Source organism: Mycobacterium sp. shizuoka-1, assembly GCF_002723835.1.
GTDB lineage: Bacteria > Actinomycetota > Actinomycetes > Mycobacteriales > Mycobacteriaceae > Mycobacterium.
Genome location: NZ_BEWG01000115.1, coordinates 1 through 57,671 on the forward strand (window position 1 = coordinate 1; position 57,671 = coordinate 57,671).

51 protein-coding genes and 1 riboswitch (1 of these 52 running past the window's edge) are annotated in these 57,671 nt (G+C 68.5%); of the genes, 26 read left to right on the plus strand and 25 right to left on the minus strand.

The window, feature by feature from the left end; all coding sequences use genetic code 11:
* Positions 1-110 precede the first annotated feature (110 nt).
* Positions 111-2,687 carry an ATP-binding cassette domain-containing protein gene (locus MSZK_RS28605; protein ID WP_099251908.1) on the minus strand — a complete coding sequence of 859 codons (2,577 nt, stop codon included), beginning with the start codon at positions 2,685-2,687 and terminating at the stop codon, positions 111-113.
* A 31-nt stretch (positions 2,688-2,718) separates the two neighbouring features.
* Positions 2,719-3,918 carry an NADH:flavin oxidoreductase gene (locus MSZK_RS28610; RefSeq protein WP_099251909.1) on the minus strand — a complete coding sequence of 400 codons (1,200 nt, stop codon included), beginning with the start codon at positions 3,916-3,918 and terminating at the stop codon, positions 2,719-2,721.
* Between the two features lie 70 nt (positions 3,919-3,988).
* Between MSZK_RS28610 and MSZK_RS28615 the strand changes: the two genes are divergently transcribed.
* From MSZK_RS28615 to MSZK_RS28630, 4 genes are read left to right on the plus strand one after another with little or no spacing between them, the layout of a single operon-like run.
* Positions 3,989-4,837 (plus strand): bifunctional methylenetetrahydrofolate dehydrogenase/methenyltetrahydrofolate cyclohydrolase, encoded by an 849-nt coding sequence (locus MSZK_RS28615; RefSeq protein ID WP_099252052.1) that lies wholly within the window; start codon positions 3,989-3,991, stop codon positions 4,835-4,837.
* The gene (locus tag MSZK_RS28620) at positions 4,834-5,163 is read left to right on the plus strand and encodes a DUF3017 domain-containing protein (RefSeq protein WP_371411409.1); all 330 of its coding nucleotides are present in this window, start codon (positions 4,834-4,836) and stop codon (positions 5,161-5,163) included. The genes MSZK_RS28615 and MSZK_RS28620 overlap by 4 nt, the downstream gene beginning before the upstream one ends.
* 56 nt (positions 5,164-5,219) lie before the next feature.
* Complete coding sequence (locus tag MSZK_RS28625; RefSeq protein ID WP_099251910.1) at positions 5,220-5,837, plus strand: TetR/AcrR family transcriptional regulator; 618 nt, start codon at positions 5,220-5,222, stop codon at positions 5,835-5,837.
* On the plus strand, positions 5,834-7,414 hold the full coding sequence (locus MSZK_RS28630; RefSeq protein WP_099251911.1) for an FAD-dependent oxidoreductase: 1,581 nt from the start codon (positions 5,834-5,836) through the stop codon (positions 7,412-7,414). The genes MSZK_RS28625 and MSZK_RS28630 overlap by 4 nt, the downstream gene beginning before the upstream one ends.
* Here MSZK_RS28630 and MSZK_RS28635 read toward each other — a convergent pair.
* The 5 genes from MSZK_RS28635 to MSZK_RS28655 are packed head-to-tail and all read right to left on the minus strand — an operon-like array spanning position 7,353 to position 12,978.
* Entirely contained in the window at positions 7,353-8,525 is a 1,173-nt protein-coding gene (locus tag MSZK_RS28635; RefSeq protein WP_099251912.1) for a GGDEF domain-containing protein, read from the minus strand. The genes MSZK_RS28630 and MSZK_RS28635 overlap by 62 nt on opposite strands.
* Positions 8,522-9,688, minus strand: coding sequence for a GGDEF domain-containing protein (locus MSZK_RS28640; protein WP_099251913.1), 1,167 nt, complete (start codon positions 9,686-9,688; stop codon positions 8,522-8,524). Before MSZK_RS28640 ends, MSZK_RS28635 begins: the two co-directional genes overlap by 4 nt.
* Before the next feature lie 10 nt (positions 9,689-9,698).
* Positions 9,699-10,433 carry a class I SAM-dependent methyltransferase gene (locus tag MSZK_RS28645; RefSeq protein WP_099251914.1) on the minus strand — a complete coding sequence of 245 codons (735 nt, stop codon included), beginning with the start codon at positions 10,431-10,433 and terminating at the stop codon, positions 9,699-9,701.
* Positions 10,430-11,608: a homoserine O-acetyltransferase gene (locus tag MSZK_RS28650; protein ID WP_233211570.1), complete on the minus strand. Its 1,179-nt coding sequence runs from the start codon at positions 11,606-11,608 to the stop codon at positions 10,430-10,432. The genes MSZK_RS28645 and MSZK_RS28650 overlap by 4 nt, the downstream gene beginning before the upstream one ends.
* Before the next feature lie 17 nt (positions 11,609-11,625).
* Positions 11,626-12,978, minus strand: a complete 1,353-nt coding sequence (locus MSZK_RS28655) for a bifunctional o-acetylhomoserine/o-acetylserine sulfhydrylase (RefSeq protein ID WP_099251915.1) — start codon at positions 12,976-12,978, stop codon at positions 11,626-11,628.
* A 42-nt stretch (positions 12,979-13,020) separates the two neighbouring features.
* Positions 13,021-13,139: riboswitch (SAM riboswitch) on the minus strand.
* Between the two features lie 196 nt (positions 13,140-13,335).
* On the opposite strand from MSZK_RS28655, the gene MSZK_RS28660 reads away from it, so the two are divergent.
* A complete protein-coding gene (locus MSZK_RS28660) occupies positions 13,336-15,561 on the plus strand; it encodes an NADP-dependent isocitrate dehydrogenase (RefSeq protein ID WP_099251916.1) in 2,226 nt (741 codons plus the stop codon).
* 6 nt (positions 15,562-15,567) lie between these two features.
* Here MSZK_RS28660 and MSZK_RS28665 read toward each other — a convergent pair whose 3' ends face one another.
* Positions 15,568-16,407 (minus strand): alpha/beta fold hydrolase, encoded by an 840-nt coding sequence (locus tag MSZK_RS28665; RefSeq protein WP_099251917.1) that lies wholly within the window; start codon positions 16,405-16,407, stop codon positions 15,568-15,570.
* A gap of 50 nt (positions 16,408-16,457) precedes the next feature.
* Between MSZK_RS28665 and MSZK_RS28670 the strand changes: the two genes are divergently transcribed.
* Together MSZK_RS28670 and MSZK_RS28675 are read left to right on the plus strand one after the other, a co-directional pair.
* A complete protein-coding gene (locus MSZK_RS28670; RefSeq protein ID WP_099251918.1) occupies positions 16,458-17,264 on the plus strand; it encodes an exodeoxyribonuclease III in 807 nt (268 codons plus the stop codon).
* Positions 17,261-18,514: an amidohydrolase family protein gene (locus MSZK_RS28675; RefSeq protein WP_099251919.1), complete on the plus strand. Its 1,254-nt coding sequence runs from the start codon at positions 17,261-17,263 to the stop codon at positions 18,512-18,514. Before MSZK_RS28670 ends, MSZK_RS28675 begins: the two co-directional genes overlap by 4 nt.
* On the opposite strand, the gene MSZK_RS28680 is transcribed toward MSZK_RS28675, so the two are convergent.
* Positions 18,511-19,551, minus strand: coding sequence for an alpha/beta fold hydrolase (locus MSZK_RS28680; protein ID WP_371411410.1), 1,041 nt, complete (start codon positions 19,549-19,551; stop codon positions 18,511-18,513). The genes MSZK_RS28675 and MSZK_RS28680 overlap by 4 nt on opposite strands.
* 48 nt (positions 19,552-19,599) lie before the next feature.
* Here MSZK_RS28680 and trpS point away from each other — a divergent pair, with 48 nt between their 5' ends.
* The gene (gene trpS / locus MSZK_RS28685) at positions 19,600-20,616 is read left to right on the plus strand and encodes a tryptophan--tRNA ligase (protein WP_099251920.1); all 1,017 of its coding nucleotides are present in this window, start codon (positions 19,600-19,602) and stop codon (positions 20,614-20,616) included.
* A gap of 20 nt (positions 20,617-20,636) precedes the next feature.
* The gene (gene yhjD, locus MSZK_RS28690; protein WP_099251921.1) at positions 20,637-21,668 is read left to right on the plus strand and encodes an inner membrane protein YhjD; all 1,032 of its coding nucleotides are present in this window, start codon (positions 20,637-20,639) and stop codon (positions 21,666-21,668) included.
* Positions 21,669-21,677: 9 nt separating this feature from the next.
* Here the strand turns inward: yhjD and MSZK_RS28695 are convergent, their stop codons facing one another.
* The 4 genes from MSZK_RS28695 to MSZK_RS28710 all read right to left on the minus strand — a co-directional run bounded on the left by MSZK_RS28695 (position 21,678) and on the right by MSZK_RS28710 (position 25,794).
* A complete protein-coding gene (locus tag MSZK_RS28695; RefSeq protein ID WP_099251922.1) occupies positions 21,678-22,916 on the minus strand; it encodes a D-alanyl-D-alanine carboxypeptidase family protein in 1,239 nt (412 codons plus the stop codon).
* A 67-nt stretch (positions 22,917-22,983) separates the two neighbouring features.
* A complete protein-coding gene (locus tag MSZK_RS28700) occupies positions 22,984-23,979 on the minus strand; it encodes an SMP-30/gluconolactonase/LRE family protein (protein ID WP_099251923.1) in 996 nt (331 codons plus the stop codon).
* On the minus strand, positions 23,960-25,366 hold the full coding sequence (locus tag MSZK_RS28705) for an aspartate aminotransferase family protein (protein ID WP_099251924.1): 1,407 nt from the start codon (positions 25,364-25,366) through the stop codon (positions 23,960-23,962). Before MSZK_RS28705 ends, MSZK_RS28700 begins: the two co-directional genes overlap by 20 nt.
* Entirely contained in the window at positions 25,363-25,794 is a 432-nt protein-coding gene (locus tag MSZK_RS28710; protein ID WP_099252056.1) for an Lrp/AsnC family transcriptional regulator, read from the minus strand. The genes MSZK_RS28705 and MSZK_RS28710 overlap by 4 nt, the downstream gene beginning before the upstream one ends.
* A gap of 206 nt (positions 25,795-26,000) precedes the next feature.
* On the opposite strand from MSZK_RS28710, the gene MSZK_RS28715 reads away from it, so the two are divergent.
* Both MSZK_RS28715 and MSZK_RS28720 read left to right on the plus strand, forming a co-directional pair.
* Positions 26,001-27,503 carry a gamma-aminobutyraldehyde dehydrogenase gene (locus tag MSZK_RS28715; protein WP_099252057.1) on the plus strand — a complete coding sequence of 501 codons (1,503 nt, stop codon included), beginning with the start codon at positions 26,001-26,003 and terminating at the stop codon, positions 27,501-27,503.
* On the plus strand, positions 27,503-29,056 hold the full coding sequence (locus MSZK_RS28720) for a gamma-glutamyltransferase family protein (RefSeq protein WP_233211571.1): 1,554 nt from the start codon (positions 27,503-27,505) through the stop codon (positions 29,054-29,056). The genes MSZK_RS28715 and MSZK_RS28720 overlap by 1 nt, the downstream gene beginning before the upstream one ends.
* Here the strand turns inward: MSZK_RS28720 and MSZK_RS28725 are convergent, their stop codons facing one another.
* Complete coding sequence (locus MSZK_RS28725; RefSeq protein WP_099251926.1) at positions 29,057-30,799, minus strand: APC family permease; 1,743 nt, start codon at positions 30,797-30,799, stop codon at positions 29,057-29,059. It abuts the gene before it with no gap.
* 124 nt (positions 30,800-30,923) lie between these two features.
* On the minus strand, positions 30,924-31,520 hold the full coding sequence (locus MSZK_RS28730; protein WP_099251927.1) for a carboxymuconolactone decarboxylase family protein: 597 nt from the start codon (positions 31,518-31,520) through the stop codon (positions 30,924-30,926).
* Between the two features lie 93 nt (positions 31,521-31,613).
* Here MSZK_RS28730 and MSZK_RS28735 point away from each other — a divergent pair, with 93 nt between their 5' ends.
* From MSZK_RS28735 to fadD1, 7 genes are read left to right on the plus strand one after another with little or no spacing between them, the layout of a single operon-like run.
* Complete coding sequence (locus MSZK_RS28735) at positions 31,614-32,792, plus strand: acyl-CoA dehydrogenase family protein (RefSeq protein WP_099251928.1); 1,179 nt, start codon at positions 31,614-31,616, stop codon at positions 32,790-32,792.
* 1 nt (position 32,793) lies between these two features.
* A complete protein-coding gene (locus MSZK_RS28740; RefSeq protein WP_099251929.1) occupies positions 32,794-33,900 on the plus strand; it encodes an acyl-CoA dehydrogenase family protein in 1,107 nt (368 codons plus the stop codon).
* Positions 33,897-34,394 (plus strand): MaoC family dehydratase N-terminal domain-containing protein, encoded by a 498-nt coding sequence (locus MSZK_RS28745; protein WP_099251930.1) that lies wholly within the window; start codon positions 33,897-33,899, stop codon positions 34,392-34,394. The genes MSZK_RS28740 and MSZK_RS28745 overlap by 4 nt, the downstream gene beginning before the upstream one ends.
* A complete protein-coding gene (locus tag MSZK_RS28750) occupies positions 34,391-34,828 on the plus strand; it encodes a MaoC family dehydratase (protein WP_099251931.1) in 438 nt (145 codons plus the stop codon). The genes MSZK_RS28745 and MSZK_RS28750 overlap by 4 nt, the downstream gene beginning before the upstream one ends.
* Complete coding sequence (locus MSZK_RS28755; RefSeq protein ID WP_099251932.1) at positions 34,828-36,027, plus strand: thiolase family protein; 1,200 nt, start codon at positions 34,828-34,830, stop codon at positions 36,025-36,027. Before MSZK_RS28750 ends, MSZK_RS28755 begins: the two co-directional genes overlap by 1 nt.
* Positions 36,027-36,440, plus strand: coding sequence for a Zn-ribbon domain-containing OB-fold protein (locus MSZK_RS28760; protein ID WP_099251933.1), 414 nt, complete (start codon positions 36,027-36,029; stop codon positions 36,438-36,440). Before MSZK_RS28755 ends, MSZK_RS28760 begins: the two co-directional genes overlap by 1 nt.
* Positions 36,437-38,011, plus strand: coding sequence for a fatty-acid--CoA ligase FadD1 (fadD1, locus tag MSZK_RS28765; RefSeq protein ID WP_099251934.1), 1,575 nt, complete (start codon positions 36,437-36,439; stop codon positions 38,009-38,011). Before MSZK_RS28760 ends, fadD1 begins: the two co-directional genes overlap by 4 nt.
* A gap of 106 nt (positions 38,012-38,117) precedes the next feature.
* Here the strand turns inward: fadD1 and MSZK_RS28770 are convergent, their stop codons facing one another.
* The 4 genes from MSZK_RS28770 to sdhC are packed head-to-tail and all read right to left on the minus strand — an operon-like array spanning position 38,118 to position 41,584.
* Positions 38,118-38,927 (minus strand): succinate dehydrogenase iron-sulfur subunit, encoded by an 810-nt coding sequence (locus MSZK_RS28770; protein ID WP_099251935.1) that lies wholly within the window; start codon positions 38,925-38,927, stop codon positions 38,118-38,120.
* Position 38,928: 1 nt separating this feature from the next.
* On the minus strand, positions 38,929-40,683 hold the full coding sequence (gene sdhA / locus MSZK_RS28775; RefSeq protein WP_099251936.1) for a succinate dehydrogenase flavoprotein subunit: 1,755 nt from the start codon (positions 40,681-40,683) through the stop codon (positions 38,929-38,931).
* A 20-nt stretch (positions 40,684-40,703) separates the two neighbouring features.
* The gene (locus MSZK_RS28780) at positions 40,704-41,144 is read right to left on the minus strand and encodes a succinate dehydrogenase hydrophobic membrane anchor subunit (RefSeq protein ID WP_199203536.1); all 441 of its coding nucleotides are present in this window, start codon (positions 41,142-41,144) and stop codon (positions 40,704-40,706) included.
* 17 nt (positions 41,145-41,161) lie between these two features.
* Complete coding sequence (gene sdhC / locus MSZK_RS28785; protein WP_099252058.1) at positions 41,162-41,584, minus strand: succinate dehydrogenase, cytochrome b556 subunit; 423 nt, start codon at positions 41,582-41,584, stop codon at positions 41,162-41,164.
* Positions 41,585-41,763: 179 nt separating this feature from the next.
* Here sdhC and MSZK_RS28790 point away from each other — a divergent pair, with 179 nt between their 5' ends.
* The 4 genes from MSZK_RS28790 to MSZK_RS28805 all read left to right on the plus strand — a co-directional run bounded on the left by MSZK_RS28790 (position 41,764) and on the right by MSZK_RS28805 (position 47,891).
* A complete protein-coding gene (locus MSZK_RS28790; RefSeq protein WP_099251938.1) occupies positions 41,764-42,177 on the plus strand; it encodes a cytidine deaminase in 414 nt (137 codons plus the stop codon).
* On the plus strand, positions 42,174-43,472 hold the full coding sequence (locus MSZK_RS28795) for a thymidine phosphorylase (RefSeq protein ID WP_099251939.1): 1,299 nt from the start codon (positions 42,174-42,176) through the stop codon (positions 43,470-43,472). The genes MSZK_RS28790 and MSZK_RS28795 overlap by 4 nt, the downstream gene beginning before the upstream one ends.
* A complete protein-coding gene (locus tag MSZK_RS28800; protein ID WP_099251940.1) occupies positions 43,472-44,560 on the plus strand; it encodes an adenosine deaminase in 1,089 nt (362 codons plus the stop codon). Before MSZK_RS28795 ends, MSZK_RS28800 begins: the two co-directional genes overlap by 1 nt.
* Before the next feature lie 151 nt (positions 44,561-44,711).
* On the plus strand, positions 44,712-47,891 hold the full coding sequence (locus MSZK_RS28805) for an RND family transporter (protein ID WP_099251941.1): 3,180 nt from the start codon (positions 44,712-44,714) through the stop codon (positions 47,889-47,891).
* Here the strand turns inward: MSZK_RS28805 and MSZK_RS28810 are convergent.
* The 3 genes from MSZK_RS28810 to MSZK_RS28820 all read right to left on the minus strand — a co-directional run bounded on the left by MSZK_RS28810 (position 47,863) and on the right by MSZK_RS28820 (position 50,431).
* A complete protein-coding gene (locus MSZK_RS28810) occupies positions 47,863-48,888 on the minus strand; it encodes a Gfo/Idh/MocA family oxidoreductase (protein WP_099251942.1) in 1,026 nt (341 codons plus the stop codon). The two genes, MSZK_RS28805 and MSZK_RS28810, sit on opposite strands and share 29 nt — an antisense overlap.
* Complete coding sequence (locus MSZK_RS32515) at positions 48,885-49,730, minus strand: hypothetical protein (protein WP_158230653.1); 846 nt, start codon at positions 49,728-49,730, stop codon at positions 48,885-48,887. Before MSZK_RS32515 ends, MSZK_RS28810 begins: the two co-directional genes overlap by 4 nt.
* A 101-nt stretch (positions 49,731-49,831) precedes the next feature.
* Entirely contained in the window at positions 49,832-50,431 is a 600-nt protein-coding gene (locus MSZK_RS28820; protein ID WP_099251944.1) for a class I SAM-dependent methyltransferase, read from the minus strand.
* A 398-nt stretch (positions 50,432-50,829) separates the two neighbouring features.
* Here MSZK_RS28820 and MSZK_RS28830 point away from each other — a divergent pair, with 398 nt between their 5' ends.
* Positions 50,830-52,299 (plus strand): PE-PPE domain-containing protein, encoded by a 1,470-nt coding sequence (locus MSZK_RS28830; protein ID WP_099251946.1) that lies wholly within the window; start codon positions 50,830-50,832, stop codon positions 52,297-52,299.
* 4 nt (positions 52,300-52,303) lie between these two features.
* Here MSZK_RS28830 and MSZK_RS28835 read toward each other — a convergent pair whose 3' ends face one another.
* Positions 52,304-53,584, minus strand: a complete 1,281-nt coding sequence (locus tag MSZK_RS28835; RefSeq protein WP_099251947.1) for a primosomal protein — start codon at positions 53,582-53,584, stop codon at positions 52,304-52,306.
* A 44-nt stretch (positions 53,585-53,628) separates the two neighbouring features.
* On the opposite strand from MSZK_RS28835, the gene MSZK_RS28840 reads away from it, so the two are divergent.
* Both MSZK_RS28840 and upp read left to right on the plus strand, forming a co-directional pair.
* Positions 53,629-54,201: a YdcF family protein gene (locus MSZK_RS28840; RefSeq protein WP_233211572.1), complete on the plus strand. Its 573-nt coding sequence runs from the start codon at positions 53,629-53,631 to the stop codon at positions 54,199-54,201.
* Positions 54,202-54,221: 20 nt separating this feature from the next.
* Positions 54,222-54,845 carry a uracil phosphoribosyltransferase gene (gene upp, locus MSZK_RS28845; protein WP_099251948.1) on the plus strand — a complete coding sequence of 208 codons (624 nt, stop codon included), beginning with the start codon at positions 54,222-54,224 and terminating at the stop codon, positions 54,843-54,845.
* Between the two features lies 1 nt (position 54,846).
* Here the strand turns inward: upp and MSZK_RS28850 are convergent, their stop codons facing one another.
* A complete protein-coding gene (locus MSZK_RS28850; protein WP_099251949.1) occupies positions 54,847-56,439 on the minus strand; it encodes a phospho-sugar mutase in 1,593 nt (530 codons plus the stop codon).
* A complete protein-coding gene (locus tag MSZK_RS28855) occupies positions 56,436-56,894 on the minus strand; it encodes a MarR family winged helix-turn-helix transcriptional regulator (RefSeq protein ID WP_099251950.1) in 459 nt (152 codons plus the stop codon). Before MSZK_RS28855 ends, MSZK_RS28850 begins: the two co-directional genes overlap by 4 nt.
* 86 nt (positions 56,895-56,980) lie before the next feature.
* Here MSZK_RS28855 and MSZK_RS28860 point away from each other — a divergent pair, with 86 nt between their 5' ends.
* Positions 56,981-57,671, plus strand: partial view of an AbrB family transcriptional regulator gene (locus MSZK_RS28860; RefSeq protein ID WP_099251951.1) — the 5' portion only. It continues 422 nt past the right edge of the window; the window shows 691 of its 1,113 coding nt (coding positions 1-691); its start codon is at positions 56,981-56,983; its stop codon lies off the right edge, out of view.

Consider the following 57,671-nt stretch of genomic DNA (forward strand, 5'->3'; position numbering starts at 1 on the left):
TCCCAGCCCTACTCAGGTGTCAGCGATGTCCCGAGACATACCACTGTCAGCGATGTCCCCGAACAGAACACGCCGCTGAGCGAACGAAAGCGCGCCGAAATCGCTGGGGGCTACGCGCTCTTGAGCCGGATCTTCCAGCGCACCAGCGTCAGATAGCCCAGGCACAACACCCCGAGCATCGCCATGTCGAACCACCACGCCGACGCGGTGTGCTCCCAATGCCGATCCTTCGGGGTCAACGGGCCGGGCACCAACTTGATCAGATCGATCGTCGACGCCGACGCGGCGAAGCCCCACCGCGCCGGGGTGATCCAGGACAGCTGGTCGAGCACGAGCCGGCCGGTCACCGGGATCATGCCGCCGGAGAACACCAGCTGGCTCATGACCGCGACGACCAGCAGCGGCATGATCTGCTCGTTGGACTTGGCCAGTGCCGACAACGCCAGACCCACCATCGCGGCGGTGACCGTCGTCGCGGCCATCACCACGAACAGCTCCAGCGTCGGGCTCAGGAACGTCAGCGAGCCCTGCGTCGGGCTGCCCTTGCCGGCGATGGTGATCGCGGTGACGATCGAGGACTGCACGATCGCGAACGCCGCATAGATGCACACCTTCGCCAGCAGGTACGCCGTGGTCGACAACCCGACCGCCTGCTCGCGGCGGAAGATCGGCCGCTCGCCGATCAGGTCTCGCACGGTCAGCGCGGTACCCATGAAGATCGCGCCGACGTTGAGCAGCACCAGGATCTGCCCGGGTTCGTTGGGCGCGTCACCCATCGGGTTCGGCACCCCGAAGCCGACCGTGCCCGGCACCGACAGCGACAGCACGCCCATGATGAACGGCAGCAGCGCGAGGAACGCGAAGTAGCCCCGGTCGGAGACGATCAGCCGCATCTGCCGCCGGGCGATCGTGGAGAACTGGCGCAGCAGGCTGGTGTGTGTCGGCTCGCCCATGTTCGACGGCGCCTCCAGCGGGGGCGGCGGGGGAGTCGGACCGGTGTGCGCGAGGTAACGCTGATAGGCGGCGTCGGGGTCACCGGCAACCGTGCTGAAGATGTCGGCCCAGTTGGTGGTGCCCATCGCCGGGCCGATCTGGCTGGGCGGACCGCAGAACGCCGTCTTGCCGCCCGGCGCCAGCAGCAGCACCTGGTCGCACACGTCGAGGTAGGTCAGCGAGTGGGTGACCACCAGCACCACGCGGCCGGCGTCGGCCAGCTGGCGCAGCATCGTCATGACCTGGCGGTCCAGCGCCGGATCCAGCCCGGAGGTCGGCTCGTCGAGGATCAGCAGCGACGGGCCGGTCAGCAGTTCCAGCGCCACCGACGCCCGCTTACGCTGACCGCCCGACAACTTGTCGACCCGGGTGTTCGCGTGCTGGGTCATCTCCAGTTCGGACAGCACCTGGGCCACCACCTGCTGGCGGTCCTCCTTGGTGGTGTCCGGCGGCAGCCGTAGTTCGGCGGCATACATCAGCGCCTGGTTGACGGTCAGCTGGCCGTGCACCACGTCGTCCTGGGGCACCATGCCGATCCGGGAGCGCAGCGACGCGTACTCGGCGTGGATGTTGTGACCCTCGAAAGTGACTGTGCCGCTGGTGGGATGGGTGTAGCCGGCGACCAGTCGGGCGAACGTCGACTTGCCGGCACCGGACGGGCCGATCACCGCGGTCAGCGTGCCGGGGCGCGCCGTCAGCGAGATGTTGTCCAGCAGCGTCTTGTTGTGCTCGATCGTCCAGGTCACCGCCCGGACGTCCAGACCGCCGGTCGCCGTCGCGGCCTCGGTCTCGGTGCGCCGGACCAGCGTGCCACCGGTGAACACCAGGTCGACGTTGCCGATGGTGACGGTGTCGCCGTCGTTCAGCAGCGCGGTGTCGACCCGGCTGCCGTTGACGAATGTGCCGTTGATGCTGCGGTTGTCGACGATCTCCGTCCCACCCGGGGTCGGGATCAGAGTGGCGTGGTGGCGCGAGGCCAGCACGTCGGGGATGACGATGTCGTTGTCGGTCGCGCGGCCGATCTTGATCCCGCCGGGCGGCACCTCGCCGGGCGCGCCCGGGCGCAGGATTTTCAGCATCGACGTCGCGATGTTCGACGATCCGGCGGACTTCCCGACCGCCGGGCGCATCTGGGTCGGCGCGGCGGCCGGCGGCGCGGCCGCGGTCGCCCCGGTCGGCGGGTGGTAGGTCGGCTGCGCCCGCGAACCGCCGGTCGGATACGACGGCGGCGGTGATTGCGGTGGTTGCGCCGGTGGCGACTGGGGCCACGATCCGGCCGTCACCGGACCCCGGGTCGGCGCGGCAGGCCACGACGGCGAGGACACCGGAGCCGCCAGCCGCACCGACGAGGTCTGCGGCGGGCGTCCCACCGAACCCTGGGCGCGGCCAAGGCCGAAGCTCATCGCCGGCCCGTCCGGGTTGCCCACGTTGACGGTCAGGCCGTCGGTGATGTCCACCGACGGCACCCGGCGTCCATGCACGAACATGCCGTTGAGCGAGCCGTTGTCGATCGCCATCCACCGGCCGTGGTCGTAGCGCAGCACCAGATGGGCGCGGGAGATCAAGGGGTGGGCGATTCTCACGTCGGCACGCAGGTCGCGGCCGACCACGACATCGTGTCCTGCAGCGAAAGTGCGCTCCGACCCGTCGTACCGAACTGTGAGCACGGGCGCGGCTGGTCGACTCATCGACACCAACTCTATCGGTATCGACGCCGTCAGCCCGTCAGGCCGGACCGCCCGTCACGACACACAGGGTGCGCGAGTAGATCGTCGGCATGCATTTGTTGCAGTGCGTGCACAGCGATTGCACCGAGTGCGCGTCGCCGTCGGCCTGGATCCGGTTGAGCAAATCGGGCTCGGCGAGCAGGGCCCGCCCCATCGCCACGAACTCGAAGCCCGCGGCCATCGCGCGGTCCATGGACTCACGGTTGGTGATACCGCCGAGCAGGATCAGCGGCATCGTCAGTTCCTTGCGGAACTGCTCGGCATCGCGCAGCAGGTAGGTCTCGCGGTACGGGTACTCGCGCATGAATTTCTTGCCCGTCATTCGCATGCCCCAGTTCAGCGGCCATTTCTGCGCCGCGGCGAATTCCTTGACGGGCGCATCGCCGCGGAACAGATACATCGGGTTGAGCAGCGAGCTGCCCGCCGTGAGCTCGATGGCGTCCAGGCCGCCGTCCTCCTCGAGCCACTTCGCCGTCTGCAGCGACTCGTCGATCTGGATCGAGCCGCGAACCCCGTCGGCCATGTTGAGTTTGGCCGTCACGGCGATGGGGGCAGGCCCGAGCCGCTCGACCTCGCGACGGACCGCCATCGCGATGCCGCGCGCCACCTTGGCGCGGTTCTCCAGCGAGCCGCCGAATTCATCGTTGCGCCGGTTGATCATCGGCGACAGGAACGAGCTGGCCAGGTAGTTGTGCCCGAGATGGATCTCGACGGCGTCGAATCCGGAGTCGATGGCGAACCGGGCGGCCGCCGCATGCGCGGCGATGACGTCGTTGATGTCGTCGCGGGTGGCGTGGCGGGCGAACTTCATCGACAGCGGGTTGAAGAACCGGACCGGGGCCAGCGCGGTCGCCTTGTTCGAGCGGGCGTTGGCCACCGGGCCGGCGTGACCGATCTGGGCACTGATCTTCGCGCCCTCGGCGTGCACGGCGTCGGCGAGCCGGCGCAGGCCGGGGACGGCCTCGGGACGCATCCAGATCTGGCCGCCGTTGGTGCGCCCGCCCTGGCTCACCGCGGTGTAAGCGACGGTGGTCATACCGATGCCGCCGGCGGCGATCGCGCGGTGGAAGGCGATCAGGTCGTCGGAGACCACGTCGTCGGGTGTGCGGGCCTCGAAGGTGGCCGACTTGATGGTGCGATTGCGCAACGTGATGGGGCCGAGTGTGGCCGGGCTGAACACATCTGGCGCACTGTTCATAACCGCAGCTGACCACGCGGTATCCCATGCTGTCAACGGCCGTCCCGATGCCGATGGAAGAATGTGGCGCGTGGTCGCAATCACCCTGGACGGCAAGCTCACCCGCGACGAGATTTTCGTCGATCTCACCGACCGGGTCGCGGCCCTGACCGCTGCGGGACGTACCCCCGGGCTGGGCACCGTGTTGGTCGGCGACGACCCCGGTTCGCACGCGTATGTCAAAGGCAAGCACTCCGACTGCGCCAAGGTCGGGATCACCTCGATCCGCCGTGACCTGCCCGCCGACGTCAGCCAGGCGCAGCTCGACGAGACCTTGGACGAGCTGAACGCCAACCCCGAGTGCACCGGTTACATCGTGCAGCTGCCGTTGCCGCGCCACCTCGACGAGAACGCCGCCCTCGAGCGGGTCGACCCGGCGAAGGACGCCGACGGGCTGCACCCGACCAATCTGGGCCGGTTGGTGCTGGGTAAGGAAGCGCCGCTGCCCTGCACGCCGCGCGGCATCGTGCATCTGCTGCGCCGCTTCGACGTGCCGATCGCCGGCGCGCACGTGGTGGTCATCGGCCGCGGCGTCACGGTCGGCCGCCCGCTGGGCCTGCTGCTCACCCGCCGCAGCGAGAACGCGACCGTGACCTTGTGCCACACCGGAACTCGTGACCTGCCCACGCTCACCAAGCAGGCCGACATCATCGTCGCCGCCGTCGGTGTGCCGCACATGCTGACTGCCGACATGGTGCGACCCGGTGCGGCCGTGGTCGACGTCGGGGTGAGCCGGGTGGACGGAAAGCTGACCGGCGACGTGCATCCCGAGGTCTGGGAGGTCGCCGGGCAGGTGTCGCCCAACCCCGGCGGGGTGGGCCCGCTGACCCGGGCGTTCCTGCTCACCAACGTCGTCGAACTGGCCGAAGCGGCCCGGTGACCGCTCGCGCGAAGCGCCGACTGCCGACTCGTGCGGAGGCGGTGGCCTTCACCAGGCGCGTGGTGCGTTCGCAATGGCCCATCCTGGGTGTCGGGGTGATCTTCGTGGTGGCGTTCGTCCTGGTGGCCGCGGGATTCTGGCGGCGCGGTTCGCTGCTGATCGGGATCGCCGTCGGGGTGGCCGCCGGACTTCGCCTGGTGCTCACCGAGGAACGGGCCGGGCTTTTGGTGGTGCGCTCGCGGGGGGTGGATTTCGCCACCATGACCACGGTCTGCGTGGTGATGGTCTACATCGCGTCGACGATCGACCCGCTGGGCACGAGCTGATTTCTGCCCAGTGGGCAATCTTGCACGGTAGGCAAATTTAGGCGTACGGTGGCGGCATGACCTCGTCGCCGGGATTGCGTGAGCGCAAGAAAGCCGACACCCGCCGGGCACTCAGCGATGCCGCACTGCACCTGGCCTTCGAGCGGGGCATCGACAACGTCACCAGGGAAGCCATCGCCGAGCGGGCCGGGGTCTCCCTGCGGACGTTCAACAACTACTTCGCCGGCAAGTACGAGGCCATCGCCTACCGGCAGCTCGAGCGGATGCGGCGCAGCCTCGCGACATTTCGGGCGCGGCCCGCGAGCGAACCGCTGTGGACGGCCATCACCGAGGCGGTGCTCGCTCCTCTGCTCGCCGAGATGGGCGAAGACTATGCCCCGACCCGTCAACAACTCGACCAGCTCCTCGAGCTGAGCATGGCCATCGAAGTGCGCAACGCTCTGGCCAAAGACCTGATGGCCGAATGGACCGAGGCGATCGCCGAACGGACCGGCACCGATCCGGCCCGCGACATGTATCCGCGGCTGGTGGCCGCCAGCATCCGCGCTGTCGCCGAGGCCGCCATGGACACCTACATCGCCGCCGACCCGCCCGTTCCGATCGTCGGCCTGATGCGCCGAGGCTTCGCCGATGTCGTCGCCGGGCTGCCCGAACCGAAAGGAAAGTCGTCATGAGCGATGTCGACGTCGTCATCTCCGGTGCCGGTCCCAACGGCCTGATGCTGGCTTGTGAACTGGCCCTGGCGGGCGTCACGCCCGTGGTGCTCGACGCGTTACCCGGGCCCAGCGACGAGCCGAAGGCCAACGGACTTGTGGGCCAGGTCGTTCGGCTGCTCGATATGCGTGGTCTCTATACACCGATCACCGGGCTCGCCGACCCGCCACGCCCGGTGCAGGGCTGGATCTTCTCCGGCATGGCACTGGATCTCGTCGGCATCGATGACAATCCGATGTACGCGATGGCGATCTCGCAGCCCAAGCTGGTGCGCTTCCTGGCCGAACGCGCCCGCGAACTCGGTATCGACGTCCGCTGGGGCCACGAGCTCACGGCGCTGGACACATCCGACGATGGTGTCCGGCTGACGATCGCCACGGAATCCGGTGTCTACACCGCGACCGCGTCGTATCTGGTGGGTGCCGACGGCGGGCGCAGCTTTGTCCGCAAGAGCGTCGGGATCGACTTTCCCGGCGCGACGTCGCCCACCGTCGCCAGGGTCGCCCATGTGTCGGTGCCCGAGGAGTACCTGCATTCCGACGGTGGTCTGGATGTCCCAGGATTCGGCCGAGTCTCCTTCGGTCACAACAGGTTCGATCGCGGAATGGTGATCTATGCGCCGTTCGAGCCGGACCGGACACTGCTGGGCACGATGGAATTCGGCCCCGCAGCGCAGGCGGACGAGCCGATGTCGCTCGGTGAACTGCGCGACAGTCTGGCCCGTGTGCTCGGCACCGAAATCCGGGTCGACGAGCCGCATGGCCCCGGCCCGCACGCGCTGCGCCGCATCAACGGCCAGAACACACGGCAGGCCGAGCGCTACCGATCCGGCCGGGTGCTGTTGGTCGGCGACGCGGCGCATGTGCACAGTGCGATGGGCGGCCCTGGGCTGAATCTGGGGCTGCAGGATGTCGTGAACGTCGGCTGGAAGCTCGCTGCGGTCGTCAACGGCACCGCACCCGACGCTCTGCTCGACACGTATCAGACCGAACGTCATCCGGTGGGGGAGCGGGTGATGATGCATTCGATGTCGCAGATCGCGCTGATGGCGCCCGGACCCGAAATTGCCCAACTGCGAAAGCTTTTCACCGAGCTGATCGCCATTCCCCAAGCCGCTGCCCATATGGCGGGACTGCTTGCCGGTTCGGATGTCCGTTACGACATGGGCGACGACCATCCGCTGTCGGGCTATCTGGTGGGAGACCTGACGCTCGACGACGGCCGCCGGGTTGCCGAGCTGCTGCACAAGGCCAGGCCGGTGCTGCTCGATCTGGGTGGCGGCGCGGCCGCGCGGTGGGCGCGGAGCTGGGCCGACCGCGTCGACACCGTCGACGCCGAGCTCGCCGGCGGACCGGTGGCAGTGCTGATCCGGCCCGACGGCTACGTGGCCTGGGCCGCAGACGAATTCGGCGCTGCCGACGAGCAGCGGCTGCACGAAGCGCTGAGCCGCTGGTTCGGCGAGCCCGGTGCAGGCGTCACCGCGGATCCCGGCGGCCGGACTTGGCCCGGTACATCGACTGGTCGACGCTTGCGATGAGGTCGGACACGGTGTGCCCGGCGCCGGCGGCGGCGGTGAGCCCGATGCTGACGCTGACCGCACATGGACATCGGTGGCCGGCATCGAGATCGGCGATCCGCAGGCGAATCCGCTCGGCGGCCGCACCGGCCGCCTCGCGGTCGGCGTCGACCAGACCCACGCAGAACTCGTCACCGCCGAGTCGGGCGACGAAGTCGCGGTCGCCGACTTCTCGGTGCAGAACGTCTCCGATGGCCATCAGGACGTTGTCGCCGGCCATGTGGCCGTACGTGTCGTTGATCGCCTTGAAGTTGTCGACATCGAGCAACAACAAGCCCAGCTGTCCGTCATTGCTGCGCATCCGGGAGAGCTCGGATTCCAACCGCTCGAGGAAGCCTCGCCGGTTCAACAGCGACGTCAGCGGGTCGGTGCTGGCCAACAGCGCCAACTGCCGCTGCAGCGATTTCAGCCCGGTGATGTCGTGCGAGGTGCTCACCACGGTCTGGATCACCCCGTCGGCCGACCGTTCGGGGACCACCCGGGTCAGATAGTGCCGGGGGCCGTGCCGGGTGGGCAGCTCGTGCTCCTCCTCGGCCGGCTGCCGGCTGTCCAGCACGCGGTCGACCAGCGCTTCCCACTGCGCGACCAGTTCCGGTGGCAGGCCGATCTCCCGCTTGCTCTTGCCGATGAACGACTGGGCTGCAAGTCCGGTGACCCGCTCGATCGCGGGGTTGATGTACAGATGCCGATGATGCAGGTCCATGCGCGCCACGATGTCCGGCAGGGTCTGCACCGTGGTGAAGAACGCCTCGTTGTGCCGTTCGCGCTCGGTCGTCCGGCGCAGGATTGCCACACACCGCGTCGGCGGGTCGTCCAACGCCTGCAGCACGCAGTTCCAGTCCGGGGTGTGGTCGAAGTGCAGCACGGAGGGAGTGTCGCCGCCGTCCGGCCAGGCCGAGGCCAACTCCGCCAGCAGCACCTCCTCGCCGGGCCAGTCCGGGTGCCCGTCCACCGCGGCATCGAATGCGCTTGTCCGGGAATCGATCACGACCCGCGTGCCGGCGAGCCGACACAGCGCCGCCGGAACATTGCCGGCGGCGAGCCAGTCGAGCCACTGGTGTGCGGTGGTCATGGATCGCCGCCCAGCTTCGCTTGATACATCAGCATGTCGACTCGGGCCAGCAGGTCGAGAGCGGTCGCATCGCCGGCCTCGGCCGCCGCGACACCCACGCTCACACTGACCCCGAGCGTTCTCCCGGTGTCGTCGACGATCGCGCTGACCCGCTCGGCGATCCGCCGTGCGGTCTCCGCGGCGCCGGCTGCGTCGGTGTCGATCAGCGCCACGCAGAACTCGTCACCGCCGAGGCGCGCGGCAACGTCGTGGGAACGGGTTTCGTCGGTCAGAATCCGGGCCACCGTTTCGAGCACACGGTCACCGGCGACGTGACCGAACCGGTCGTTGATGAACTTGAAGTTGTTGAGGTCGAGCAGCAGCAGGCTGAAGCCGCCGTGACCACGCTGCACCCGGTCCAGCTCGGTGCCCAGCCGGGCGGTGAAGCTACGCCGGTTCAGCAGCGAGGTCAGCGGGTCGGTGCGAGCCAGCTGCTCGAGCTGGTGCTGCAGCCGTTTGACGTCGCTGATGTCGCGGACCACCGACAGGATGCTCTCGACCTGACCGTCACGGTCGAACTCGGGCGCCGCGCGGCCGAGGTAGTGGCGCAGACCGGTTGGGCCCTCGTAGTCGAACTCCACCTCCACCGGCTCGCCGGTGTCGATGACGCGTTGGTAGGCCGCTTCGAAGCTCGTGGCGAGCGCGGCAGCGGCGCCGGTCTCGGTGTAGGTCTTGCCGATGCGGCTCTCGGCGGGGACGCCGGTGATGGCGCCGATCGCCGGATTGGCGTAGCGACAGCGGAATTCGCGGTCGTATCGGGTGACCACGTCGGGCAGGTTCTCCACGATCGTGAGGAACGCATCGTCGGAGGTGCCCCACTGCGCCGGTAGGTTCAGGATCGCCAGATGCTCGTCGGGCTGCCCGTCGACGGGGTGCAGGACGCACCGCCAGCCCGGCGCGTCGTCCGAGGCGATCACCACCGGAATCTCGCCGCTCTGTGCCGTGTGTGATTGCAGCCGCGACAGCAGGGTTCGCTCGTCGAGCCGGCCGGCCAGCCCCTGCAGAGCGGCCATGAATCCAGGTGTGCGCGCCACGATCTCGATCCCGCCGGACGAACCCCGGCAGTGGAACGCAGGAACCCCGGCCAGCGCCAGCGCGGCCAGCCATTGCTCCGCGGACACCATGGCCGCCAATCTATCCGGCCAGCGTGGCCCGGATGCACACCGTGATGTAGGGCAGCGCCAATCCGGTCGAGTTGGCCAGCGCGGGATGGGTGGTCAGCAGTTCGCGGACCTCCTCGAGGGTCTGGGTGCGCACGTCGGCCGGCGAGGTGATGCAGTAGCTGCGCGAGGCGACCAGGTCGATCAGCGCCTGCGGCGTCAGGTAGCTCGTCCACTCGACGCGGTGGTGTTCGACGCCGGTGAACGGTGCGGGCACCGTGGTGGTGTCGTTGAACTGGGCATTCTCGTGGCCGATGATGCGGCCGAGATCCTTGACCCAGCCCAGGCGTTCGTCGCGCGCATTCCACACCAGACCCAGCCGGCCGCCCGGCCGCAGCACCCGGGCCACCTCGGCGACCGCCTGCTGCGGATCGAACCAATGCCAGGCCTGGGCCACCAGGACGGCGTCGACGCTGTCATCCGGCAACGGGATCTGCTCGGCGGTGCCCAGCAGGGCCGGGGTGTCCGGCAGCGCCGAACTCAGCAGCTCCAGCATCTCGGCCAACGGGTCGACGGCCACCACGTCCAGGCCGCGCTCGACCAGCCGGGTGGTCAGCTTGCCGGTGCCTGCGCCCAGGTCCAGCACGTCGCGCGCCCCGGGGGGCAGCAGCCAGTCGATGGCCTCCGGCGGATACGACGGGCGGCCGCGCTCGTAGGCGGCGGCCTCGGACCCGAAGGACAGTGAACGTTCCCGCCGCGACTCGGTCACGGCGCGGCGGAACCTTCGCCGGCCAGCTCCAGGGTCCGGCGGATCAGGCCGCCGACCGCCTCGGTTTCGACGAGGAACCCGTCGTGGCCGTAGCTCGACTCGACCACCTCGAGGCCTGAGCAGTTCGGCAGCAAGTCGGCCAGCTCCTCCTGCAGCCGCAGCGGGTAGAGCCGGTCGGAGGTGATCCCGCCGACCACCGCCGGGACCGGGCACGATCCGAGCGCCGCGGCCACCCCGCCGCGACCGCGCCCGACGTCGTGGTTGGACAGCGTCTCGGTCAGCGTCACGTAACTGCCCGCGTCGAAGCGTTCGACCAGCTTGGCGCCCTGGTACTCCAGGTAGCTCTGGACCGCGTACCGGCCGCCGGCCAGCGTGTCCTCGTCGCCCTGGGCGGCATTGCCGAACCGGCTGTCCAACTCGACCTCACCGCGGTAGGTCAGATGCGCGAACCGGCGCGCCAGCTGTAGCCCGACGTCGGGATTGCGGCCGGTGCCGTGGTAGTCGCCGCCCTGCCAGTTCGGGTCGGCCTTGATCGCCGCGATCTGCGAGCTTTGCGTGCCGATCTGGTCGGCGGTCGCGCGGGCGCCGACGGCCAGCACCAGGGCGGCCCGCACCCGCTCGGGGTAGCCGATCATCCACTCCAGTGCGCGTGCGCCGCCCATTGAACCGCCCACCAGGGCGGCGACGTCGGTGATGCCGAGCGCGGCCAGCGCGGCCACATCGGCGTTCACCTGGTCGCGCACCGTGATGATCGGGAACCGGGAGCCCCACGGCCTGCCGTCGCGGGCCAGTGAACTCGGGCCGGTCGAGCCGCGGCACCCGCCCAGCACGTTGGTCGCCACCGCGCACCAGCGGGTGGTGTCGATCGGCGCGCCGGGGCCGGCGATACCGTCCCACCAGCCCGGGGTCGGGTGGCCGGGGCCGGCCGGCCCGGTCAGGTGCGAGTCGCCGGTCAGGGCATGCAAGGCCACGACGACGTTGTCGCGGGTGGGGGAGAGCTCACCCCAGCGCTGCACCGCGATCGACACGTCGGAGAGGACCTCGCCGCTTTCCAGCGTCAGCGGGCCGATGTCGACGACGCCGATCTCCCCCTCGGCCGGCAGGGTCACCGTGCGCTCATCGCGCCCGGCCGATTGTTGTTCTTCTTCGCGCAAGCGCTCATCAGACAGTGTCATGTCAGGCTCACCCCAACTCAAAAGGCCGCCACGGCGCGCGCGTCCGACGGCTGGCCGTCCGACACCGCCCGCGCGGCCGCGAAGCCGCGCTCCAGATCGGCCAGGATGTCGTCGATGCCTTCCAGACCGACGGCCAAGCGCACCAGGCCGGGGGTGACACCGGTGGCGAGCTGCTCGTCGGCCGACAGCTGCTGGTGGGTGGTCGACGCCGGATGGATCACCAGCGAGCGCACGTCGCCGATGTTGGCGACGTGGCTGTGCAGTGTCAGAGCGTTGACGAACGCCTTTCCTGCTTCCACGCCGCCGGCCAGCTCGAAGGCCAGTACCGCGCCGGTTCCCTTGGGCGCCAACTTCTTTGCCCGCTCGTACCACGGCGAGGTCGGCAAGCCCGCGTAGTTGACCGACACCACGTCGTCGTGACCGGCCAGGAACTCGGCCACCTTCAACGCATTGGACACGTGGCGCTCGACCCGCAGGCTCAGCGTCTCCAGGCCCTGGGCGATCAGGAACGCGTTGAACGGCGAGACCGCCGAACCCAGGTCGCGCAGCAGCTGAACCCGCGCCTTGAGGGCGTAGGCGGGCGCGCCGAGGTCGGCGAAGACCACACCGTGATAGCTGGGATCAGGGGTGGTGAAGCCGGGGAACTTGCCGCTCGTCCAGTCGAACGTGCCGCCGTCGACGATCACGCCCGCGATCGCCGTGCCGTGGCCGCCGAGGTACTTGGTCGCCGAGTGCACGACGATGTCGGCGCCGTGGGCGATCGGCTGGATCAGGTAGGGCGTGGCGATGGTGTTGTCGACGATCAGCGGCACCCCGTTGTGGTGGGCGACCGCGGCCACGGCCGGGATGTCCAGCACGTCGATCTGGGGGTTGGAGATCGTCTCGCCGAAGAACGCCTTGGTGTTCGGCCGCACCGCGGCCTGCCAGGACTCCGGGTCGTCGGGGTCGGTCACGAACGTGGTCTCGATGCCCAGTTTGGGCAGCGTGTAGTGCAGCAGGTTGTAGGTGCCGCCGTAGAGCCGCGGCGAGGACACGATGTGGTCGCCTGCGTTGGCCAGGTTCAGGATCGCGAAGGTCTCGGCGGCCTGCCCGGAGGACAGCAACAGCGCGGCAACCCCGCCTTCGAGGGCGGCGATCCGCTGCTCGACGGTGTCCTGGGTGGGGTTCATGATCCGGGTGTAGATGTTGCCCGGCTCGGCCAGCCCGAACAGCGCGGCGGCGTGGTCGGTGTTGTCGAACGTGTAGGACGTGGTCGCGTAGATCGGCAGCGCCCTAGCATGCGTGGCGGCGTCGGGAGTCTGCCCGGCGTGGATCTGCTTGGTCTCAAAAGACCAGGTCGCGCTGGGGTCCTCGGTCTGCGACGTGCTCATGTGAAACGAACCTCCATCTGTCTCTGGGGGCCCGTCAGCACGGACCCGCGCTTGCCGGTAGCCGCTGTCGGCTACTCAACCTGGTCTTCACCCGGAGCACCCCACCGCGGTTGGAGGGTTGCCGGCCAGCAAGCCGGGGCTTGATGCTGGCGCTCATGACCGACCCAAAGCGTAGCGCACCTTCGTAACGGGAGGCCAGCGGGATATCCGGGCCGGACGGGGTGGCCACGGGGCGAGCCACTGTGACGTAGACCTCGGCACGGATCCGTCGACCGCGATCACGTAGCGTCGGATGCGACGCGATACTGATAGCCGCCAACGCACCTGACTGATCGAACGCCCGGGAGACACGAGCACATGAGCGCCGAGCAACCGTCCATCATCTACACGCTCACCGACGAGGCGCCGCTGCTGGCGACCTATGGATTTCTGCCGGTTCTCCGCACCTTCGTCGAGCCGGCCGGCATCGACGTCAAGACCAGCGACATCTCGGTGGCCGCGCGCATCCTCGCCGAGTTCAGCGACCGCCTGACCGACGAGCAGCGGGTACCCGACAACCTGGCCGAGCTGGGCGCGCTGACCCAGGACCCGAGCGCCAACATCATCAAGCTGCCCAACATCAGCGCCTCGGTACCGCAGCTGGTGGCCGCGATCAAGGAGCTGAAGGCCAAAGGCTACGACCTGCCGGACTTTCCCGGCGATCCCAAGACCGACGAAGAGAAGGCGATCCGCCAGCGCTACGGCAAGATTCTCGGCAGCGCGGTGAACCCGGTTCTGCGCGAAGGGAATTCGGATCGCCGTGCACCCAAGGCGGTCAAGGAATACGCCCGCAAGAACCCGCACAGCATGGGGCAGTGGTCGCAGGCATCGCGCACTCACGTGGCCACCATGAAGGGCGGCGACTTCTACCACGGCGAAGAGTCGATCACGCTCGACAAGGACCGCAACGTGCGGATGGAACTCAAGACCGCGAGCGGCAAGACGATCGTGCTCAAGCCGGAGGTCAAGCTCGACAACGGCGACGTCATCGACAGCATGTACATGAGCAAGAAGGCGCTGATCGACTTCTACGAGGAGCAGATCGAGGACGCCTACAAGACCGGCGTGATGTTCTCGCTGCACGTCAAGGCCACCATGATGAAGGTGAGCCACCCCATCGTGTTCGGCCACGCGGTGAAGGTCTTCTACAAGGACGCGTTCGCCAAGCACGGTGCGCTGTTCGAAGAACTGGGCGTGAACGTCAACAACGGCCTGTCCGATCTGTACGACAAGATCGAATCGCTGCCGGCCAGCCAGCGCGAAGAGATCATCGAAGACCTGCACAAGTGCCACGAGCACCGCCCCGAGCTGGCGATGGTCGACTCGGCCAAGGGCATCTCCAACTTCCACTCGCCGTCCGACGTGATCGTGGACGCCTCGATGCCGGCGATGATCCGGCTCGGCGGCAAGATGTACGGCGCCGACGGACGAACGAAGGACACCAAGGCGGTCAACCCGGAGTCGACGTTCTCCCGGATGTACCAGGAAGTCATCAACTTCTGTAAGACCCACGGCCAGTTCGACCCCACCACCATGGGCACCGTCCCCAACGTCGGCTTGATGGCGCAGAAGGCCGAGGAGTACGGCAGCCACGACAAGACCTTCGAGATCGCCGAGGACGGCGTCGCCGACATCGTCGACAACGACACCGGTGAGGTGCTGCTGACCAAGAAGGTCGAGGCCGGCGACATCTGGCGGATGCCGGTCGTCAAGGACGCGCCGATCCGGGACTGGGTGAAGCTGGCCGTGACCCGGGCCCGGATCTCCGGAATGCCGGTGGTGTTCTGGCTCGACGACGAGCGCCCCCACGAGAACGAACTGCGCAAGAAGGTCAAGACCTACCTCGCCGAGCACGACACCGAGGGGCTGGAGATCACGATCCTGCCGCAGGTGTGGGCCATGCGGTACACCCTCGAGCGGTTGATCCGCGGGCAGGACACCATTTCGGCGACCGGCAACATCCTGCGCGACTACCTCACCGACCTGTTCCCGATCCTGGAGCTGGGGACCAGCGCCAAGATGCTCTCGATCGTGCCGCTGATGGCCGGGGGTGGGCTCTATGAGACCGGCGCCGGTGGGTCGGCGCCCAAGCACGTCAGCCAGCTGGTCGAGGAGAACCACCTGCGCTGGGACTCACTCGGCGAGTTCCTCGCGATCGGCGCCAGCCTGGAGGATCTGGGCAACAAGACCGACAACGCGAAGGCCAAGGTGCTGGCCGCCACGCTGGACACCGCGGTCGGGGAGCTGCTCGACGCGAACAAGAGTCCGTCGCGCAAGACCGGCGAGCTGGACAACCGGGGCAGCCAGTTCTACCTGGCGCTGTACTGGGCGCAGGCGCTGGCCGAGCAGACCGAGGACGCCGAACTCGCCGAGCACTTCGCGCCGCTGGCCAAGACGCTCGCCGAGAACGAGGACACGATCGTCGCCGAGCTCAACGAGGTGCAGGGCAAGCCGGTCGACATCGGCGGCTACTACTACCCGGATCCGGAGAAGACCACCGCGGTGATGCGTCCGAGCAAGACGTTCAACTCCGCGCTCGGCTAGGTCGCGCTAGCCGGCGGGGTTGGCCTGTCGCACCGGCGGGGTGTGCGCGTCCACCCAGTCGATGATCAGGTTCGCGACCCGCTCCGGGGCTTCGAACATCGGGATGTGCCCGACGCCGTCGAGCTGGGTCACCGTGTCGATCTCCGGGATGTGCCGCAGGAAGTGCTTGGTGAACCGGGGATGGGGCAGCACCCGGTCGCGGTCGCAGACCACCAGGTTGGTCGGGATCGTCGTCTCGGTCAGCTCCATCAGCCCGGGCAGCAGCAGGGCCTTGATCAGCAGTTGGTAGTAGGCCCGGCAATGGGTGACGTCGTCGATGATCTCCTGCAGTTGCACCTCGGTCAGCCCGGCCGGGGTGGCGCTGATCGGCACGCTGGCGGCTGCCTTGGCCCCGGGCAGTCGCAGCGCCCGTTCGCGCAGCACCAGCGCCGTCAGCCACACCGGCAGCCCGGCGACGAACTTGCCGACGATCTCGTATTTCACCGGCGACCAGCGGTGCCAGCCACCGGCCGGGGCGATCGCGGTCAGGGTGCGGGCCCGGCCGCGCCGCTCGAGTTCGAACGCCACCCACCCGCCCAGCGAGTTGCCGACGATGTGCGCGGTGTCCCAGCCCAGCTCGTCGAGCTGACGCTCGAGGTGGTCGGCCAGCGTGGCAGTGTCCAGGAACCACGACCGGGTGCGCGGGCCGCCGTTGTGGCCGGCCATCGACGGCGCAAACACCTCGTAGCGGCCGGTATCGGCCAGCCGGGGAGCGACCTCGGCCCACACGTAGGACGACATCATGAACGGGTGCAGCAGCAGGATCGGTTCGCCGGAGCCGACGTGAAGGGGTTCGCGGGACGCCACACCCCGACCGTAAAGGTGATACCGCCGGTATCGCAAGATAGGTTTTCTCCGTGATCGTGACCACCATCAACGTCAACGGCGTGCGCGCCGCGGTGCGCCGGCGCTCCGAGGAAAACCTCGGCCTGCTGGACTGGCTGTCCCGCACGGCCGCCGACGTCGTCTGCCTGCAGGAGACCCGCTCCGACGACGAGCAGATCGCCGAAGCGCTCGCTCCGGCATTGGTGAGTGGCTGGCACCTGGCGTCGGCCAGCCCGCACCTCAAGGGCCGCAGCGGTGTCGCCATCCTGTCCCGCACGCCGTTCGCGGCGGTTCGAATCGGCTTGACCGCAACCGAATTCGAATCGCACGGCCGCTATCTCGAAGTCGACCTGGCCGGCGGTCAGACCGTCGGCAGCGTCTACGTGCACACCGGGGAGGCCGACACCGACCGCCAGCTGGAGAAGGAGCGGTTCACCGCCGCACTGGCCAAACGGATGGCCGAGCTGACCGCCGACGGCCGCGACGCGGTGATCTGCGGCGACTGGAACATCGCCCACACCACCAACGACATCAAGGCCTGGAAGGCCAACGTCAAGAAGGCCGGCTTCCTGCCCAGCGAACGGCAGTGGCTGACCGACCTGCTGGAGTCGGGGTGGGTCGACGTCATGCGCAGGCTGCATCCCGATGTCGCAGGCCCGTACAGCTGGTGGTCGTGGCGCGGCAAGGCGTTCGACAACGACGCGGGCTGGCGCATCGACTACCACCTGGCCAGCGAATCCCTGGCGGCGCGCGCGGTGGCCGCCCGGGTCGAACGGCCCGCCGCCTACGCGCTGCGCTGGTCCGACCACGCCCCGGTCACCGTAGAGTTCAGCTCATGAGCCTTCTGATCAAGAATGTCCGTGTCTTCGACGGGCTTTCGGGCTCGGTGACCCCCGGCCACGTCTTGATCGACGGGGCCACGATCTCCGCCGTCGAGACCTCGCCGATCGCCGAGGCTGCCGCCACCACCGTGATCGACGGCGGTGACCGGGTGCTGATGCCCGGCATGATCGACGCGCACGCGCACCTGGTGGGCATGGCCAACACGCTGCTGGACCTGGCGATGGCCTCGCAGACCCAGCTCGCGGCGACCACCCTGGCCCGGGCCAAGGGCACGCTGTTGCGCGGGTTCACCACCGTGCGGGACATGGCCGGCGACACCGCCGGGATCAAGAAGGTGATCGACGGCGAACCGGTGCTGGGCCCGCGGATCTACCCCAGCCAGGCGGCGATCTCGCAGACCGGTGGTCACGGTGATTTCGGCTTCGTCTACGAGCGCCCGACCGCCCTGGGCGGGCCCGAATCCCGCGCCGAGACAATCGGTTTCATGCGGGTCGCAGACGGCGTCGAGCGGGTCCTGGCCGCCGTGCGCGAGCAACTCAAGCTCGGCGCCGCCCAGATCAAGTTGATGGCCGGCGGTGGCGCCGCCTCGCTGTACGACCCGCTCTACACCGTGCAGTTCACCGAAGCCGAGATGGCTGCCGCCGTGGCGGCCGCCGCCGACTACGGCACCTATGTGGCCACCCACGTCTACAACGTCACCGGTATCCGCCGGGCCGTGCAAGCCGGGGTGAAATCCATCGAGCACGGCCATCTGGCCGACGAGCCCACCGTGGCCATGCTGGCCGAACGCGAGGTGTGGTTGTCCACCCAGCCGTTCGCCGAACACGACCACAGCTTCCTCAACCCGGACAGCGCCGAGAAGAACCGGGAGATCTGCAGCGGCACCCCGCACGTCTACGAGTGGGCCCGCAAGCACGGGGTGAAGCTGGCGTGGGGAACCGATCTGCTCTTCGAGCCGGAAAGCGTTGCGCGGCAAAGTGAGATGATGGTCCGTCTCGGCGAGTACGTCAGCAACGTCGACGCGCTGAAAATGGTGACGTCGGGTAACGCCGAGCTGCTGCGACTGGCCGGGGACCGCGATCCCTACAAGTCGGCACGCCTCGGCGAGATCACCGCGGGAGCGTGGGCCGATGTGCTGCTGGTCAACGGCGACCCCACCGCCGATCTGAGCGCGCTGGCCGATCCCGACAAAGGCCTGGCCGTCATCGTCAAGAACGGCGTGATCGTCAAGAACAGCCTGGCCTAGCAGCCTTCCCGATTGGGACCGGCGAGCGCCTTGGGCGCGTTCTCGATGCTCGCCGCCACCACGTCGAGTACCTGTGGGTCCCACGTCAGTGCCGTCTTCTGGTCCAGCCCAGCCAGGTTGGAGACGAAGATGCTGTGGGTGTCGTCAAAGGTGTAGCAGCGCCGGTGCGGCAGCACCGGATCGCCGATGTCGCGGGCCAGGGCGCTCTGTAGCGCCACCAGACCGTCGTTGGGCCACACCGCCGGGTTCACCTGACCGTCCTTGGTGAATCTCTTCCCACCGACCAACACCACCGGAATGGTGTCGAGCACTCCGGACTGGTATTCGTTCCAGCCGTTCTTGCCCATCAGGAAGGCCTGGTTGACCTCGCGCCCGGAGCCGGCCATGAGCCGCTTCACCTCGTCGGCCATGCCCTTCATCGCGGTCTCGCAGAACGTGTCGCCCTTGCAATCGCTCAGCGGGGTCAGGCCGTTGGCGTAGTCGGACAGATACGAGCCCTGCCACGGCGTGCCGATGGTCGTCAGCGACCGGACCTTGACCGGCGAGCTCGTCGACGTGAGAACCCGGATCGCGGCCCGCGAGTACAGCCCGCCCATCGAATGGCCGACCAGGTCGACCTCGCCGACGCCCTTGTCGGTGTGCAGCCAGTTGAGGAACCGGGCCAGATGCTCACCGGCGGTGTCGATGCTGCCCGTCGAGTCGACCGTCATGTTCTCCGGCAGCGTGACCGGGCAGACGCCGAACGGCCCGAATCCGGTCTGGTCGACGACCTGGCCGCGCCCGGCCATCGCGGGGGAGGTGTAGACCGTGTAGCCCTTGGACAGCAGATGCTCCCGCAGCGCGGTGTCGGTGTTGCCCGCGGCCAGCCCGGTGGCGCATGCCTGGTCGGGTGTGGTGAACGGGCTCGTCGCATCGCCGCCCGACACGATCACCACCGCCGCGGACGCCGGGCGCTTCTGGTCACCGGAGTTGCTCTGGCACCCGGCCAGCATGCCGATCATCATCACCGCGGCGGCCAGCGCCAGTATTCGTCGCACGAAGCAGGATGCTAGCCGGGTCGGGGCCCATGACAGGATTGACGAATCATGAACAGCTCATCTCGTCGTGTCGTGTTTTCCGGCGTCCAGCCGACGTCTGACTCGTTGCACCTGGGCAACGCGCTCGGTGCGATTCGGCATTGGGTCGGCCTGCAGGACGAGTACGACGCGTTCTTCTGCGTGGTGGACCTGCACGCGATCACCGTGCCGCAGGACCCTGCCACGCTGCGGCACCGCACGCTGGTGACCGCCGCGCAGTACCTGGCACTGGGGATCGACCCCGCCCGCGCGACCATCTTCGTCCAGAGCCACGTGCCCGCCCACACCGAGCTGGCCTGGGTGCTGGGCTGTTTCACCGGATTCGGCCAGGCCTCCCGGATGACGCAGTTCAAGGACAAGTCGCAGAAGCAGGGCGCCGACGCCACCACGGTGGGGCTGTTCACCTATCCGGTGCTGATGGCCGCCGACGTGCTGCTGTACGACACCGACCTGGTTCCGGTCGGCGAGGACCAGCGCCAGCATCTGGAGCTGGCCCGGGATGTGGCCCAGCGGGTCAACGTCCGCTTCCCCGACACGTTCGTGATCCCCGAGCCGATGATCGCGGGCGTCACCGCCAAGATCTACGACCTCGCCGACCCGACCGCCAAGATGAGCAAGTCGGCGGCCACCGAGGCCGGGCTGATCAACCTGCTGGACGACCCGAAGGTGACGGCCAAGAAGATCCGCTCCGCGGTCACCGACAGCGAGCGGGAGATCCGCTTCGACGTCGAAACCAAGCCCGGGGTGTCCAACCTGCTGTCGATTCAGTCGGCGGTGACCGGCGTCGCCGTCGACGCTCTGGTCGCCGGCTACCAGGGCCGCGGCTACGGCGACCTGAAGAAGGACACCGCCGACGCCGTCGTGGAGTACGTCACGCCGCTGCAGCGGCGGGTCGCCGAGCTGCTCGCCGACCCGGCCGAACTGCAGGCGATCCTGGCCGCGGGTGCGGCGCGCGCCCGCGAGGTGTCTGCCAAAACCATCGGACGGGTATATGAGCGGTTAGGGTTTCTGCCGACAAGTCCGTAGACGCTGCGGGAGGCTGGGCAATGTCACAACCGGCCGAACCGAGCCGCCTGGACCGACTTCGGGCCCGCTATCACTGGTTCGATCATGCGATGCGCGCCCAGGAGCGCTACCAGAATGCCAAGGGCGACTTCTACGCCGCGGGCATCACCTACTTCACGATCTTCGCGCTGTTCCCGTTGCTGATGGTCGGGTTCGCGGCGGGCGGTTTCATCCTGGCCAGCCAGCCGGACCTGATGGCCGAGATCGAGGGGCGGATCAGGGCAACGGTTTCCGGTGACTTCGGCACCCAGCTGGTGAACCTGATGGACTCGGCAATCGAGTCGCGAACGTCGGTCGGGGTGATCGGTCTGGCCACCGCGGCTTGGGCCGGGCTGGGCTGGATCTCGAATCTGCGCGAGGCGCTCACCCAGATGTGGGGTGAGCAGCGCGGCGAACAGCTGACCTTCGTCCGCACCAAGTTGTCGGATCTGCTGGCGCTGGTTTCGGTCTTCGTGGCGATCACCATCACCGTGGCCCTGACGGCGCTGGGTGATCCGGCCCTGATGTCGCGGGTCCTGGAATGGTTTGGGGTGCACGATATTCCGGGTCTGAACGTGGGGCTGCGGATCGTGTCGATGGTGATGTCGTTCGTGGTGTCCTGGTTGTTGTTCAGCTGGATGATCGCGCGGTTACCCCGCGAATCGGTCAGCTTCCGCAGCAGCGTGCGGGCCGGCCTGATGGCGGCGGCGGCCTTTGAACTCTTCAAGCTGGTCGGCTCGATCTATCTGCGGTCGGTGGTGCACGGACCGGCGGGCGCGACGTTCGGCCCGGTGCTGGGTTTGATGGTGTTCGCCTACATCACCGCTCGGCTGGTGTTGTTCGCCACCTCGTGGGCCGCGACCTCGCAGGACAACCTGCGCCCCGAGCCGGTCGCGGCGCCCGGCCCGGCGGTGATCACGCCCCGGGTCGGCCCGGACGAAGGCCTGAGCGGACGCCAGGCGCTGGCCGCGGTGGCGGTGGGCGCTGTTGGTGCGCTGGGCCTTTCGCGGCTGTGGCGCGCAGGTCGTGACTAGCCGCGCGCCCTAGCGGCCGCGGACCGGCCGCCGGTTGATCGACCGCGCGCCCAGGATCAGCCCGAACACGATCAGCGTCCCGATCACCGCCACGCCGACCCGCACCGGCACCGCGTCGGCCTCGGGCAGCACCCCTGACGCCTTGGCGCTGACCGCGCTGGCCGGATCCGGCTTGGGCGGCTTGAGTGACGGGTCGGGGTCGATCAGGGTGCCGACCTTGGTTCCCGGCGGCGTCGAGAAGCCGTAGTCGAGCAGGTGCGCGGCCTGCTGCCACGGCGGGATCGGCTGGCGGGTGCCGCGCAGCAGCACCGCCACCAACCGGCGGCCGTCACGGTTGGCCGCGCCGACGAAGGTCTGCCCCGCGTCGTCGGTGTAGCCGGTCTTGCCGCCCAGGGCGCCCGGATAGTTGTAGAGCAGCTGGTTGTCGTTCTCCAGCTCGTAACCGGGGTGGTCGCCGTCCTCGCCAGGCTTGGCCGGATGGCCGGGGAAGTCGTACTTCTGGGTGGCCACGATGCCGGCGAACGTCGGGTTCTCCCAGGCGTACCGGTAGAACAGCCCGATGTCGTAGGCCGACGTGCTCATGCCCGGCCCGTCCAGCCCGGACGGTGTGGCGGCCCGGGTGTCCTGGCCGCCGAGCTTGCGGGCCAGCCCGTTGATCTTCTGCAGCGCGGTGTCCCAGCCGCCGACCTGCATGGCCAGCGCGTGCGCGGCGTCGTTGCCGGAGTGCATGAGCAGGCCGTGCAACAGATCGTTGACGGTGTAGCGGCCGCCCTCGTCCACGCCGACCCGGGTGCCCTCGGCGTTGGCGTCGTCCTGGGTGCCGTTGACGATCTTGTTCAGCGGCAGCTCGTTCATGGCCTGCATCGCGATCAGGACCTTGATGATGCTGGCCGGCCGGTGCCGGGCGTGCGGATCGCGGGCGGCGATGATGTCACCGGTGTCGAGGTCGGCGACCAGCCACGACTCCGCCGAGATGTCGTCGGGAACCGGCGGCGTGCCCGCCGCGACGATCACCCCGCACCCCGACAGCGCGTCACCGCCGACCGGTTTGGCCGGAACGGGCAGGGGCTGCGGCGGATCGCCGGCCTGGGGGACCTCCGAGGAGTCGACGGCCGGTGGGGTGGTCACCCGGTAGGGGCACGTGTTCGGGTCGGCCGGGTCGGCCCACGCGATCGCCGGCGTGCCGACGACGCACAGCGCCGCGGCCACTGCGGCAGCACACCGCGTGAGAGTTCTCTGCCTCGCCATCGACTCGCAGAGTAGGGGATCCGGGACCCGAAACCGGGGAGCCGCGCTGTGACTGGAGTTGTAGTTGTTACAAATCGAGACATGCGATGGCCGACGATCCGATGCAGCCCAGCCACAGCGCGCCGTCGTGTTCGACCAGGCCGGTAGCCAGCGCAAACCGGGGATCGGTCGTGCGCACCTGGGCCTGCAGCCGGCCGTCGAGGTCAATCGCGATCGCCCACACCAGCGGCTTGGGGTCGGGCATCCAGCGGTACGGCAGCCGCCACAGCAGCCTGCGCAGCACGGGCGCCCGCGGGGCCAGCCACTCGCCGATGGCGTTGCGCTCGCTGACCAACGCCACCCAGATCCGGCCGTCGGGCGCGGTGGAGATGTTGTCCGGATAGCCGGGTAGATGCTCGATCAGCGGCACTGGTTCGCCCACCCCGGAGGGGGTCAGCGGATAGCGGGACACCCGGCATGCGGTGGTCTCGGCGACCATCAGTGCCGACTCGTCGGCGGTCAACGTCACCCCGTTGGCGAACCGCAGACCGTCGGCCAGCGTGGTCACCGTGCCGTCGACGTCGCGACGGAACAGCGCGCCGCTGGCCCGGGCCTCCAGGACCGAACCCTTGTAGTACTCGTAATGGAAGCGTGCCGTCGACTCGGTGAAATAGATTGTGCCGTCCGATGATTCGACGACATTGCTGCAGAACGTCAACGGCCGGCCGGCGACCTGGCTGACCAGCGTCTCGATTGAACCGCTACCCGGATCCAGCCGCAGCAGTCCGCGGTGGCTGTCGCAGATCAGCAGCCGACCGTCCCGGCTGACCGCCAACCCCAGTGGCCTGCCGCCGGTATCGGCCACCACCTCGGGCGCCGAGCCGGGCCGGATCCGCACGATCGCGCCGTTGTCGGTGCCCGTCCAGATCGCGCCGTCGGCATCGATGACGACGTCCTCGGGCGCGTGGCCGGGAACCGGGATGACCCGCAGCGAGGCGTCGATGTCGGCCGGTGGCAGATCCCGTCGCGGTGGCGGCTGCCACCGGACGGGATCGACCGGAGGCTTAGTGCCAGGCGTCGCCACGAGTCTGCAGGTGATCCCAGGCCTGGGTGAACACCCGGCGCAGGATCTGCTCGATCTCGTCGAAGACGGCCTGGTCGCTGATCAGCGGCGGAGCGAGCTGCACCACGGAGTCACCGCGGTCGTCGGCGCGGCAGTACAGCCCGTTCTCGAACAGCTCGACGGACAGGAAGCTACGCAGCAGCCATTCGGACAGCTCGTCGTCGAGCACGGCCTTGGTGGCCTTGTCCTTGACCAGTTCGATGCCGTAGAAGAACCCCTCGCCGCGGACGTCGCCGACGATCGGCAGGTCGAGCAGCTTCTCCAGGGTGGCCCGGAACGCCGGGGCGGTGTTGTGGACGTGATCGTTGAGGCCCTCCCGCTCGAACACGTCGAGGTTGGCCATCGCGACCGCCGCCGCGACGGGATGCCCACCCCAGGTGTAGCCGTGCGCGAACGTCGTCGTGCCGTCGTCAAACGGCTCGAACAGCTTGTCGGAGGCGATCATCGCGCCCAGCGGGGCGTACCCGGAGGTCAGTCCCTTGGCGCAGGTGATGATGTCGGGAACGTAGTTGAAGTCGTTGCAGGCGAACATCGAACCGATGCGGCCGAACGCGCAGATCGTCTCGTCGGAGACCAGCAGCACGTCGTATTCGTCGCAGATCTCCCGGACCCGCTCGAAGTACCCGGGCGGCGGCGGGAAGCAACCACCGGCGTTCTGCACGGGCTCGAGGAAGACGGCCGCGACCGAGTCGGGGCCTTCCATCTCGATGGCCTCGGCGATCCGGTTGGCCGCCCACTGTCCGAACTCCTTGATGTCGGTGTCGTGGCCCTCGGGTGCACGGTAGAAGTTCGTGTTCGGCACCCGGAAGCCGCCGGGGGTGATCGGCTCGAACGGCGCCTTGAACGTCGGCAGGCCGGTGATGGCCAGCGCGCCGTGCGGGGTCCCGTGGTAGGCGATGCTGCGCGAGATCGCCTTGTACTTGCCGGGTTTACCGGTCAGCTTGAAGTACTGCTTGGCCAGCTTCCACGCCGACTCGACGGCGTCGCCGCCGCCGGTGGTGAAGAACACCCGGTTCAGATCACCGGGCGCGTAACCCGCCAGCCGCTCGGCCAACTCGATGGCAGGCGGGGTGGCGTACGACCACAGCGGGAAGAAGCCGAGGGTCTCGGCCTGTTTCTTGGCGGCTTCGGCGATCTCCTCGCGGCCGTGGCCGACCTGCACCACGAACAAGCCCGACAGGCCGTCGATGTAGCGCTTGCCGTTGCTGTCCCAGATGTGGACGCCGTCGCCGCGGGTGATGATCGGCGGGGTGATGCCGGCGCCGTGGCGGGCGAAGTGGCCCCACAGGTGCCGGTCTGCCTTGGCGCCGAGATCGGCGGTCAGGTTCTGGCTGGCGGTGGTTGTCATCGGGTACCCCAATTGTATTGTTGCTTAACTAGTTTCAGATAGACCAGCGTCTCGGTGGAGGTGACTCCGGGTACGGCGCGGATCTCGGTGTTGAGCAGCTCCAGCAGCTCGGCGTCGTCGGCGCAGACGACTTCGGCGATGGCGTCGAAGGTGCCCGCGGTGAGCACCACGTAGTCCACCGCTTCGATCTGCGCCAGCTTCTCGGCGACCTTGGTGGTGTCGCCAGTGCAGCGGATGCCGATCATCGCCTGACGGGTGAAACCCAGCTGGAGAGGGTCGGTCACCGCGACGATCTGCATGACCCCGGAGTCGACGAGTCGCTGTACTCGCTGGCGTACCGCCGCCTCCGACAGCCCGACGGATTTGCCGATCGCGGCATACGACCGCCTACCGTCTTGCTGCAGTTTCTCGATAATGGCTTTGGACATTTCGTCCAGTTGCACGGGTCCGTTTCCACCCGCCGCAACGGCGCGGACGGGAAACCGAGTGGCCGGCACACCCGAGTCACGCATGCCCATGATTGTGCACGGAATCAGTTGTTTTAGGCAACAAGATCGATGAAATTGGTCGTCTTTACCTAGCCATACTGCGGTAATGCGTAGCAGCGACCGGGCCGGTCGGTTACCGTGAGGTGGTGACCGCACTCGCCTCTGACAAGACTCGAACTGTGCCTAGTAGCTGGATCGATGGTGCCCCGGTGGTGACCGGTGGAACCCTGCACCAGGTGGTCAACCCGGCCGACGGCAGCGCCGTGGCCGAGCTCGCGCTGGCCACACCTGCCGACGTCGACGTGGCCGTCGCCTCGGCGCGCGCCGCATTGCGCGGGTGGTCGCGGGCCACCCCCGCCGAGCGGTCCTCGGTCCTGGCCAGGTTGGCGGAGTTGGTCGAGGCGCACGCGGCCGAGATCGTGGCCGAAGAGGTGTCCCAGACGGGTAAGCCGGTGCGGCTGGCCGAAGAGTTCGACGTGCCGGGCAGCATCGACAACATCGCGTTCTTCGCCGGCGCGGCTCGCCACCTGGAAGGCAAGGCCTCCGGGGAGTACAGCGGTGATCACACGTCGTCGATCCGGCGCGAGGCGGTCGGTGTGGTCGCGACGATCACGCCGTGGAACTACCCGCTGCAGATGGCGGTGTGGAAGGTGCTGCCCGCGTTGGCCGCGGGCTGTTCGGTGGTGATCAAGCCGGCCGAGCTCACCCCGCTGACCACGTTGACCCTGGCCCGGCTGGCCACCGAGGCGGGTCTGCCCGACGGCGTGCTCAACGTCGTCACCGGCGCCGGTGCCGATGTCGGTACGGCGCTGGCCGGCCATCGTGATGTCGACGTGGTGACATTCACCGGGTCCACCGCGGTGGGCCGGCGGGTGATGGCCGCCGCCGCGGTGCACGGCCATCGCACCCAGCTGGAGCTGGGTGGTAAGGCCCCCTTCGTGGTGTTCGACGACGCCGACCTGGACGCCGCGATCCACGGGGCGGTGGCCGGGTCGCTGATCAACTCCGGGCAGGACTGCACCGCCGCGACCCGCGCGATCGTCGCCCGCGATCTCTACGACGACTTCGTCGCCGGAGTGGCGGAGTTGATGGGCAAGCTGGTCGTCGGCGATCCGCAGGACCCCGACACCGACCTGGGGCCGCTGATCTCGGCCGTGCACCGGGACAAGGTCGCCGCGATGGTGTCCCGCGCTCCCGGCGAGGGCGGGCGGGTCGTCACCGGCGGTGCGATCCCGGACCGGCCGGGCTCGTTCTATCTGCCCACGCTGATCGCCGACGTCACCGAGAACAGCGAGGTGTACCGCGACGAGATCTTCGGGCCGGTGCTGACCGTGCGCACCCACGACGGCGACGACGACGCACTGCGTCAGGCCAACGACACCGACTACGGGCTGGCCGCCTCGGCGTGGACCCGCGACGTCTACCGTGCCCAGCGGGCCTCCCGGGAGATCGACGCCGGCTGCGTGTGGATCAACGACCACATCCCGATCATCTCGGAGATGCCGCATGGCGGCGTCGGCGCGTCGGGGTTCGGCAAGGACATGAGCGATTACTCCTTCGAGGAGTACCTCACCATCAAACACGTGATGAGCGACATCACAGGCGTCGCCGAAAAGGAATGGCACCGCACGATTTTCAAGCTGCGGTAGTGGGCCGCCCCGCAACGGTCGCGGCGCTGGCCACCCCGCATGTGCTGGCGACCGAAGCCGGCACCCGCGTGCTGCGCGACGGCGGGACCGCCATCGACGCCGCGATCGCCGCGGCCGCGGTGCTCACCGTCGTCTATCCGCACAATGTCGCCCTCGGCGGCGATCTCTTCGCGTTGATCCGCACCCCGGACCACGCCGTGCGTTGTGTCAACGCCTCCGGCTGGGCCGGCGCCGCCGTGGACGCCGACGATCTGCGTGCCCGTTACGGCGACCAGCTGCCGGCGCGCGGCGCGGCACCGGTCACCGTCCCCGGCGGAGTCAGGGGATGGGAAGTGATGCGCGGCTTCGGTTCCCGGATCTCGTGGCATGCGACGCTGCAGGACGCCGAAGCGCTCGCCCGCGACGGCGTCGCGGTGGCGCCATCGCTGGCGCACCACCTCACCGATCCGGAGAACGACGATCTGATCGGCGGCGCCGATTTTGACCGGGTGTTCCGGCCGCGCTCGCTGCCCTTGGCCGTCGGCCAGACGCTGCGCCAGCCGGCCCTGGCCGACACATTCGCGACGCTGCGGGCCGACGGCCCCGACGCGTTCTACGAGGGCGAGCCGGCCGAGCGGATGCTGGCTCACCTGCGTTCGCACGGTTCACCGTTGCACGCCGACGATTTCGCCGAGTTCCACCCCGAGGTCTGCGAACCGCTGCGCGCCGACTTCGGTGACCTCAGGTTGCTGACCAGCCCGCCCAACAGCCAGGGCTTCGTGCTGGCCTACGCGCTCGGCGCGCTGCGGGAGCGGGCGATCGGTGACCCGACCGGCACCGGCTTGGGTCAGTTGATGGAGATCTTCCACCGCGGTAACGCGATTCGCGACGCCCGGCTCGCCGACCCGCGCGCGGCCACCGTGGACGTCGCGGCCATGGTGACCGACACGCCAGTGCCCGGACCCCCGCCGCAGCGCCCGCCGCGCGGCGACACGGTGGGTATCTCGGCCGCCGACGGCGAGGGCTACGCGGTGTCGCTGATCCAGAGCGTCTACTACGCCTTCGGCTCCGGGTTGATCGACCCGTCCACCGGCGTGCTCTTCCAGAACCGCGGGTGCGGTTTCTCGTTGAATGCGCACTCGCCGAACGTGATCGCGCCGCGCAAGCGGCCGGCGCACACCCTGATGCCGGCAATGACGGTGCGCGACGGCCGGGTTCGCCATGTGCTGTCCACGATGGGCGGGCAGGGTCAGCCGCAGATCCTGGCCCAGATCCTGCTGCGGGCGCTCGAGGGTGCGGGGGCGATCGACGCGGTCGCCGGGCCGCGCGCGATCGTCGGCAACCAGATCGGTGGCGGCGCCGACGCCGTCACCGTCGAGGCCGACCTGCCGGAGGCCGCCCGCGCCTCGATCCGGCGCGCCGGTTTCAGCCCGGTCGAGGTGCCGCCGCACACCGAGGCGCTTGGGCAGGCCAACGTGGTGTTCGTCGACCCCGGCGGGGTGATGACCGCGGCGTCGGACCCCCGCGCGGACGGCGCCGCGGTGGTGGCGCACTACCCGCGCCCGGTGGGCTGATCAGCTCTGCGGGCCCTTGGTGAACTCCTCACCCGTCTCGGGGTTGAGTGCGGTCTCACCCGGGGGCAGGTTCGACAGGTCGGGGGCGATCACCGTCGGCATGTCGCCGGAATCGGGCAGCCCGAACGTCGGCTCGACCGCGGTCGCCGGCGTCAGAACCAGGTCCGCACTGGACCGGCGGGACAGGGTCCGGCCCTGGAAGAAGTCCGGCGAGGCCAGCCACCAGACGATCATCACGACCACGCCGAGAACCAGGGCGCCGACACCGACCACTGCCACCGCGCCGTAGCCGAAGATCGTGACGTTGTTGCCGTCGTCGTCGGTGAGCCAGTCCGGCTTCGCGTACTGCACCAGGCCGTAGGCGAACACCACCAGCAGGGCCAGCCCGCCCAGCAGAGGCACCACGCCGCGCATCATGAAATCGCGCGCACTCTTGGTGAGGTCCTTGCGGTAGAACCACACGCACGCGAAGCCGGTCAGGCCGTAATAGAACGCGATCATCAGGCCCACTGAACCGATCAACGCGGTCAGCAGGTTGCTGCTCACCAAGGTGAACAGCACGTAGAACAGGATGGACACCGCGCCCATCATGAGGGTCGACACCGACGGGGTCAGGTAGGTCCGGTGGATCTTGGCGAACGAGGCGGGAAGCGCCTTGTAGACACCCATCGACAGCGTCGTGCGGGCCGTGGGCAGCACGGTGGTCTGCGTCGACGCCGACGCCGAGGTCAGAATCGAGGCGGCGAGCAGCAACAGGCCGACCTTGCCGATGAAGCTGTCCCCGAACAGGTCCGGGCCGATCGCGGCGAACACGTCGGCGGAGTTCTCGTCGTTGCCCAGCCCGATCCCCTCGGTGCCGGTACCGGCGAACGCGATGGCCGACACCGAGACCAGTGCGTACGTGGCCAGCAACAGGAACGTGGAGATGACCGCTGCGCGGCCCGGGGTGGTACCCGGGTCGTCGGATTCCTCGTTGCAGGCCACCGCGGTGTCCCAGCCCCAGTAGATGAAGAGCGCGGTGAGCAGCGCTGGTGCGATCACGGTGCCGAAGTCCAGCCCGGCCGGCCAGAACCACGAGATGGACGGCATCAGCGAGTAGCTCTCGGCCTGGTGGGTGTAGACCTTGAACAGCGCGACCACTGAGAATGCCACCAGCACGACGAGTTCGATGCCCAGCAGTCCGTACTGGATGCGTGCCGAGACCTCGATGCCGCGATAGCAGATGTAGGTCATCACGATGATCCAGATGACGCCGGCGACCGTCGACCAGAGTGTGCTGCTGGCCAGGTCGGCGACCGACGTCCAGCCCAGGCCGCCGACGAAGGTGAACGAGTAGGAGCCGGCAACCTGGGCGAGATTGGCCATCACGATGACGTCGGCGGCGATGATGCCCCAGCCGCCCATCCAGCCGACCAGGGGGCCGAATGCCCGCGAGGCCCAGGTGAAGGTGGTCCCGCAGTCCGGCTCGGCCTTGTTCAGCTCCTGGTAGGCGACCGCGATCATCCACATCGGGATGAAGGCCAGCAGCACGATGGCCGGTGCCTTGACCCCGGCCAGCAGTGCACCGCCGCTGGCGACGATCAGGCCCAGGCTGGCCGCCAGCGAGTAGGCCGGCGCGGTCGAGGCCATCCCGACGACGACACTCGACAGCAGCCCGAGCGCACCGCCCTTGAGTCCTTTACTCTCGACCGTCGCGGACGGGCCGGCGCCGCCGGGCTCCAACGTGAGCTCGCCTTTACTCATGGCATCTCCTGCTTAAACGCCTGAATTTGAACGAGCTGAGATTACGGTTTCAGTGGTGAATACGCGCAACTTCGACGGATTTGTTTTCTGTGCGGTTACAAACGGACGAAATCAGTAGGATTGGCTAACCTGAGCCACGGCCCTCCCCGGCCCAGGGCACCCGGCAGGTGTCCCCGGAACCGAAACCCTGCTCGGTGATGCCCAGCGCGGCGTTCATCCGGGCCCGCATGTTTTCCACACCGATCTGATAGGTCAACTCGACCACGCCGGCGGCACCGAACCGGCGCCTCAGGTCGGTGATCTGTTCGGCCGTCACCGTGTGCGGGTCGGTCGTCATCGCATCGGCGTAGGCGATCGCGGCCCGCTCGTCGTCGCTGTAGAGCGGCGAGGTCGCGTAGTCGTCGATGTGCGCGAGCCGGTCGAGGTCGAGGCCCTCCAGTCGCATCAGCATCTCCCCGAAGTCGACGCACCAGGAACAGCCGACGGTGCGAGCGGTCCAGAACACCGCCAGTTCGCGGACACTGGCCGGCAGTGTCGTAGAGGCCTTCTGCAGCAGGCCCTCGTGGACGGCGTTGGCCACCAGCAGACGGGTGTGATGAGCGTAGACGGCGAACGGTTCGGGCACCTCACCGAAGCGTCGCTTGGCCCACCGGTACATCAGCCGGGTCAGCCGTGAGGCCTTGTCCGGGGTGAGCGCTTCCAGGCGTGTTGTTGTGGTCATGTACTCAAGATGCGCGCGGGGTGGCAAATGTGACACCCCGAAGGGCATCAATATTGGGTTGACGGACTAACTACTCGGCTAGGGTGCTGACTTGTGGATTTCGACCTCGACGCCGATCAGCGGGCCTGGCTGGCCGAGGTGCGGGAATTCCTGCGGCAGAACGTTACTGACGCCCTGCGCGCCGAGATCGCCGAACACAACCTGGAGCACCCCGGTGGCGAGGTGGCGGCGTTCCGCGCCAAGCTCGGCGCCAAGGGCTGGTTCGGGCTGAATTGGCCCGCCGAGTACGGCGGCCTGGGGCTGGGGCCCGTGCACCTGCATCTGCTGATGACCGAGTTCGAGTACTGGGGTGCGCCCGGGCCCGATCTGACCGTCACCTCGATCGCGCCGATGATCATGCGGCACGGCACCGAGCAGAACAAGCGCGAGTTCCTTCCCCTCATCGCCCGTGGCGAGATGACCTGTGCGCTGGGCTATTCCGAGCCCGACGCGGGAACCGATCTGGCCTCGCTGCGAACCAAGGCGGTACGCGACGGGGACGAGTGGGTGATCAACGGGTCCAAGATCTGGAACAGCGGCGCCCAGCGCTCGACGCACGAATGGCTCTGCGTCCGGACCGACCCGCAGGCCCAGCGCCACCGCGGCATCTCGGTGATCGTCGTCCCGGTCGACAGTCCCGGGGTGCGGATCCGCCCGCTGATCGCCTGGTCCGGCTATCGCACCAACGAGGTCTTCTTCGACGATGTCCGGGTGCCGGTGACCAACCTGATCGGCGAGGAGAACCGAGGCTGGTCATATATCACCGGCGCCCTCGACCTGGAACGGGGTGCGCTGACCAATGCCGGGGACCTGCGCCGCGCGCTCGACGAGCTGCAGGTGCTGGCGCGGATGCCGCGTCGCGACGGCACCGTCCCGATCGACAATGCCGGCTTCCGCCGCCGGCTGGCCCAGGCCGAGGCCGACGTCGAGGTGGCCGGCCTGATGGGTTACGAGGCATCCTCGATGCTGTCCGACGGGGTGATCCCGACCGTGGAGGTGAGCATCGAGAAGGTGTTCAGCAGCGAATTGCGGCAGCGCATCGCCGATCTGGGTATCGATCTGCTGGGGGCCGAAGGTCTGCTGGTGCATCGCAACCCGGAAGCGCCGGCCGGCGGCCGCTTCGAGAAGCTCTATCGCTTCGCCCCGCTGATGCGCTTCGGCGGCGGCACCAACGAAGTTCTCCGAGACGTCATCGCCCAGCGGGGCAACGGCATGCCGTCGTACGGGCGGTGAGATGAAACTCGTTGTCGGACAAGATGAACGCGATCTGGCGGCCAGCCTGCGCGGGCTGCTGGCGGCCGGCCGTCCCGACCTGTGGCGCGAACTCGCCGCCGCCGGGGTGATGGGGCTGGGCCTGCCCGAGAGTGTCGGCGGGTCGGGCGGGACATTGAGCGACCTCGGTATCTTCGCCCGCGAAGCCGGCCGCGCGCTGTGCCCGCCGCGGGTGCACAGCACCGCGATCGCGGCGCACGCGCTTTTCCTGCTCGGTGACGAGACCACGCACAGCCGCTGGCTGCCCGACCTCACCGCGGGCCGGATCGCCGCAACCACGGCGCTGTGGAATCCCAACGACGCCTCCGACGTCACCGCGACCATGCGGGCCGACCAAGCCAAGGACGGCAGCTGGCGGCTCACCGGCACCGCCGATTTCGTCACCGACGCCGACACCGCCGACCTGATCGTCGTCACCGGATTCGACAAGACCGGCAAGACCGTGGGCTTCGTGGTCCGGCTGAGCAACCCCGGAGTGACGCTGCGGCCGCTGGCCCTGATGGGTGGCCACCACGCCGCCGTGGTGCGCTTCGACGACGTGCCGGTCGACGAGGTGCTCGCCGGCGGGGACTCGCCGGGCCGCGACGAGCTCCGGCGGGTGGCCAACGCCGCGGTGGCACTGGCATCGCTCGACCTGGTCGGCGTCGGCGAGGCGGTGCTCGAACGAACCGTGCGCTACACCACCCTGCGCCACCAGTTCGGCCGTCCGATCGCCTCGTTCCAAGCCGCCCAGCACGTGGTGGCCGACATGCACATCGCGGTGTCGGCGGCCCGGCTGGCCGCCCAATCCGCGGTGCACGCGCTCGGCCAGGGCCGCGCCGCGGTCCGCGAAACCGCGATCGCCAGAATTCAATCCGCCACCGCGGCCAAATGGGCCACGCTGGACGCCCACCAGCTGCACGGCGGAATGGGCTACGTGATGGAGACCGACCTCTACCTGTGGTCGGAACGCGCCAGGGTGCTCTCCACGCTCGGCGGTGGCGCCGACATCGCCGCCGGGTGGCTGGACGACGACGACGTCAGTCGCGCGGCGGTCGCCGATCGGTTGCGGCGCAAGGACGGCCAATGACCTCTGGCCTGATCGACGCGCACACGGCGGCCCGGGTGGGCACCGTCGCCGCCACCGCCACCGGCGAGGTGATCCGCCGGGACTGGCAACGCTGGGCGGCGGCCGTCGGTGACGACAACCCGCTGTGGTTCGACCCCGACCACGCCCGCGCCAACGGGTACCGCGATGTCATCTGCCCGCCGCTTTACCTGCAGTACGCCATCCTCGGGGTCACCCCGCGAAGCGAGCTGCGCCCCGACGGCTCGTCGGGTGCCGTCTCGGGTGGGCTGGCCTTTCCGAAGGCACCCCGCCGAATGGCCGGCGGCGAGAGCACCACGTTTCACCTGCCCGCCTACCATCGCGACGAGATCGAGATGACCCGGACCATCGAATCGATCGTCGAAAAGGACGGCCGCTCAGGGCGCTTCGTTCTGGTCACCTGGCACACCGTCTACCGCAACCAGCACGGCGACCTGGTGGCCGAAGCCGACACCTCGATGATCGCGCGGCCATGACCCAGCTGCACTACGACGACGTCAGCCTGGGCGACGAGCTGCCCGAGCTGACCGTCACGGTGGACGAGACGCAGATGTTCTTCTTCAGCGCGGCCACCTACAACGGCCATCGGATCCACTACGACAAGGACTGGGCCCGCGACCGGGAGGGTTACGACGACATCCTGGTCCAGGGGCCGCTGCAGGCCGCGCTGCTGGCCCGGGCCGTCACCGACTGGATCGGCGGACGCGGCAGGTTGGTGACCTACTCGGTGCAGAACCGCGGGACGGCGTTTCCCGGCCAGCCGCTGACGTTCGGCGGCGTCGTCACCGCCACGCGCGTGGAGGCCGGCCGGGGTCTGGTCGACCTGGACATCGCAGGCCGACGCGGTGACGACATTCTGATGCCCGGCACCGCCACCGTCGAACTGCCTCGCAGGCAGGGGAATTCCTGATGCGGCTGGCCGGTGAGGCGGCGATCGTCGGAATCGCCGAGCTGCCCGCCGAGCGAAAACCGCTGCGCCCCGAGCTGTTCACCCTCGACCAGTACGCCGCGTTGGCCAAGTTGGTGCTCGATGACGCCGGGCTGGATGCGGCAGTGGTCAACGGGCTGATCTCGCACGGGCTGGCCGAATCGGACATGTTCGTGCCGGCCACCTTGAGTGAATACCTGGGCCTGCCCATCGATTTCGGCGAGCGGGTCGATCTGGGCGGGGCCACCTCGGCGGCGATGGTGTGGCGGGCCGCGGTCGCGGTCGAGCTCGGGCTGTGCGACGCGGTGCTGGCCGTGCTGCCCGGCTCGCGCGCGCTGCCGCGCTCGCAGCGCCGGCCGCAGGCCACCCCCAGCTGGTATGGCGCATCGAGCAACAACTACGGCTCACCGCAGGCCGAGTACGAGATCCCGTACGGAAACGTCGGGCAGAACGCTCCGTTCGCCCAGATCGCCCAGCGCTACGGCGCCCAGTACGGGTATGACCCGTCGGCGTTGGCCAAGATCGCGGTGGACCAGCGCACCAATGCCTGCGCACACCCGGGCGCGGTGTTCGGCGGCACCCCGCTGACCGAGGCCGACGTGCTCGCCAGCCCGATGATCGCCGACCCGATCCACATGCTCGAAACCGTCATGCCCGTTCACGGCGGCACCGGGGTTCTGATCGCCAATGCCGACGTGGCGCGGCGGGCTCGCCACCGGCCGGTGTGGATCAAGGGGTTCGGGGAACACATCTCGTTCAAGACCGTGACCTACGCGCAGGACCCGATGGTCACCCCGATCGCCCGCGCGGCGCGGCGGGCATTTGCGATGGCGGGGTGCGGCCCGGCCGACGTTGACATCGCCTCGATCTACGACTGCTACACCATCACCGTGCTGATGACCCTGGAAGACGCCGGCTTCTGCCCGAAAGGTCAGGGCATGGGGTGGATCAGGGACCGCGACCTCACCTTCCGTGGCGACTTCCCGCTCAACACCGCGGGCGGACAGTTGTCCTACGGCCAGGCCGGGATGTCGGGCGGCATGCACCATGTGGTCGACGCCGCCCGCCAGCTGATGGGGCGTGCGGCGGCCGCACAGGTCCGCGACGCCGACACCGCATTCGTGGCCGGCACCGGGGGCATCATGAGCGAACAGGTCGCGCTGGTGCTGGGAGGCGACTGATGACCGAGCCGATGCCGGTACCCGAACCGACGCCGGTGTCCCAGCCGTTCTGGGACGCGCTGGCCCAGCACCGGATCCTGGTGCAGTACTCCCCGTCGGCCGGTCGCTACGTGTTCTATCCGCGCACGCTGGCTCCAGGCACTCTCGCCGACGACCTCGAGTGGCGCGAAATCGACGGTGCCGCAAAGCTGTACACCTATACCGTGGCGCGGCGACCGACCGGGCCGCCGTGGGCCGAGGCGGTGCCCCAGCTGCCCGCGGTGGTGCAGTGGGATGTCGGCCCCCGGTTCTCCACCGAGCTGGTGGACGTCGACCCGGCCGACGTCCGCATCGGGATGCGGGTGTCACCGGTGTTCTGTGATCTGCCCGGCACCGGGATCACGCTGCTGCGCTACCGTCCGGCCGACGCATGATCGACACCGTCCAGAAATTACTGCGTACCCGGATGGCCGACGAGACCGTCGCGGTGATCTCGCCGGAGCGCACCTGGACCTGGCGTGAGTATCTGGGCGAGGCGGCCGCCGAAGCCGCCGCGCTGTTGGCGGTCATGGACACCGCCCGACCGCTGCATGCCGGTGCGCTGCTGACCAATTCGCCGGCCTACGTGCGGTCGATGGCCGCCGCCGCGCTCGGCGGCTATGTGCTGTGCGGGATCAACACCACCCGGCGCGGCGACGGGCTGCTTTCCGATATCCGTCGCTCGGACTGCCAGCTGTTGCTCGTCGACCCCGACCACGCCGCGCTGCTCGACGGGCTGGATTTGTCCGGGATCACCGTGCTGGAGGTGACCGGACCGGACTATGCGCGCGCGGTCGCCGAGGCCGGGCCGCTGCTGGCCCGTGAGGTCGACGGCACCGACCCGTTCATGATGATCTTCACCTCCGGCACCAGCGGCACCCCCAAGGCCGTGCCGTTCGTGCACACGATGAGCGTGATGTGCGGCCTGAGCCTGGTCGCCCAGATGGAGATCACCGCCGACGACGTGTGCTACCTGTCGATGCCGCTGTTCCACTCCAACGGGGTGGCCGTGGGCTTTTCGGTCGCGGTGACCGCGGGGGCGGCGATGGTGCCGGTGAAGTTCTCGGTGTCGCGCCTGCTGTCGGACATCCGCCGCTACGGCGTCACGTTCATGAACTACGTCGGCAAGCCGCTGGCGCTGGTGCTGGCCACCCCCGAACAGCCCGACGACGCCGACAACCCGCTGCGGGTGATGTACGGCAACGAGGCCACCGAGCGCGACATCGCGGAATTCTCGCGGCGATTCGGCTGCCGGATCATCGACGGCTTCGGCTCCAGCGAGTTCGCCGTCGTCGTGGTCCGCGAGGACGGCACCCCGCCGGGATCGATTGGCAAGGGCTGGGGCGGTGTGGCGATCTACGATCCCGACACCGTCACCGAATGTGCCACAGCGGTTTTCGATGGCAACGGCGCCCTGCTCAATGCCGACGAGGCGGTAGGGGAGTTGGTCAACACCACCGGCTCCGGGCCGTTCGGTGGCTACTACAACGACCCCGCGGCCACCGCGCAGCGACTGCGCCACGGCATGTACTGGACCGGCGACCTCGCTTACCGCGACGCCGACGGTTGGATCTATCTGGCCGGCCGGACCTCGGACTGGATGCGGGTGGACGGGGAGAACATGGCGGCCGCCCCGATCGAGCGGATCCTGCAGCGACTGCCGCAACTCAACCAGGTGGCCGTCTATGCGGTGCCCGACGAGCGGGTGGGTGATCAGGTGATGGCGGCAGTCGTTCTGCGCCAAGGTCATTCACTGACGTGTGAGCAGTTCGAGGAGTTCCTGGCCGCCCAGGCCGATCTGTCGCCGAAGGCCTGGCCGCGCTATGTCCGCATCAACGACGACCTACCGCAGACCGCCACCAACAAGATCCTCAAGCGGGAACTGAGCGCGGCCGGGGTGAGCGCCGGAGACGGCGTGCTCTGGGAGCGCGAGCCGCGTATGACTCGCTACGACGTGATCGGATAGGCCGTACGACGCGGCCACGGTCCACCGACCGTGGGGGTTGTCGTCGACGAATCGACCCTCGGGCGACGAGAACCCACACTCTCGGCACCCCAAGCGGGCCGCCGGGTCAGCGCGCGAACATCAACGCGCGCTTGACCTCCTGGATGGCCTTGGTGACCTCGATGCCGCGCGGGCAGGCGTCGGTGCAGTTGAACGTGGTGCGGCAGCGCCACACCCCGTCGACGTCGTTGAGGATGTCCAGGCGCTCGGCAGCACCTTCGTCGCGGCTGTCGAAGATGAACCGGTGGGCGTTGACGATCGCGGCCGGCCCGAAGTACGAACCCTCGCTCCAGTACACCGGGCAGCTGGTGGTGCAGCAGGCGCACAGGATGCACTTGGTGGTGTCGTCGTAGCGGGCCCGGTCGGTCGGGCTCTGGATACGTTCCCGGGTGGGCGCATTGCCCGAGGTGATCAGGTACGGCTTGACCGCGCGGTAGGCGTCGAAGAACGGCTCCATGTTGACCACCAGATCCTTCTCCACGGCCAGACCCTTGATCGGCTCGATGGTGATGGTCAGGGGCTTGTCTTTAGGAGCGGAGCCTGCGGAGCGACCACGGGCCGGAGCGGGCAGCAGGTCGCGCATCAGCACCTTGCACGCCAGCCGGTTGACGCCGTTGATCCGCATCGCGTCCGACCCGCACACCCCGTGCGCACAGGAGCGGCGGAAGGTCAGCGTGCCGTCCAGGTAGCTCTTGACGTAGATGAGCAGGTTCAGCAGCCGGTCGCTGGGCAGGCAGGGCACCCGGAAGCTCTGGTAGCCGGCGCTGTCGGGATCTTCGGGGTTGAACCGGGCGATCTTGAGCGTCACCATCACCGCCCCGTCCGGGATCGGCGGCAGCTCGGGTTCGCGGGTGTCGACCTCGGGCGCAATCGTCATCTCAGTACTTCCGCTCCATCGGCTCGTAGCGGGTCTGCACCACCGGCTTGTAGTCCAGCCGGATGTCGCTGAGAAGGTCGGAACCTTCCTTGTAGGCCATCGTGTGGCGCATGTAGTTGGTGTCGTCGCGGTTGGGGTAGTCCTCGCGGGCATGGCCGCCGCGGGACTCCTTGCGGTTCAACGCGCCGACCACCGTCACCTCGGCGAGCTCCAGCAGGAAGCCCAGCTCGATAGCCTCCAGCAGGTCGCTGTTGTAACGCTTGCCCTTGTCGTGCACCGAGATCCGGGCGTAGCGCTCCTTGAGAGCGTGGATGTCGGTGAGTGCCTGCTTGAGCGTCTCCTCGGTGCGGAACACCGCGGCGTTGTTGTCCATCGACTGCTGCAACGCGCTGCGAATGTCGGCGACCCGTTCGTTGCCGTGCTCGCTCAAGATGTCGCCAACCCAGTTCACCACCATGGCGGCCGGCTCGTCGGGCAGGTCGACGAAATCGTGGCCCAGCGCGTAATTCGCGGCGGAGATGCCGGCGCGCCGGCCGAACACGTTGATGTCCAGCAGCGAGTTGGTACCCAGCCGGTTGGCCCCGTGCACCGACACGCAGGCGCATTCGCCGGCGGCGTACAGACCCGGCACCGTGGTGGTGTTGTCGCGCAGCACCTGTCCGGTGATCGTGGTCGGGATCCCGCCCATCACGTAGTGGCAGGTCGGGTAGACCGGCACCAGCTCCTTGACCGGGTCCACCCCCAGATAGGTGCGGGCGAACTCGGTGATGTCGGGCAGCTTCGCCTCGAGCACGTCCTCGCCGAGATGGCGCACGTCGATGTAGACGTAGTCCTTGTGCGGGCCCGCACCACGGCCCTCGAGCACCTCGAGCACCATCGAGCGCGCGACGATGTCGCGGGGGGCGAGGTCGACGATGGTCGGGGCGTAGCGCTCCATGAATCGCTCGCCCTCGCCGTTGAGCAGACGACCGCCCTCGCCGCGCACGGCCTCCGAGATGAGAATGCCCAACCCGGCCAGACCGGTCGGATGGAACTGGTGAAACTCCATGTCCTCCAGGGGAAGACCCTTGCGGAAGACGATGCCCAGACCATCGCCGGTCAGCGTGTGGGCGTTGGAGGTGGTCTTGTACATCCGGCCCGAGCCGCCGGTGGCGAACACCACGGCCTTGGCGTGGAAGATGTGGATGTCCCCGGTCGCCAGCTCGTAGGCGATCACACCGGTGGCCACCGGGCCGCTGGGGGTCTGTGTCAGGCACAGATCCAGGGCGTAGAACTCGTTGAAGAACTCGACGTCGTGCTTGACGCAGTTCTGATACAGCGTCTGCAGGATCATGTGCCCGGTGCGGTCGGCGGCATAACAGGCCCGGCGCACCGGGGCCTTGCCGTGGTCGCGGGTGTGCCCGCCGAATCGGCGCTGATCGATGCGGCCCTCGGGGGTGCGGTTGAACGGCATCCCCATCTTCTCGAGGTCGAGCACCGCGTCGATGGCTTCCTTGCACATCACCTCGACCGCGTCCTGGTCGGCGAGATAGTCGCCGCCCTTGACGGTGTCGAAGGTGTGCCACTCCCAGTTGTCCTCTTCGACATTGGCCAGGGCGGCGCACATCCCGCCCTGGGCGGCACCGGTGTGCGACCGGGTCGGGTAGAGCTTGGTCAGCACCGCGGTGCGCACCCGCGGGCCGGCCTCGACGGCGGCGCGCATGCCGGCTCCGCCTGCGCCGACGATGACCACGTCGTAGCGGTGTTCGGTAATCATTTTCGCCTCGGAAACGTCGTCTAGGAGATGTTCGGATCGAAAGTCAGCAGCACGTAGGTGCCCACCACCAGCACGATGAGCATCGACACCACCAGCAGCGAGTTCAGCCAGAACTTCGTCGAGTCCTTACGGGCGTAGTCGCCGATGATCGTGCGGATCCCGTTGCCGCCGTGCAGTTGCGCCAGCCACAGCAGCAGCAGGTCCCAGGTCTGCCAGAACGGCGAGGCCCAGCGCTGCGCGACGTAGTTGAAGTCGATGCGGTAGACGCCGCCGTCCCACATCAGCCCGATGAACAGATGCCCCAGCGCCAGGAAGATCAGCACGACTCCGGAGAACCGCATGAACAGCCAGGCGTACTTCTCGAAGTTCGGCATGCCAGCGCGCCGCCGCGGGGTGCGCGGGTTGTCCAGCCCGGCCGGGCGGTCGTGGCTGCGCTCCAGGATCGGCGCCGGCGGGCCCAGCCGGCTCTCGGGGGCGGTCACAGGAAACGCTCCGCCATGTGCATGCCGATGATCACCAGCGAGGGCACCATCACCAGCAGCCAGACCGCCGCCACCGCCCAGAGCATCTGGCGTTGATAGCGGGGGCCCTTCCACCAGAAGTCGATGAGGATGATCCGCACGCCGTTGAGCGCGTGATAGAGCAACGCCGCCACCAGGCCGATCTCCATCAGGCCGACGATCGGCGTCTTGTAGGTCTCGACGACCGAGTTGTAAGCCTGCGGGCTCACCCTGACCAGGGCGGTGTCGAGGACATGGACGAACAGAAAGAAGAAGATCGTCGCGCCGGTGATGCGATGCAGCACCCACGACCACATTCCAGGGTCGCCGCGATAGAGCGTGCGCCGTCGTCGAGTCGACTTGTCGCGCGGGGCCGGCACGACCGGTGCCGCTGTACTCATCAGCGCCTCCAACACCATCGTTGCATTTGGGTGGACTCTAACTCCGTTTGTACGTCCGAAAGAACTACCGTGCATGCAGAGGAGGCGCCTCGGCGGCCGATGTGGTCGGCCGGGCGCTGACGGGCAACTCCGGCGAGGTGGTTGGTGAATGCATTCAGTAGTGGTGTGGTGAGCAACGCATGACCACGGAAACGCAATGGGAAACGCTGCGCGACAAGGCGATTGAGGTGTCGCGGCATGCCTACGCGCCGTATTCGCGATTCCCGGTCGGGGCTGCGGGACTGGTGGACGACGGGCGGCTGGTCACCGGCTGCAATGTGGAGAATGTCTCATATGGCCTAGGTCTCTGTGCCGAGTGCGCGGTGGTCTGCGCGCTGATCTCCGGTGGCGGCGGGCGGCTGGTCGCAGTGGCGGTGGTGGACGCCACCGGGGCGACGCTGATGCCCTGCGGGCGTTGTCGGCAGCTGCTCCTCGAACACGGCGGTCCCGACCTTCTGATCGACCACCCGGCCGGTCCCCGTCGGCTCGCCGAATTGCTGCCAGACGCATTCGGGCCCGACGACCTGGCCCGGGTGGAACGGGAAAAGCCGTGACGCAGTTCACATTCGACGCTCCGACCGTCATCCGGACCAAGCGTGACGGGGGCCGGCTGGCCGACGACGCGATCGATTGGGTGATCGACGCCTACACCCACGGCCGGGTAGCCGACGAGCAGATGTCGGCGCTGCTGATGGCGATCTTCCTGCGCGGCATGGATCGCGGCGAGATATCGCGGTGGACCACGGCGATGATCGCCTCCGGCGAGCACCTGGACTTCAGCGATCTTCGTCGCGACGGTCGCCGGCTGCCGACGGTGGACAAACACTCCACCGGCGGCGTGGGCGACAAGATCACCATCCCGCTGGTGCCGGTCGTCGCAGCGTGCGCAGCGGCGGTGCCGCAGGCCGCGGGCCGCGGCCTCGGGCACACCGGCGGCACCCTCGACAAGCTGGAGTCCATCCCCGGCTTCACCGCCGAGATCACCAAAACCCAAGTGCGCCAGCAGCTGTCAGAGATCGGTGCGGCCATCTTCGCCGCCGGTGAACTGGCGCCGGCGGACCGCAAGATCTATGCGCTGCGCGATGTCACCGCCACGGTCGAGTCGTTGCCGTTGATCGCCAGCTCGGTGATGAGCAAGAAGCTGGCCGAGGGGGCCGGCTCGTTGGTGCTCGACGTGAAGGTCGGTCGCGGTGCGTTCCTCAAGACCGAGCCCGAGTCGCGGGAGCTGGCGGCGACCATGGTGGAACTCGGCCGAGCCCACGGCGTGCCGACCAGAGCGGTGCTCACCGACATGGACGTGCCGCTCGGGCGCACGATCGGCAACGCCCTGGAGGTGGCCGAATCGCTCGAGGTGCTGGCCGGCGGCGGGCCCGCCGATGTCGTGGAGCTGACTGTCCGGTTGGCGGCCGAGATGCTGGACCTGGCCGGGATCGACGGGTGCGACCCGGCGCAGACCCTGCGCGACGGCACCGCGATGGACCGGTTCCGCGCCCTGGTCAGCGCTCAGGGCGGGGATGTTCATGCACCGCTTCCGATTGGTACCCATTCCGAGACCGTGCCGGCACCGCGAGGCGGCACAATGGGAGACATCGACGCGATGGCAATGGGGCTGACGGTGTGGCGGCTCGGCGCGGGCCGGGCCAGCCCGGGGGAGCGCGTGCAAGCCGGCGCCGGCGTCCGCATCCACCGCCGCCCGGGTGAGCCGGTGTCGGCCGGGGAGCCGCTGTTCACCCTGTACACCGACACCCCGGCGCGGATGCCCGCCGCCATGGCCGAGTTGGACGGGGCCTGGTCGGTCGTCGACGGCCCGGTGCAGCACCGACCCCTGATCATCGACCGGATCGCCTGATGACCACGCCGCTGACGCTGGAGATGATCGGCCGGGCGCCCAAGGCTTTGTTGCACGACCACCTCGACGGCGGTCTGCGGCCGGCCACCGTGCTCGAGATCGCCGACCAGATCGGCTACGACGGCCTGCCCGCCACCGACGAGGCCGCACTGGCCGCGTGGTTCCGCACGGCCGCGCACAGCGGGTCGCTGGTGCGCTACCTCGAGCCGTTTGCCCACACCGTTGCGGTCATGCAGACCCCCGAGTCGCTGCACCGGGTGGCCCTCGAATGCGTCGAGGACCTCGCCGCCGACAACGTGGTGTACGCCGAGGTGCGGTTCGCCCCCGAACTGCACATCGACGGCGGGCTGTCGCTCGACGCCGTGGTGGACGCCGTGCTGGCCGGATTCGCCGACGGCGAGAAGGCCGCGGCGGCCGCCGGGCACCCGATCGTGGTGCGCTGTCTGGTCACCGCCATGCGCCACGCCGCGCGCTCCCGGGAGATCGCGGCCCTGGCGGTCCGGTTCCGGGACAAGGGCGTCGTCGGCTTCGACATCGCCGGCGCCGAGGCCGGCTACCCGCCGACCCGTCACCTCGACGCGTTCGAATACATGCGCAGCAACAATGCCCGTTTCACGATCCACGCCGGTGAGGCCTTCGGCCTGCCGTCGATTCACGAGGCGCTGGCGTTCTGCGGTGCCGACCGGCTGGGCCACGGGGTGCGCATCGTCGACGACATCGAGGTGGCTGCCGACGGGACGGCTCGGCTGGGCCCGCTGGCCGCGATCCTGCGCGACAAACGGATCCCGTTGGAGATGTGCCCGAGCTCCAACGTGCAGACCGGCGCGGTGGCCAGCATCGCCGGCCACCCCTTCGATCTACTGGCCCGGTTGCGGTTCCGGGTCACGGTGAACACCGACAACCGCCTGATGAGCGACACCACCATGAGCCAGGAGATGGCGCGCCTGGTCGAGGCGTTCGGCTACGGCTGGAGCGACCTCGAGCGGTTCACCATCAATGCGATGAAGTCCGCGTTCATCCACTTCGACGAACGGCTGGCCATCATCGACGAGGTGATCAAGCCGCGCTACGCCGTGCTGATCGGCTGAGTTGTTTGCTCCGCACCCGGCCGCGCGCCGCCGAAGCGCGCGCAACGCCCTCGATCGGCGTACGATCCGGTTTGCGGGTTCCCGCCCGCCACGAATTGCCTCGCCACCTCGTGATACATGTCCGGGTGCCCGCGCGATGTAACTTGGTGTGATGTCCAAGCGCGCCGTTTTCAGGGGCGTGTCACCACATAAGCTCCTCTCGGGCTTGGGTCGGGTGATCGTTCGCCACCCTGTGCTGGTGGTCGCGACTTGGGTAGCGCTCGCGGTGGCCCTGATCACCCTCATCACGCCGCTGTCGGTCGTAGCGGCCCGCAACCCCCCGGATTTCCTGCCCCAAGACGCGCCCGTCCTGGTCTCGGTCAAGGAGATGCAGAACGTTTTCCACGAGGCCGACGCAGGCAATTTCGCCGCTGTCATCCTCAGCAACGAGAACGGGCTGACGCCGGCCGACGAAGAGACCTACAAGCGGATCGTCGACGAGCTCAAGGACGACACCAAGTACGTCACCTCGCTGCAGGATTTCGTTCGGACCCCCGAGCTCAAAGAGGTGATGACCAGCAAGGACGGCAAGGCCTGGAACCTGCCGGTCAGCATGTCCGGGACGATGGGCACCCCGGACGGCCAGGAGTCGTACCGCCACGTCATCGACACCGTCAACGAACAGGCCAAAGGCTCGTCGCTGCAGGTCAACGTGGTCGGCGGCGCCTCGACGATCGAGGACATGAACGCCATCGGCGCCCGCGATCAGCACATGATCGAGATCGCGACGGTCGGGCTGGTGTTCACCATCCTGCTGCTGGTGTATCGCAGCCTGATCGCGATGCTGATGCCGCTGATCACCATCGGGATCTCACTGGTGGTCGCGCAGCAGACGGTGGCCGGCCTCGGCGAGCTCGGCCTGGGGCTGGGCCCGCAGACGATGATGCTGATGACCGGCATGATGATGGGCGCCGGCATCGATTACGGCGTGTTCCTCTACAGCCGCTATCAGGAGCTCACCAAGACCGGGATGGGGTCCGACGACGCCATCGTGGAGGCATTGGTGTCGATCGGTGAGGTGATCGCCGGCTCGGCGGGCACGGTGGCGCTCACGTTCCTGGGGATGTCGTTCACCAAGCTGGCCATCTTCTCGACCGTCGGGCCTGCGCTGACGGTCACCATCCTGGTCGGCTTCCTCGCCTCGATCACCCTGCTGCCGGCCTTCATCGTGCTGGCCGGCCGGCGCGGCTGGATCAAACAGCGTCGCGACATGACCGGCAGGCTGTGGCGGCGCTCCGGAGTGATGATCGTCCGCCGACCCGTCCTGCTGCTGGTCACCAGCGTGCTCATCCTGGGCGCGCTGGCCACCACCACGGCGTTCATGCGGTTCAACTACGACGACCGCAAGAACCTGCCGCAGGATTCCGCCAGCAACCGCGCCTACGAGGTGATGGACCAGCACTTCCCGATCAGCGGCACCCTGCAGCAGTTCCTGTTCATCCAATCCCCGAACGACCTGCGTACTCCCAAGGCACTGGCCGACATGGAGCAGATGGCCGCGCGCATCGCGCAGCTGCCCGACATCGACATGGTGCGCGGCATCACCCGCCCGACCGGGCAGGTCCTCGAGCAGGCCAAGACCACCTACCAAGCCGGTGAGGTCGGCACCAAGCTCGGCGATGCGTCCAACCTGATCCACACCAACGACGACAACCTGACGTTGCTCTCGGGCGGCGCAGGCAAGATGGCCGACGTGCTGGGCGAGATCCGCACCCAGGTGGTGGGGTCGATCGCCAGCGTCCGCGGACTGACCAGCGCGCTCGACGCGATGTCGCAGAAGTACGGCGGAGCCAAGACCCTGGACCAGATCGACAAGACCGCCAAACTGGTGACCAGCATGCGCTCACTGGGCGATGCGCTGGGGCTCAGCATTCTGCGGGTCACCAGCATCGGTGACTGGGCCTCGCCGATGGTGCTGGCACTCAATGTCAGCCCGCAGTGCGACGCCGACCCCGCCTGCGTCAACTCCCGGTCCGACCTGCAGAAGATCGTCGACGCCGCCAACACGCCGGCCGCCAAGTCCATCGAGGAATTCGCCCGCGAACTGTCCCAGACCGACGGATCGCAGAAACTCGACGAGGCCGTTCACGACCTGAGCGTGAACCTCCAGAAGGCCACGTCGGCCGCGCGGTCGCTGGGCGTGGGGCAACCGGGCGGGGTCGAGAAGAAACTCAACGAGGCAGTCACCGGCGTCAACACCCTGGCCGATTCCAGCCGCCAACTGGCGCTGGGCGTGCAGACGCTGGTCGACCAGACCCGCAACCTGGGGCAGGGACTCGACCAGGCGTCGTCGTTCCTGCTGGCGATGAAGCGGGAGGCGGCCGACCCGCCCATGTCGGGCTTCTATATTCCGCCGCAGGTGCTGACCATGGAGGAGTTCAAGAAGGCCGCCAAGCTGTTCGTCTCCGAGGACGGCCATTCGGCGCGCTACCTGATCCAGACCGCGCTCAATCCGTTCAGCACCGAGGCGATGGATCAGACGAAGGTCATCGTCGACACCGCGAACGCGGCGACGCCCAACACCCAGTTGGCCGGCGCCAAGATCTCGATGGTGGGCTTCTCGTCGATCAACGCCAACGTCCGGGACTTCTACGACTCCGACTTCGTCTACATCCTCTGCATGACCCTCGTGGTGGTGTTCCTGATCCTGGTTGCACTGCTGCGGGCGATCGTGGCGCCGCTGTATCTGGTGCTCTCGGTTGTTCTTTCCTACGGCGCGGCGCTGGGCATCGGCGTGGTGTTGTTCCAGTTCATCCTCGGCCAGGAACTGGCCTGGGGGGTACCGGGTATCGCGTTCATGGTGCTCGTCGCGGTGGGCGCCGACTACAACCTGCTGTTGATCTCCCGGATCCGCGACGAGGCGAAGTACGGGGTGCGATCGGCGGTCATCCGCACGGTCGGCGCGACCGGCGGCGTGATCACCTCGGCAGGCCTGATCTTCGCGGCGTCGATGATGGCATTGACCGTCAGCAGCGTGCTGACCGCGGCGCAGATCGGCTTCGTGATCGGTGTCGGGTTGCTGCTGGACACCTTCCTGGTCCGGACGCTGACCGTGCCGGCGGCGGCGGTGCTGGTCGGCAACGCCAACTGGTGGCCGTCCAAGCCGCCCGGTGTGAAGTACGCGGCCGCCAAGCGGGCGGCTGCCACTGCCGCGACTGCCGCTGCCGCCACCGCGCCCGTCGCGCTCATCGAGGAGGCGCCGGACGACGACCGGCCGATCGAGGAAGTGATCGAAGAGCTCGTCGACGAGGACGACGAACCGCCTACCGACCTCCACCCCGAAGTCGAATAGCGGCCGCCGGCAACCACGGGATGGTGCGGGCGGCAAAGCTGACCAGGTTGTCGGAGACGGCGTCCTCGAGCCGGTACCGGGTGTTCACCGGGTCGCCGGTGTTCCACAGCGACGCGATCACCTGGCTCAGCCCGTCGATGCGTAGCAGGTTGAACTCGGAGTCGTCTTCCAGCCCCATGGCAGCCAGCGCGCCGTGATGCGGCAGGCCGATGGTCATCGGCGTCTCGAGCCCGGTGATCGCGAAACCGGTCAGGCCGCTGCCGTCTTCGGTGCGAATCAGCGTGGCGCCGCCCGCAACTGGGGTGTCGTAGCCCATCGGGTGCCCGGTCAACGTGGCCTTGGCGCCGGTGACGGCGAATGATCCCTCGCCCTGCCGGTAGGGTTCGCGAACCTCGCCGGTCTTGCCGCCGCGGAAGTGATAGGTGATGTCGACCCCGCCGGTCACCCGGTGATTGCGGGCCGAACTCGGCGGCAACAGGTCCAGCCAGGACCTCAGCAGTGCCAGCGCGTGATAGCGATAGCCCATCTCCGACATCGAGATTCGGCTGATCTCGCCGAGCGCGCCGGCCCGGACGGCGTCGCCGACCAGCCGGTACTGCGGCATGTTCATGAAGTCTTCGCCGACCCGGATCTGTGCCCATTTCCGGAATTGGGCCAACCGCGCGAGGTCGTCGAGGCGGCCGACGCCGGGGGTGTCGATCACCAGCGCCGCCCCGGGCGCCAGGTGGGCAAGCGATCTCAGCACGGCGACGTTGTTGGTGACCGTCACCGACACCAGCGCGAGGTCGATGTCTCCCGGCCGTAGTTCGCGCGGATCCGCGATCGCCGGCACGCCCCAGCGCTGCGCGGCACGGCTGGCATTGGCGTAGGTCCGTGAGTGAATCCCGACGATCTCGATGTGGGAGTCCAGCAGCTTCAGCGCCGGAAGGAACGCGTTGCGGACTCGGTATCCGGACCCGACGACCAGCGCCCGCAGCCGGCTACTCGGCTGTGTCACACAACGCCCGCGGCGGCCAGCACCCGAAACCCGACGGTCTGGGCGCGGATGTAGGTGGCCTGGGCCCGGGACAGCTCGTTGTGCGTCGTCGGCGGCAGCGGGGTCCCGGCGGGGATTTCGCCGCGGTCCGGCAGCGGGGCGGTGGTGCCGACGCGGCGCTCGTCGATGAGGGCCAGCAGCGCCGGGTCCGTCAGGTGCGTGCGGGCCTGCGTGAACTCGGGCAGGCCGATCCGGTCGTTGGGCAGACCGGCGGGCTGGAAGGAGACCTTCAGCACCCGGCGGCGCAGCGAACCGCGGTTCGGCGACGCGCGGTGGAAGTAGGAGCGGTTCCACATCGCCGCGGTGCCGACCGGACCGACCAGCTGCACCGCGTCGCCGCCGGCACGCATGCCCTTGTTGGGGCGGTGCGGGTAGAACTCGAACGCACCGTCACCCTCGCCAACCGGGGACAGCAGGATGAAGATGCTGATGAAGGACGGGAAGTCGGGGGTGTAGGCCCCGATCGTCTCGGTGTCGCGATGCCATCCGAGCGGCTTGTCGCGGTGAATGTGCGGCCGGCCCTGGTTGGCGGCGATCTCGTAGCAGTGGCAGTGGTACAGCAGTGCCGACGGCTGGATGCCGGCGATGAGCTGACGAACGGGCTCGCTGAACAGCTCGGCGAAGATGCCGGTCTCGGCGAGGACGTCGGCGCTCGCGTACGACCGTCGCTCACCGTCGGTTCCCGCGAAGACCGGATCGAGGCGGCGATTCCACTCTTCGATCAGTTCGACCGGCCACAGGCCGGTCACATCGGCGATGCCCTCGTTTGCCAGCAGGTCGGACAGAGTCAGTGTCGACGTCACCAGTGCTACCTCCTTCAGCGCTCCCACGCTACAGGCTATCCGTGCTGGCTGCGAGGGCCGGAAGTCACCTGCAACCGGAAAGTGACGCGCACCGGGGCGGTCTACTTGGCGAAGACGAACAGCCGGTGCTGGTACCCGTCGACGTTTGCCCAGTTCTCTTCGTGCGCGCTGGCGAAGCCCCGCTCCCGGAACAGTGACCGGATTTCCTCTTCGGTATAGCTGTTCAGCCACCCGCGGCTGATCCGGTCCACCGCACCCAGCTTGGTGCGCCGGGACGCGTCGTTGGTGTCGGGGCAGCCGTAGGAGATCACGTAGCGGGAGACGACGGGCGACAGCCAGTCGAGCACTGCCGGCACGTCCCGCAGGTACTCCAGGACGCCCATGAACACCGCGACGTCGTAGGTGTCGTGGCCCAGGTCGGGCAGTGGCCGCTCGTTGAGGTCGCAGACGATCGTTCCCTGGCCCCGGTCGACGAGGTCGGAGGGGGTGTAGGTGCACGACGGATCGAGGTGGCGTTCCAGGGTGCGGGTGCCGGCGCCGAACTCGATCACCCGGCTGCCGGCCGGGATCAGTTCGGCGGCCCGCTGTGACCGCGGCTCCCATTCCGAGTAGAGGTTGCGGGTGTCAGACCAGCGCTTGTAGTCGGTCTTCTGGCGCAGTGCGGCGATAATCCCCAACTTTGGGATATGGACCCGGCTCACTGAATTCTCACCTCAACTGTTCGGCGCCTTGGCCAATCGCAAACCCGTACCGGTGCCTGAGAAGGTTAGCACCCCGCCGGCAACGGTTTGCGGGCGTCGCGTCGGCGGCGGCATTTTCCAGCCGGTCGGCGCCCCGCCGCACAGGTGCTGGTTTGCTGGTCGGCGCGCCACCAGGTCCTGCGCGCATGGGGTTTGGCGTGGGTGTTTGCCCCGTCGTCGGGGTCGGCGATCGGGGAGCTACTCGGTAGCCGGATGAGCTGGATCCGCGGCGTCGCCGGACGCTTGCTCGGCCAGACGCTCTCGGCCGACTTTGCTGATACAGTACTTTCGGCCTAGTCGGGGGCGGGTGCGCCGGTTCGTCGTGCTCGGTGTGGCGGGGATAAGGGGAGTGACCCGATATGCGCCTAGCAGCTCGTAGCACCGCCGTGGCGATCGCCGCGCTGGCGGCCTTCCTGTCCGTGGTCCTAGCGACCACCACGACCGCGGCGCTCAAGCTGCTGGCGAGCGGGGCGACCGTACTGGTGATGGGCGGCACCGGGCACTCGCTGGCCGCCGACCAGGATTCCACCGACTTCGTCCAGAGCTATCTGGCCGGTGCGGTCGGCAACTACGTCGATCCCGCATCGACCCTGCCGACCGGCATCCCGGCCGGGCCCTACAACGCGGTCGCGGTTGTCACCCCCGAAGAGTTCGCCCCGGGCACCGGCACATTGACCTTCGACCAGTCGGTGGCCCTGGGCCGGCAGAACCTGGACAACTGCATCAAGGGCACGTCGTGCGACTACAACACCGAGGTGGGCTCGGTCGCGCCGATTCCGGGTGACATGTTCGTGGTGTACGGCTTTTCACAGAGCTCCACGATCGCCACCCTCGAGAAGCGCTCGCTGGCAGCCGAATACGCCCCCGGTGAGGGACCCGATGTCAGCTTCGTGCTGATCGCCAACGGCAACCGGCCGAACGGGGGCTTCCTCGCCCGCGGCCCCGAAGGCGTGACGATTCCGTCGTTCCTTCCGTTCGGCGGCGCCACCTTCAACGGATCCACCCCGACCGACACCCAATACGACACCGTGGACATCGCCGCCCAGTACGACGGCTGGTCGGATTTCCCGGTCAACCCGCTGAACCTGCTGGCTGTCGCGAACGCGATGATGGGCATCGACTACCTGCACCTCGGCGGCACCTACGACGACACCACGCTCACCAGCCCCGGCGTAGTCGATCAGGGTCAGTACGGCGACACCCACTACTACCTGATCTCCACCCCGGTCCTGCCGCTGCTGATGCCGCTCGACAAGCTCGGACCGCTCGGCCATGCCCTGGCCGACACCCTCGACGCCCCGCTGCGGGTGATCGTCGAATCGGCCTACGACCGCACCACCAGCCCCGGCGTGCCGACGTCGTGGAACGTGCTGTATTTCCCCAACCCGGTCAAGTTCGCCACCAATCTGGCCATCTCGATCCCGACCGGCCTGGACAACGGCCTGCAGGACCTCTTCGGGGTACGGCCGTTCCGGACGACCCGACCCGGACCGTACGGCGTCGGGGGTCCCGACGTGACCTACACGACCCCGGAAACCACCGGATCGTCGGACACCGCGGCCACGGTGACGTCGGTGGCCGACACGACGCCGACCGACACCGAGTCGACCGACACGACGCCGAAGAAGTCGACCGGCGGCTTCAAGCCGCGGCCGACGCTGAAGACGACGCTGACCGAGACCACGGCGACCAAGACCACGGCCGCCAAGACCGCGGCCGCCGGCAACGGCAAGAGCGCCGCGGACTCGACGAAGGCCTCGACCTCCACGACGTCCAAGCACAGCGGCCTGGGGTCGTCGAAGCGGGCGAAGGCCGGCGCGAGCTCCTAGCGCCCTATTCACGGCGCAGCCGCGACTCCACGAACCGCTCGATCTGCTCCCACTCCTTGACCGCGGCCGCATACGGCCCGGCCGGGCGGGAGTTCTCCGCGGGATCGAGCACATAGCCGACCAGCTGACCCAGCGGCCGGTCCTCGGCCAGCAGCCGGTCGACCACGTCCTCTTCGGAGTACTCGCCGACGTCGCGGACCAACTCGACCGCCAGCTCCAGCTGGTCGCGGTCGATCGTGTCGGGACCGTCGGCGATGTCGTCGGACAGCCCGGTCAGCATGTAGATGTTGTCGTCGGTGACGTCGACCCGCAGCGAGCCGTCGGTGGCCGCGGTATGGATGTCGTCGTAGGTGCTCAGGTCCGACAGGTCGTGGTCACGCTGGTCGGCCAGATAACGGGCCAGCGAGCGCTCCGAGCCGAACACACTGATCCTGCCGTTGCGGCCCAGGAAGATCGGCCGGTCGTCGAAATAGCAGCGCAGGGTGTACAGCGTCGACGAGCCGAGCGTGATCCGCACCGGGTCGATGCCGACCTCGCCCCAGAAGTCCACGTCGCTGCCCAGCACCACGTCGTCCTGCGGCGCCCGCACGACGGCGGCCTCCTCGGCGTCCGCAGCGTCGTCCTCGGCGCCGTCGCTGATGTCCTCGCCGTCCTCGGCCAGGTCCGACTCGTCGGCCTCGTCCTCGTAGGGCTCCTCAAGCTCTGCGGCGGCCTGCTTGGCGGCCCGCTCGTCGACCTCGGGGATGGTGATCACCTCGTCGATCGCCGACAGCACGCCGTCCCAGCCCCGTCCGACGATCTCGCCGACCAACGTCCAGCGCTTGCGTCCCGGTTTGCCACTGAACTGCTCCATGCCGCCCGACAGCAAGCCCAGGTTGGGGTTGCCGTTGAAGAACCGGGTGACCGCGGGCAGCTCGCACACCGACCCGATCGACGAGACCACGGCCATGGTGTTGGCCAGCGCGGTCACCGACTCTTCGGTCGGCTTCTCCGACAGCAACTCCTCGACCGTGATCAGGTCGACCTCGTGGTCGGACGACGGAACCAGCTTGTGGGCGTTGACCTCGGTCAGCTCGGCCCAGGCCGGGTGATCGGCGAGGTCGTTGTCGGTGTTGGTGCGCACAAACGCCACCAGATCCGCCACCGACTCGAAGGCGAACAGGTCCTCGTCCTTGCCGAGGAATGCCTCCCACTCGTCGCCGCCGTCGCGCCAGCGGGGCGCCCACAACGTGTACAGGTCACCTGCGGTCACGCCGATGCGGACCGGAACGAGCTCAGCAGCCATGCCGCACAGCCTAACGACGCTTGCTGGCCGGTAGCCTGCCCCCCGTGAACAGGCTGGCTCGGGTGCTGGCGATCTGGGCGGCCATCGGGCTGCTCGTCGTCGCCGTCTTGGGGGTTACCGGATTCGTCCTGTTCACCCGCCCGCATGCCGACCCGCTGTCCAAAGCCGACGCGATCGTCGTGCTGGGCGGCGAAAACGACGGCCGTTTGCAATACGGCCTTCAGCTGGCCGAGCAGGGCTACGCCCACACGGTCGTGCTGTCCAACGCCTACGCCGGGAATGCGGCAGATCTCGCCGATTTCGACCAGGCCTGCGCGTCTGGGACGCCGGCCATCACCGTCGTCTGCTTCACCCCGTCGCCGTTCACCACCCGCGGCGAGGCGATGTACGTCACGCGCCTGGCCAAGCAACACCACTGGACCCATGTGATCGTCGTGTCCTGGAACTATCACGTGGTTCGCGCACGCTATATCTTCCACCAGTGCTTCGACGGCAACGTCACCATGCGGCCGGTGCCGCGCGCCTACGACTTCCCGCCGTGGCGGTGGGCAGCGGAGTACGCCTACCAATACGCCGGGCTGGTCAAAGCCCTGGTTCTGGGCTGCGACGCCGGTTGAGGCTGCTCTAGTCTCTGCGCATGGATGTGTGCGTGATCGACCACCCACTGGCCAAAGCCAGGTTGACCACTCTCCGTGATGAACGCACCGACAATGCCGCCTTCCGCTGCGCCCTGCGCGACCTGACCCACATGCTGGTCTACGAGGCCACCCGGGACGTGCCGTGCGAGGACATCACCGTTCGCACCCCGATGGCCGAGACCGCGGGCACCCGACTGGCGGCCCCGCCGCTGCTCGTTCCGGTGCTGCGCGCGGGTCTGGGGATGGTCGACCAGGCGCACGCCCTGATTCCCGAGGCGCAGGTCGGCTTCGTCGGCGTGGCCCGCGACGAGGCCACCCATCAGCCCACGCCCTACCTCGAGTCGCTCCCCGACGACCTGAGCCGCCAGCCGGTCATGGTGCTCGACCCGATGCTGGCCACCGGTGGCTCGATGGTGCACACGATCAAGCTGCTGCACGACCGCGGTGCGCGCGACATCACCGTGGTGTGTGTGGTCTGCGCCCCGGAAGGCATCGCCGCGCTGCAGGCGGCGGCCCCGGAAGCCCGGCTGTTCACCGCCACCATCGACGAGGGCCTCAACGAGATCGCCTACATCGTTCCGGGTCTCGGCGACGCCGGTGATCGCCAGTTCGGTCCGCGCTGAACTACCAGCTGCGCGCCGCGTGCAGCAGACGTTGCTGCACAGCCGCCGCGCGGGCGCGCGCGTCGGTCAGGTCTGCGCCGGCGGCAAGCCCGACCTCGGTGTAGCACTTGACTTTCGGCTCCGTCCCCGAGGGCCGCACCACCACCCGCACCGAGGTCTGCGCGTCGCCGCCGACCAGAAAAACCGCATCGGCGCGCGTCGTGGCCCGGACCGGAAATCCCGCCAGCTCGGTGGGGGGATCGGTGCGCAGCCGGGCCATCATCGCGGTGGCCTCGCCGGTATCGGCCACCCGCCGCGACACCGCGGCGGTGGTGTGCACACCGTGGCGCAGGGCCAACCGGTCCAGCGCTCCTGCGATCGAATCCTGCTGGGCGGCAAGGTGTGTCGCCAGGTCGCAGGCCAGCACTGCGGCGCTGATCCCGTCCTTGTCCCGAACTGTGGCGGGGTCGACGCAATGGCCGATGGCCTCCTCGTAGGCGTACACCAGGTTGCAGCCGGGCAGGTCTGCGTCGGCGCGGGCGAGCCATTTGAAGCCGGTCAGCGTCTCGACATGACGGGCCCCGTAACCCGCGGCGATGGCCGCCAGTAACAGGGAGGACACCACGCTGCTGGCCACCACGCTGGTGGCGGCTTGGCCGTCGGCAAGCATGGACAGGATGTAATCACCGAGCAGCCAACCGGTTTCGTCACCGGAGAGCATCCGCCAGCCGTCGTCGGTGGGGATGCCCACAGCGCACCGGTCGGCGTCGGGATCCAGTGCGATCGCGATGTCGGCGCCCACCTGGCCGGCCAGCGTCAGCAGGGCGTCGGCGGCGCCGGGCTCCTCCGGGTTGGGGAACGACACCGTCGGAAAATCCGGGTCCGGGTCGAATTGGCTTGCCACCGTGTGCACATCGGTGAAACCGGCCGCGTGCAGTGCCCGCAGCGCGAATTCGCCGCCGACACCGTGCATGGCGGTCAGGGCCACCCGCACGGCTCCCCGGGTGGAGCGCCGAACCGCCGATGCTCGGCTGAGGTAGGCGTCGACCAGCCCATCGTCGGACGGCTGCACCGGGAGTCGGGGAATCTGATCGGCGAACGGTGCCGCGGCCATGGTGGTCTCGATCTCGTGGTCGGTGGGCGGGATGATCTGCAGGCCGCCGTCGAGATAAACCTTGTAGCCGTTGTCGGCCGGCGGGTTGTGCGACGCGGTGATCTGCACACCGGCGGCGGCGCCGGTGTGCCGGACGGCGAACGCGACCACCGGGGTGGGCACCGGATGGTCCCAGGTGATCACCGAAAACCCTTGGGCGGAGAACACTTCCGCCGCGGCCCGGGCGAACTGGAGCGATCCGTGCCGGGCATCGCGGCCGACCACGACGGTCGCACCGGCCAGGCCGCGGCCGGTGAGCACCCGGGCCAGCGCCCAGCTGACGCGCAGCACCACCGCGAGGTTCATCGCGTCCGGGCCGCCGCGAACCGGTCCGCGCAGTCCCGCTGTGCCGAACGTCAGCGGCCGGGCGAAGCGGGCGGCGAGCTCAGCCTGATCCAGCCCGGCCAGCTCGGCAGCCGTGACCGGATCGGGATCGTGGGCAATCCACTCCTGCTCGGTCACGGCACCGATTGTGCCTCGCGCTCGGCGTCGGCGAGCTTGCGCAGCACCGGCGCGGTGAGCATCAGCAGGTTGACCTCCAGCTCGCTCAGGTGATCGCGCATCGTCTCGTAGAGCCAGGCGTCGCGCTGGGCCCGGTCGCGCAGCAGCAGGTCCAGCCCGTCGGGGGTGAGTTCGACGAGCTGCCTGCGGCGGTCGGACTCGTCGGGCCTGCGGGAGACCAGCGCGCGGGATTCCAATTCGTTGATGCTGTCGGTGAGCGATTGCACCCGGACCTGCAACCGGGCCGCGATCTCGGCGGGCGTGGTCACCCCGGCCCGGCTCACGTCGCCGAGGACTTCGAGCTGGCTGAGGGTCAGGCCGTTGTCGGGACGGTGCCGGCGCAGCTGTCGGGCCAGCGCCATCATGGCTTCTCGCAGCTCGGTGGCCGCGGCCGACGGCGCGATGTTGACAGGCATATTCCAAGTTATACCTTGTCAATTAGTGACTTATCTCGCTTTAAGCGCAGTTAGCTGAACCAAAAAAGCAAGGGCATACTTGTCTTATGCGATGGGTGCTGTTGGTACTGGTGACGATCGGGGTCACCGTGCCACTGGACCTGCTCGGCGTCCCGTCCGCCGCGTTGTTCGCGGCCTTGCTGGTGGGTGTCGTGCTGGCGATCGCCCGGCTGGCACCCGCACGGGTCCCGCGCATCGCGGGACTGGCGGCTCAGGGCGCCCTCGGCGTCTACATCGGGACCATGGTGCACTCCGACTCACTGTCGGCGCTGGGCCCGCACTGGCCGGTGGTGATCGGCGTCGGCGTGGTCACGCTGGTGCTGAGCATCGGCGCCGGTGCGCTGCTCGGCCTGCACCGCGACATCAGCCCCCTGACCGGTGCGCTGGCGCTGGTGGCCGGCGGAGCCTCCGGCCTGGTGGCGATCGCGCGCGAACTCGGGGGTGACGACCGCATCGTCGCCGTCGTCCAATACCTCCGGGTGGCCGTGATCACCGCGGCGATGCCCGTCGTCGTCACCCTCGTCTACCACGCCGACCGGTCCGCCCGGCTTGCCGCAGGACCCCAATCCCATTCGGCTCCTTGGTATCTGAGCCTGATGATGATCATCGTCCTGGTGGTCGCCGGAGCTGCGGTCGGCCGGTTGGCCCGGCTGCCCGGCTCCGGCCTGCTCGGCCCCATGGCGCTGACCATCATGGCTGAACTGGCCGGGTTGTCGTTCGGTCTGACGGTGCCGGCAT

Bases quoted from the DNA above. Each gene is read 5' to 3' on its own strand.
- MSZK_RS28770 (WP_099251935.1), bottom strand. From the start codon at position 38,927: ATGACGATTGCGCCCGAGGTCGACACCCGCGAACCCGAGCTGCCGCCG.
- MSZK_RS28740 (WP_099251929.1), top strand. From the start codon at position 32,794: ATGAAACTCGTTGTCGGACAAGATGAACGCGATCTGGCGGCCAGCCTG.
- MSZK_RS28640 (WP_099251913.1), bottom strand. From the start codon at position 9,688: ATGGTGTCCGCGGAGCAATGGCTGGCCGCGCTGGCGCTGGCCGGGGTT.
- MSZK_RS28730 (WP_099251927.1), bottom strand. From the start codon at position 31,520: ATGACCACAACAACACGCCTGGAAGCGCTCACCCCGGACAAGGCCTCA.
- MSZK_RS28790 (WP_099251938.1), top strand. From the start codon at position 41,764: ATGACCACGGAAACGCAATGGGAAACGCTGCGCGACAAGGCGATTGAG.
- MSZK_RS28625 (WP_099251910.1), top strand. From the start codon at position 5,220: ATGACCTCGTCGCCGGGATTGCGTGAGCGCAAGAAAGCCGACACCCGC.
- MSZK_RS28835 (WP_099251947.1), bottom strand. From the start codon at position 53,584: ATGGCTGCTGAGCTCGTTCCGGTCCGCATCGGCGTGACCGCAGGTGAC.
- MSZK_RS28760 (WP_099251933.1), top strand. From the start codon at position 36,027: ATGACCGAGCCGATGCCGGTACCCGAACCGACGCCGGTGTCCCAGCCG.
- MSZK_RS28610 (WP_099251909.1), bottom strand. From the start codon at position 3,918: ATGAACAGTGCGCCAGATGTGTTCAGCCCGGCCACACTCGGCCCCATC.
- MSZK_RS28725 (WP_099251926.1), bottom strand. From the start codon at position 30,799: ATGAGTAAAGGCGAGCTCACGTTGGAGCCCGGCGGCGCCGGCCCGTCC.
- MSZK_RS28695 (WP_099251922.1), bottom strand. From the start codon at position 22,916: ATGGCGAGGCAGAGAACTCTCACGCGGTGTGCTGCCGCAGTGGCCGCG.
- MSZK_RS28755 (WP_099251932.1), top strand. From the start codon at position 34,828: ATGCGGCTGGCCGGTGAGGCGGCGATCGTCGGAATCGCCGAGCTGCCC.
- MSZK_RS28705 (WP_099251924.1), bottom strand. From the start codon at position 25,366: ATGACAACCACCGCCAGCCAGAACCTGACCGCCGATCTCGGCGCCAAG.
- yhjD (WP_099251921.1), top strand. From the start codon at position 20,637: ATGTCACAACCGGCCGAACCGAGCCGCCTGGACCGACTTCGGGCCCGC.
- MSZK_RS28635 (WP_099251912.1), bottom strand. From the start codon at position 8,525: ATGACCACCGCACACCAGTGGCTCGACTGGCTCGCCGCCGGCAATGTT.
- MSZK_RS28710 (WP_099252056.1), bottom strand. From the start codon at position 25,794: ATGTCCAAAGCCATTATCGAGAAACTGCAGCAAGACGGTAGGCGGTCG.
- MSZK_RS28800 (WP_099251940.1), top strand. From the start codon at position 43,472: ATGACCACGCCGCTGACGCTGGAGATGATCGGCCGGGCGCCCAAGGCT.
- MSZK_RS28675 (WP_099251919.1), top strand. From the start codon at position 17,261: ATGAGCCTTCTGATCAAGAATGTCCGTGTCTTCGACGGGCTTTCGGGC.
- sdhC (WP_099252058.1), bottom strand. From the start codon at position 41,584: ATGAGTACAGCGGCACCGGTCGTGCCGGCCCCGCGCGACAAGTCGACT.
- MSZK_RS28805 (WP_099251941.1), top strand. From the start codon at position 44,712: ATGTCCAAGCGCGCCGTTTTCAGGGGCGTGTCACCACATAAGCTCCTC.
- MSZK_RS28745 (WP_099251930.1), top strand. From the start codon at position 33,897: ATGACCTCTGGCCTGATCGACGCGCACACGGCGGCCCGGGTGGGCACC.
- MSZK_RS28660 (WP_099251916.1), top strand. From the start codon at position 13,336: ATGAGCGCCGAGCAACCGTCCATCATCTACACGCTCACCGACGAGGCG.
- sdhA (WP_099251936.1), bottom strand. From the start codon at position 40,683: ATGATTACCGAACACCGCTACGACGTGGTCATCGTCGGCGCAGGCGGA.
- MSZK_RS28630 (WP_099251911.1), top strand. From the start codon at position 5,834: ATGAGCGATGTCGACGTCGTCATCTCCGGTGCCGGTCCCAACGGCCTG.
- MSZK_RS28750 (WP_099251931.1), top strand. From the start codon at position 34,391: ATGACCCAGCTGCACTACGACGACGTCAGCCTGGGCGACGAGCTGCCC.
- MSZK_RS28655 (WP_099251915.1), bottom strand. From the start codon at position 12,978: ATGAGCACGTCGCAGACCGAGGACCCCAGCGCGACCTGGTCTTTTGAG.
- MSZK_RS28855 (WP_099251950.1), bottom strand. From the start codon at position 56,894: ATGCCTGTCAACATCGCGCCGTCGGCCGCGGCCACCGAGCTGCGAGAA.
- fadD1 (WP_099251934.1), top strand. From the start codon at position 36,437: ATGATCGACACCGTCCAGAAATTACTGCGTACCCGGATGGCCGACGAG.
- upp (WP_099251948.1), top strand. From the start codon at position 54,222: ATGGATGTGTGCGTGATCGACCACCCACTGGCCAAAGCCAGGTTGACC.
- MSZK_RS28830 (WP_099251946.1), top strand. From the start codon at position 50,830: ATGCGCCTAGCAGCTCGTAGCACCGCCGTGGCGATCGCCGCGCTGGCG.
- MSZK_RS28650 (WP_233211570.1), bottom strand. From the start codon at position 11,608: ATGACACTGTCTGATGAGCGCTTGCGCGAAGAAGAACAACAATCGGCC.
- trpS (WP_099251920.1), top strand. From the start codon at position 19,600: ATGAACAGCTCATCTCGTCGTGTCGTGTTTTCCGGCGTCCAGCCGACG.